We start from the raw sequence: 55254 nt of genomic DNA on the forward strand, positions 1-55254 counted from the left end.
AGGACCACACGGCCGGCCAGGATGACGCGCTGCTGGACATCTACCGCAAGCTGCGGCCGGGTGAGCCGCCGACCAAGGAGTCGGCGCAGACCCTGCTGGAGAACCTCTATTTCAACCCCAAGCGGTACGACCTGGCCAAGGTCGGTCGTTACAAGATCAACAAGAAGCTCGGGGTCGACTCGGAGATCTCGCAGGGCACCCTGACCGAGGACGACATCGTCGCCACGATCGAGTACATCGTCCGCCTGCACGCGGGCGAGGAGTCGATGCCGGGTGCCAACGACCGCGAGATCATCGTCGAGGTCGACGACATCGACCACTTCGGCAACCGTCGTCTGCGCAGTGTCGGCGAGCTCATCCAGAACCAGGTCCGCCTGGGCCTGGCCCGCATGGAGCGCGTCGTTCGCGAGCGTATGACCACGCAGGACGTCGAGGCGATCACGCCGCAGACCCTGATCAACATCCGCCCGGTCGTGGCGTCGATCAAGGAGTTCTTCGGCACCTCGCAGCTGTCGCAGTTCATGGACCAGACCAACCCGCTGGCCGGCCTGACGCACAAGCGGCGTCTGTCCGCGCTGGGTCCCGGTGGTCTGTCCCGTGAGCGGGCCGGCTTCGAGGTCCGTGACGTGCACCCGTCCCACTACGGCCGGATGTGTCCGATCGAGACCCCTGAAGGCCCGAACATCGGCCTCATCGGCTCGCTGGCCTCCTACGGCCGGATCAACGCCTTCGGGTTCGTCGAGACGCCTTACCGCAAGGTCGTCGACGGCAAGGTCACCGAGCAGGTCGACTACCTCACGGCCGACGAGGAAGACCGCTACGTCAAGGCGCAGGCCAACACGGTGCTCAACGCCGACGGCTCGTTCGCCGAGCCTCGCGTCCTGGTCCGCACCAAGGGCGGTGAGACCGAGCTCATGCGGGCCGAGGAGGTCGACTACATCGACGTGTCGCCGCGCCAGATGGTGTCGGTGGCCACCGCGATGATCCCCTTCCTCGAGCATGACGACGCCAACCGCGCGCTCATGGGCTCCAACATGCAGAGGCAGTCCGTGCCGCTGCTGAAGAGCGAGTCGCCGCTGGTCGGCACCGGCATGGAATACCGTGCCGCGACCGACGCCGGCGACGTCATCAACGCCGAGAAGGCCGGTGTGGTCGAGGAGGTCTCCGCCGACTACATCACCGTCATGAACGACGACGGCACGCGCACCACCTACCGTGTCGCCAAGTTCAAGCGCTCCAACCAGGGCACCTCGTTCAACCAGAAGCCCATCGTCGCCGAGGGCGACCGGGTCGAGGTCAACCAGGTCATCGCCGACGGTCCCTGCACCGACCAGGGCGAGATGGCGCTGGGCAAGAACCTCCTGGTGGCGTTCATGCCGTGGGAGGGCCACAACTACGAAGACGCGATCATCCTGTCCCAGCGACTGGTGCAGGACGACGTGCTCTCCTCGATCCACATCGAGGAGCACGAGGTCGACGCCCGCGACACCAAGCTGGGCCCCGAGGAGATCACCCGGGACATCCCGAACGTCTCCGAGGAGGTCCTGGCCGACCTCGACGAGCGCGGCATCATCCGCATCGGCGCCGAGGTCGTCCCCGGTGACATCCTGGTCGGCAAGGTCACGCCCAAGGGTGAGACCGAGCTGACGCCGGAGGAGCGGCTGCTGCGCGCGATCTTCGGTGAGAAGGCCCGCGAAGTTCGTGACACTTCGCTGAAGGTGCCGCACGGCGAGCAGGGCAAGGTCATCGGCGTTCGGGTGTTCTCCCGCGAGGAGGGCGACGAGCTGCCGCCGGGCGTGAACGAGCTGGTCCGCGTCTACGTGGCCCAGAAGCGCAAGATCACCGACGGTGACAAGCTGGCCGGTCGGCACGGCAACAAGGGCGTCATCTCCAAGATCCTGCCCGTGGAGGACATGCCGTTCCTGGAGGACGGCACGCCGGTCGACATCATCCTCAACCCGCTGGGCGTGCCCGGCCGGATGAACGTCGGCCAGGTGCTGGAGACCCACCTGGGGTGGATCGCCGCCCGCGGCTGGGACATCTCCGGCGTCGCCGAGGCCTGGGCCGAGCGGCTGCGTGACAAGGGCTTCGAGAAGGTGGCCCCGCGCACCAACATGGCCACGCCGGTCTTCGACGGCGCCCACGAGGAGGAGATCGTCGGTCTCCTCGACAACACCATCGCCAACCGCGACGGTGACCGGATGGTGCAGCGCAGCGGCAAGGCGCAGCTGTTCGACGGCCGTTCCGGTGAGCCGTTCCCGTATCCCATCTCGGTCGGCTACATCTACATCCTCAAGCTGCTGCACCTGGTCGACGACAAGATCCACGCGCGTTCGACGGGTCCGTACTCGATGATCACCCAGCAGCCGCTGGGTGGTAAGGCGCAGTTCGGTGGTCAGCGATTCGGTGAGATGGAGGTGTGGGCGCTGGAGGCGTACGGCGCCGCCTACGCCCTGCAGGAGCTGCTGACCATCAAGTCCGACGACGTTCTCGGCCGGGTGAAGGTCTACGAGGCCATCGTCAAGGGCGAGAACATTCCCGAGCCGGGCATTCCGGAGTCCTTCAAGGTCCTCATCAAGGAAATGCAGTCGCTGTGCCTCAACGTCGAGGTGCTCTCCAGCGACGGCATGTCCATCGAGATGCGCGACACGGACGAGGACGTCTTCCGCGCGGCGGAAGAGCTCGGCATCGATCTGTCCCGGCGTGAGCCGAGCAGCGTGGAAGAAGTCTGAGGGGGAGATCGCACAAAATGCTGGACGTCAACTTCTTCGACGAGCTCAGGATCGGCCTCGCGACGGCCGACGACATCCGTCAGTGGTCGCACGGCGAGGTCAAGAAGCCCGAGACCATCAACTACCGCACCCTCAAGCCGGAAAAGGACGGGCTCTTCTGCGAGAAGATCTTCGGTCCGACCCGCGACTGGGAGTGCTACTGCGGCAAGTACAAGCGCGTCCGCTTCAAGGGCATCATCTGTGAGCGCTGTGGCGTCGAGGTGACTCGCGCCAAGGTGCGTCGTGAGCGGATGGGCCACATCGAGCTGGCCGCGCCGGTCACGCACATCTGGTACTTCAAGGGCGTCCCGTCGCGCCTCGGCTACCTGCTCGACCTGGCCCCGAAGGACCTGGAGAAGGTCATCTACTTCGCGGCCTACATGATCACGCATGTCGACACCGAGATGCGTGAGCGTGACCTGCCCTCGCTGGAGGCGAAGATCTCCGTCGAGCGGCAGCACATCGAGCAGCGCCGTGACGCCGACGTCGAGACCCGGCAGAAGAAGCTCGAGGCCGACCTGGCCGAGCTCGAGGCCGCCGGGGCCAAGGGCGACCAGCGCCGCAAGGTCCGCGAGGGCGCCGAGCGCGAGATGCGTCAGCTCCGCGACCGGGCCCAGCGCGAGCTGGACCGGCTCGACGAGGTCTGGAGCCGCTTCAAGAGCCTCAAGGTCCAGGACCTCGAGGGCGACGAGCTGCTCTACCGCGAGATGCGCGACCGCTTCGGCCGCTACTTCAAGGGCGGCATGGGCGCGCAGGCGATCCAGGACCGCCTGATCAGCTTCGACCTCGACGTCGAGTCTGAGAACCTGCGCGAGACGATCCGCAGCGGCAAGGGCCAGAAGAAGGCCCGCGCGCTCAAGCGGCTCAAGGTGGTGTCGGCGTTCCTCAACACCACCAACTCGCCGCGCGGCATGGTGCTCGACTGCATCCCGGTCATCCCGCCGGACCTGCGCCCGATGGTGCAGCTCGACGGTGGCCGGTTCGCGACCTCCGACCTCAACGACCTCTACCGCCGGGTCATCAACCGGAACAACCGCCTCAAGCGTCTGCTCGACCTCGGCGCGCCCGAGATCATCGTGAACAACGAGAAGCGGATGCTGCAGGAGGCCGTCGACGCGCTGTTCGACAACGGCCGTCGCGGTCGCCCGGTCACCGGTCCCGGCAACAGGCCGCTGAAGTCCCTGAGCGACATGCTCAAGGGTAAGCAGGGTCGTTTCCGTCAGAACCTGCTGGGCAAGCGAGTCGACTACTCCGGCCGTTCGGTCATCGTCGTCGGCCCGCAGCTCAAGCTGCACCAGTGCGGTCTGCCCAAGCAGATGGCGCTGGAGCTGTTCAAGCCGTTCGTGATGAAGCGGCTCGTGGACCTCAACCACGCGCAGAACATCAAGTCGGCCAAGCGGATGGTCGAGCGCGCCCGCCCCGTGGTGTGGGACGTGCTCGAAGAGGTCATCACCGAGCACCCGGTGCTGCTCAACCGCGCTCCGACGCTCCACCGTCTGGGCATCCAGGCGTTCGAGCCGCAGCTGGTCGAGGGCAAGGCCATCCAGATCCACCCGCTCGTCTGCACCGCGTTCAACGCGGACTTCGACGGCGACCAGATGGCCGTGCACCTGCCGCTGTCGGCTGAGGCCCAGGCCGAGGCACGCATCCTGATGCTCTCGACCAACAACATCCTCAAGCCGGCCGACGGCAAGCCCGTGACGATGCCCACCCAGGACATGGTCATCGGCCTCTACTGGCTGACCACCCAGAAGGAAGGCGCGATCGGCGAGGGCCGCGTGTTCGGCTCGATCGCCGAGGCGCAGATGGCCTTCGACCGCCGCGAGCTGGAGATTCAGGCGAAGATCCAGCTCCGGATGAAGGACATCCTGCCGCCGCGCGACTGGGTTGCGCCCGAGGGCTGGGAGCAGGGTGACCCGATCCGGCTGGAGACCACGTTCGGCCGGTGCCTGTTCAACCTGACGCTGCCCGACAGCTACCCGTTCGTCGACTTCCAGGTCGGCAAGAAGCAGCTGTCCACGATCGTGAACGAGCTGGCGGAGACCTACCCCAAGATCGAGGTCGCCGCTTCGCTCGACGCGCTCAAGGACGCCGGCTTCCGCTGGGCGACGCGCTCCGGTGTCACGATCTCGATCGAGGACGTCGTCGCGCCGCCGAACAAGACCGACATCATGGAAAACTACGAGCGCCGGGCCGACAAGGTCCAGCGGGAGTACGAGCGCGGTCTGATCACCGACGAGGAGCGCCGTCAGGAGCTCATCGAGATCTGGACGCACGCGACGGCCGACGTCGAGACCGACATGGTCAACGCCTTCCCGGCGACCAACCCGGTCTGGATGATGGTCAACTCCGGCGCCCGTGGTAACAAGATGCAGGTCCGGCAGATCGCCGGCATCCGTGGCCTGGTGTCCAACACCAAGGGTGAGACGATCCCGCGGCCGATCAAGGCCTCGTTCCGCGAGGGCCTGTCGGTGCTGGAGTACTTCATCTCCACCCACGGTCAGCGGAAGGGTCTGGCCGACACCGCCCTGCGTACCGCCGACTCGGGCTACCTGACCCGTCGTCTGGTGGACGTGGCGCAGGACGTCATCGTGCGCGAGATCGACTGCGGCACCGACCGCGCCGTCCCGCTGCACGTCGGCGAGCGCGACGCGTCGGGCAACCTGGTCAAGGCCGAGAACGCCGAGTCCAACGTGCACGGCCGCATCCTGGCCGAGGACGTCGAGGTCGACGGCAAGGTCATCGCGGCGGCGGGTGTCGACATCAACGACAACCACGTCACCGCGCTGGTCCAGGCCGGCATCGAGACCGTCCGCACCCGCAGCGCGCTCGTCTGCGAGGCCAAGATCGGTGTCTGCGCGACCTGCTACGGCCGCTCGCTGGCCACCGGCAAGCTCGTGGACGTCGGCGAGGCGGTCGGCATCATCGCCGCCCAGTCGATCGGTGAGCCTGGCACGCAGCTGACCATGCGTACGTTCCACACCGGTGGTGTGGCCGGCGCCGACATCACCCACGGTCTGCCCCGTGTCACGGAGCTGTTCGAGGCGCGCATCCCCAAGGGTGTCGCCCCGATCTCCGAGGCCGAGGGCCGGGCTCGCATCGACGAGACCGACAAGACCCGGAAGATCGTCATCACTCCGGACGACGGCTCGGAAGAGATCGCCTACCCGGTGTCGATGCGTTCGCGCCTGCTCGTGCAGGATGGTCAGCGGATCACGGTCGGGCAGCAGCTCGTCGCCGGTGCGGTCAACCCCAACGAGGTGCTGCGCATCCTCGGCCCGCGGGCCGTGCAGCTGCACCTCGTGGCGGAGGTCCAGCAGGTCTACCGGTCGCAGGGTGTGTCCATCCACGACAAGCACATCGAGATCATCGTGCGGCAGATGCTCAAGCGCGTGAACGTGCTCGAGTCCGGTGACACCGACCTGCTGCCCGGCGAGCTCGTGGAGCGGCCGCGCTTCGAGCTGATGAACCGCGAGACGGTGGCGGAGGGCGGCTCGCCGGCCGCCGGCCGTCCGGTCCTCATGGGCATCACCAAGGCGTCGCTGGCCACCGAGTCGTGGCTGTCGGCGGCCTCCTTCCAGGAGACGACCAGGGTGCTGACGGACGCGGCGATCCACGCCAAGTCCGACTCGCTGCTGGGCCTGAAGGAGAACGTCATCATCGGTAAGCTCATCCCGGCCGGCACGGGCATGCCCCAGTACCGGAACATCCGGGTGGAGCCGACCGAGGAGGCCAAGGCGGCCATGTACACCGTGGGTGGCTACGACGGCTCCGCCGCCGACTACACCTTCGGGACTGGCAGTGGCGAGGCGGTTCCGCTGGAGGAGTACGACTTCGGTCAGTACAACCGGTGATGTTCTTCTAGTCGCCGGGTGACGCGCCCGGGCTCCCGATTACGGGGGCCCGGGCGCGCTGCTTTCCGTGCCCGTTCGGTGTGGCGGGCTCAAGATCATCTGGTACGGCGGTGCACGGTGGGCGCCACTCGCCGTACGGGGCTGCTGGCCCTCCAGGAGACGGCCTCTGACCCTTCACCGGCTGACCGCCGCGACGGCGCCCGCTTGACCGGCTCCGTGGCTCCCAGCCCACCCACCGCACGTCCCGCACCGGTTGCGGTCGTGGGGGGTTATGTGGGTGAGGGAGTCAGGGGGATCACCTCGTTGGCAGTGGTGTCCGGGGTGGTGATCCAGTTGAGGGCGATGAAGATCTGGGCGATGTCGTCGCGGTGGAGGCGGATGCCGTTGCGGTCGACGATGACCCGGCCGTGCTCGTTCATGCGCTCCAGGTACGCCATCACCTCGGGGTCGGAGCAGGCCGTGCGGAGGGGGACGCCGGTGCGTTCCTGGTAGAGGCGGGCGTCCAGGCCCTCGGCGGTCGTCAGCGCCTGCGACAGGAAGTGGAGGGTGAGCTGTGGGGAGTGGGCCGGGGCGTTGACGTCGAAGGCCAGCGGGTTGGCGTTGTAGTGGGCCAGCTTGCCCTTCTCGTAGCTCAGGTAGCGGCGGCCGATCAGGGAGTTGGCGCCCGAGCCGAAGCCGATCCAGTCCGTCCGGAGCTGGTAGTACGCCTCGTCCGACTGGCAGCGTGGGTGGCCGAAGTAGGACATGGCGTATTCGGGGAAGCCTGCCCCTTCCAGCAGCTCCCTGGCGATGCCGTACGCCTGGAGCTGGAGGTTGAGGTCCAGCTGGGCGCCCCGGTGGACCTGCTTGCGCAGCACCGTGCCGGGGCTGGCCCGGTAGGGGTAGATCGAGAAGTGGTTGATGGGCAGGGTCAGGGCCGTACGGACCGAGTCGGCGACCTCCTGGCCGGTCTGCCCGGGGAAGCCGACGATCAGGTCGATGTTGATGTTGGTGAAGCCGGCCTCGTGGGCGTCCTGGACGGCGGTGAGGGCCTGGTCGGCGGCGTGGGCGCGGCCGAGGCGGCGCAGGCGCGCATCGTCGAAGGACTGGACGCCGATGCTGATCCGGTTGAAGCCGAGTCCGCGCAGGAGGCGTAGTTTGTCCCGGTCGAGGGATTCCGGGCTGCCCTCGATCGTGGCCTCCCTGACCGTGCTCAGGCCGAACTCGGCGGACAGCGTGCCGTACAGGGACTCGATTTCGTGAGGGCCGAGGATGCTGGCCGTGCCGCCGCCCCAGTAGACGATGTCGGGGTGGTAGTGCTCGCGCAAGGCGGGAGCCTGGACGCGGATCTGGGTCTTGATGGCCTCCAGGTACGCGACGCGGCCGGGGCTCTGCTCGCCGAGCCGCAGGTCGCGTACGGGGACCTGGACCACCCAGTCGCAGAAGTGGCACTTGGAGTTGCAGAAGGGGACGTTCGCGTAGATCAGCAGGGGCTTGGTCATGAGGAACCTCTCACGTGCATCTCCCTGACGCCGAAGATCTGGCTCTCGTAGAAGGAGCGCTTTTCGGGACGGAGCTCGGTGAAGCGGCTCAGCAGGCGCTCCAGCGCGATGCGGCCCTCCAGGCGCCCGAGCTGGGCGCCCAGGCAGAAGTGCACGCCGTGGCCGAACGCGAGCTGGCCGGTGAGCTGCCGGTCCAGGTCGAAGCGTTCGGGGTCGGCGAAGTGGCGTTCGTCGTGGTTGGCGGACAGGAGCCAGGCCATGACGAACCTGTTGGCCGGGATGGTCTCGCCGGCCACCCGTACGTCCTGCGTGGTCACCCTGCCCGCCTGCATGAACGGCGAGCGCAGGCGCATGCTCTCCTCCAGCGCCTGGGGGATGAGCGACATGTCAGCTCTTATCCGGTGGGTGGCCTCGGGGGTGTCCGCGAGGCAGAGCACGGTGTTGCCGATCAGCACGGTGGTGGTGACGTGTCCGGCCAGGAGGAGCAGGCTCGCGGTGTTGACGACCTGCTCCGCGTCGAGCCGCTCGCCGTCGATCTCGGCGTGGACGAGGCGGGTGAGCAGGTCGTCCCTGGGACGGGTACGGCGGTCCGCGCAGTGCTCGCGCAGGTAGTCGTTCATCTCCGCCATGGCCGCCGCCACCCGCCCGGCCAGCGACGGGTCGGCGAAGTCGGGCACCTGGAGCGACATGAGCCGGTCCGACCAGGTGCGGAACAGGTCGCGGTCGGACGGCGGGACGCCGAGCAGCTCGGCGACCACGGTGACGGGCAGGGGATAGGCCAGGCTCTCGACCAGGTCGAAGTCGGGGCCGGGCAGCGCGTCGAGGAGCTCGTCGGTGATCGCGGCGATGCGTGGTTCGAGGGCCGCGATGGAGCCCGGGGTGAAGGCCGCGGTGATCAGCCGGCGCTGGTGGCGGTGTTCGGGCGGGTCGATCATCGTGATGCCGCCCTGGCCGAACGGCTGCCGTCCCATCAGCCTGGTCCGGTCGGAGGAGAACCGCTCGTGGTCCGCCAGAACGGCGCGTACGTCGTCGTAGCGGAAGACGTGGTACATCCCATAGGAATCCCGCCAGACCGGATGCCTGTCGCGCATCTGGCGCAGCCAGGCGAACAGGGACGTCCCGCCGTCGGTGACCGACGGCGGTCCCACGGGGGCGGTCATCGCGGCGCCCGCTTGACGCGTACCGGCAGGCTCTTGACGCCGAACATGGGGTCCTCGTAGTACGACAGCTCCGCGTCAGGGTCGATCTCGACCTGCTCGAACCGGTCGAACACCAGGTCCAGCGCCACCTTCCCCTCCACCCTCGCCAGCGGCGCGCCCAGACAGAAGTGGATGCCGTGGCCGAAGGCGTACTGGCGGTTGGGCTGGCGACCGGGGTCGAGCCGGTACGGGTCGGGGAACTGGCGCTCGTCGTAGTTCGCGGACAGCAGCCAGTTGATGACCATGGAACCGGCCGGGATCGGCGTGCCGTCGATCTCGACGTCGGCCGTGGGGAGCCTGGCCGCCTGGGTGAGCGGCGGGCGCAGCCTGAGCACCTCCTCGAAGGCCGGTGCGATCAGCTCCCGGTCGGCCCGTACGGCGCTCTCCACGCCGGGCTCGTCACGGAAGCACAGGAACGCGTTCCCCAGCGCCATGGTGCTGGTGATCTGTCCGGCGAGCAGCAGCAGGCAGGAGGAGTTGACGATCTCGGCGTCGGTGAGCCGGTCGCCGTCCACCTCGGCCGCGACCAGCCGGCTGACCAGGTCGTCCTGCGGACGGGTACGGCGCTCGCGTACGTGGGTGAGGACGTATTCCCCCATTTCGCGCATGGCCTGGCCGACCATCCGCCCGATCTCGATGTCCCGCGGGTCTTCGACGTGCAGCGCGACCAGCCGATCGGCCCAGGTGCGGAACAGCTCGCGGTCGTGGATCGGGATGCCGAGCAGCTCGGCGATCACCATCACGGGCAGCGGGTGCGCGATCTTCTCGACCAGGTCGAACTCGTCCTCGTCGATCTCGTCCAGCAGCGCCGTGGTGAGCTCGGCGATCCGCGGCACCATGTCCGAGGACATTTTCGGGGTGAACGCCTGGCTGACGAGTTTGCGGAGCTTTCGGTGCTCCGGCGGGTCGGTGAGCATCAGGCTGCCCGCGCTGAACGGATCGCCGCCGGGCCGGAGCCGGTTGATGTCAGAGGAGAACGTCGCATAGTCCGACATCACCCGCTGTACGGCCGCATGCCGGAAAACGTGGAAGATGCCGAATGCGTCGCGCCAGACCGGTTGTTCGTCCCGCATCGTGCCGAGCCACTTGAGGAGGGTCTGGCCGCCGTCCTTGATACGCGGCCGGGAGTCGACCGGCATCGTCATCGTCGGGTCCGGCGGGACGTGTGTCTCGTTCACAATTGACTCCTCAGACGGAGGCGGCCAGGGGTTGGGGGATGAGTTTCGCCCGGTATTTCGCCGCGGCGCCGTCGAAGATCTCGACGGTACGGCGGGCGGGATCGGTCAGCTCTGCGGCCGGGACCTGGTCGGCAGGTTCGAAAGAGCTCCTGATGAGACCGGCCAGGCTGTCGGCGTGGGCCGCAAGATCGGGTCGCGCGCCGGCGATCTCGGCATGCAGATGAAGTTTGATGAAACCGGAAAGCAGGGCGTCGAGCGCGAAACTGTGGGACGGATCCCACATTCCGCTCTCGTGCAGCATCCGGAGATAATCGCGAAATGGCGTGAACGTGGTGAAGCGATAACACTGGAAGCCGAGCTGCGGATCGTCGCAGGCTCTTCCGATCGTTTCTTTGTCGTAGGTGTAGAGTGCTCGGAAGAGTGGATACTTGAACACGAGCGTGAACAGCTCGCGAGAGAACTCCGAGAGCTGCGCGACGGCAGGACGAAGCATCGCTATTCGCGAAATGTCCTGGCAGACTCCGACAATTTCCTGAATGACGAGCGTTCTTATGAGATCGTCTTTCGTGTCCCAGCTGAGATAGATGGTGCCCTTGCCGATGTCCGCCCGGCGGGCGATCTCGTCCATCGTCGTCCGCTTGTAGCCGGATCGCAGGAGCAGGCTCCTGGTGACATCCATCGTCCGGCGTACGCGATCGTCGCTGGTCCTGGCACCCGTGCTGCGCGTTGAGACAACGCTCATGGCTCGATGGCCCCTTCCCCGTAAGAGCTGGTGCGCATTAAGCCGGTATTCCCTACCGACTAGGGGGCTTTTCGTTTGAGATGTGCTCTGGGCCCGTCAGAGCTGGAGGTTTCGAAGATATTCGAAATGCCCCGATTTCAACAGTCAGGTTCCCCCTCCCTGACTGGCTGACCGATTTTCGATTTTAGTCAGACAGTTCGGATTCTTGACCGTGTTCCATATGTACACCTAGCGTCGGCGATGTCGCAAGGGTGTTCCTATACCAGGCGATGACCTCCGTGCGATGCACATCCGTGCGTTTGCCTGGAATGTCGATGGGGCGTTTACCCCCGGAAGGAGAGTCCGCATGGACCTCAGCGATCTGCCCATGGACGTCTTCGAACTCGCCGATGACGGTGTTGCGGTCGAGTCCCTTACTGCTGGTCACGGCATGACCGAAGTGGGAGCTTCGTGTAACTGCTTCTGCTACATCTGCTGCTCCTGCTCGAGCGCCTGACGCGGTACGCGGGCGCCGCTGTTGCGGCGCCCGCGCCTGTTGCCTTTTGGCGCCAATAAAGCGAATGGGGCTCATGTAATGACGGTTATTGAGCGGGAAAACGACGGCCCGCCGGTCGCTGTCCGCACGTGCGGGGTCGCGGCTGCGGAGCTGGAATCCCTGCGATGGGACGAGTCCTATGCGCTGGTGACCCGGCTGCTCGCCGAGACCGCCCGGGTGGAAGCGGACGGGCGGCGGCTGGCCGTGGCGCTCGGTGACGTCATCGGAGAGCTCGGCGCGTCCGGGCCCCGGCCCGCGCTCGTGGGGCTGCGGCGGGCGCTGCACACCGGGCGTCTTCCCGCCGGGCGGGAGTGGGGGTCCGAGGCCGGGGCGGCGCTGCCGTACGGGCTGAGGGGTGAGGTGGAGGAGTGGGTACGGCGTGCACGCGAGTGCGCCGCGCTGCGCGCCCGCCTGCCCGAGGTCGTCGCCCGGGAGTCCCTGGAGAAGGAGGAACGGCTGCGCGCCGCCGCGGCCGAGCCCGCCTTCCGCAGGGGGCTGGCGCTGGCCGGTGGCGAGTTGGCGGCCGACCTGGAGAGATGGCTCGCGGACCCTGCCCGGCGCCCCAAGCCGCAGAAGCTGCTCAGGCTGGCCAAGTACCTGGTCAGGGCCGCCGTGAAGACCAGCCCGTACAGCACCTTCACCAGCACCGGACGGGCGGTGTGGGGCGGTGCCGAGCGGCACCTGGAGGGCGTGGTGCCGGTGCTGGAGGTCGACGGTGTCCGGACGTTCTCGGACGATTGGGTCAGGGTGAATCCGTCGATCACCGTCGCGGGCGGGATGGCGGAGTTCATCGGGCCGCCTCCCGGGGAGGCGCTGGTGTCCATCGGGGTGACGGAGGCGGTGGCCGCGTGCCTGCGTGTCGCGGAGGGCGGGGAGTGGGTGCGGCGGGGCCGGTTCGCCGAGGCTCTGGGGGCTGAGCCTGCCGCAGTCACGAAATTTCTGGACAAGCTGCTTACGGTCGGGCTCCTGGAGGCCCGCCCGGACGACGGCCCGCCCCCGGACCTGCTGGACGGGCTCCGGCGCACGGAACGCGCCACCGACCCGTCCACCTTCCGTCACGAACTCGCGCAACTGATCGCCGCCGCCGACGCCAATACGACCAAGAGCGCCGCCCCTGCCGAGCGCGCCACTTGGGGCGGTGCTGGTGGCGGTGGCATCGCTGGGGGAGCCGGCGGTGTGGGGCGGCCGGTGGTGCATGAGGTCGCGGTGTGCGTTGAGCCCGTGACGAGGCTTGATCCGGCGCGATGGCGTGGCGGGCTTGCCGATCTCGACGTCGTACGCCACTGGCTGGCCGTTTTCGACGCCAAGCACCCCATGCGCCTGGCGGTCGCCGACTACCTCACCACCCGGTACGGCCCCGACCCGGCCGTCCCCTTCCTCAAGCTCCACCGCCACATCCAGCGCGAGCTGGCCGGCACCGGCGAGGCAGGCCGGGAGTTGCGCGCGTTCCTCGGCTCATCGGCCGCCTGGACCCAGCCGCCGGCCACCTCCGCCCTCCCCAGGATCCGGGAGCTGGAGCACCTCAGGGCCGAGGCGAGAATCCTGGCGCTGGACGCGGAGGACCCCGACGGCACCTGCCGCGTCACCCCCGAACGGCTGGCCGCGCAGCTGGAGTCGTGGCCGTCCTGGATCGCGATCCCCGCCTCCTCGGCCTGCTACGTGCAGTCGGTGGCCGACACCCTGGTGCTCAACGTCGTCCACGGCGGGCACGGCCGAGCCCTGCGCAGGCTCGACCACCTCGTCGAACGCGCCGGCGGTCACCCCGAGCCGCTCCGGCTCCAGGACCCGGAGGGTGCGGTCTACGCCGAGTTCTCCGGCGACCTGGGCTCCACGCTCAACGCGCGCCCGCCGAGCACCCGATACGAGATCGACTACCCCCACTCGCCCGGCACGCGCCCGCCCGACCTGCGGCTGCCGCTCACGGACCTGCACGTGACGCTCTGCCCGGACAGCGGCCTGCCCGAGCTGCGTTCCAAGCGGCTCGGCCGCCGGGTCGTGCCGTTGCATCTCGGGATGGCCGCCGAGTTCCGGCTGCCGCCGGCCGCGCGGTTCATCGAACGGGTCTTCGGCCCCGGCTACCTGCTCCATCCCAGCTCGCCACCGCTGGTGCGGATGGGCCGGGTCCCGTCGGAGGTGACCCGATATCCGCGCGTCGAGGCCGGGCGAGTGGTGGTGCAGCGGCGTCGCTGGCTGGCGCCGGGGGGCACGCTGCCGGTGCGCGCGAAGGGCGAGGGCGACGCGGCGTACCTCACGCGGCTGATCGCCTGGGCGGACGGGTACGGCGTACCGCACCGATCGTTCGTCCGCGCCTGGCCGGAGCAGACGGGCGACAAAGGGCAGGACAAGGCGCGCAAACCGCTCTTCCTGGACCTGGCGAACCTGTTCCTGGTCAAGAACTTCGAGCGGCAGATACGCGGCTGCGCGTTCGCGCTCTTCGAGGAGGCGCTGCCCGACCCGGGGCCGGAGCGGGTGACCGAATACCTGATCGAGGTGGGAGGCCGATGAGCTGGGTCAGTGTGCACGTCTTCTCGCAGGGGCCGCTCGACGACATGATCAGCGGCCTGGCCGGGCCGCTCCTCGGCGACGACGGCTTCTTCCTGCGCTACTGGGAGGGCGGCCCGCATCTGCGGATCAGGGTCAGGTCCCACCCGGCGGAGCACGTCGTCGAGCGGGCCGAGGCGTATCTGCGCGAGCATCCGTCGCAGGCGGTGATCGACCCGGAGGAGTACGCCAGGCTCGCCGCGTCCCTCGCCGCCCGCGAAGGCGTCCCGGGCTACGCACGGCGTCTCTATCCGAACGACTCCGCCCACCTCATCCCGTACCGGCCGGAACACGACCGCTACGGCACCGGCCGCTCGCTCGACGCCGTGGAGCGGCACTTCCACGACTCCAGCGTGATCGCACTCCAGCTGATCGAGGCAGGGCTCGGACACGAGAGGCGGAGCGTGGCATGGCTGACCATGCTGCTGGTCGCCTGGCAGGTCGCGGGGGAGGGCAGGATGTTCGGTCCACCCGCTGATGCCGGGTTGCCTGTGGCCCGCGAGCGGATGGTGGCGCTGGTCGAGCATGCCAGGACGGTGACACAGGGGCCTCCGCCGAGTGAGCCCCGTGGCGTGGTCGCCACCTGGTACGCCTCGATCGCGGGGCTGGCGGAGGAGCTGGCGGCGGCGGGGTTCGACGCGGCGCGGACGGGGGCGACCGTCGACCTGGCCGCGCATCTGCTGGCCAACAGGCTGGGGATCCGGGTGCAGGAGGAGGCCCGGCTGCGTCACCTGGCGTCCCGGGCCTCGCGGGAGTCGGAGGTGGGGGTCGGATGACCTGGACGCGGCTGCGGGTGGACTATCACGACGGCCCGATGGACGACCTCATCCTGGACGCGATCCGGCCGGCCTGGCATGAAATACGGGGATATTTCCTGCGCCACTGGGTGCGCGGCCCGCACCTGCGGATCTTCGTGGACGGCGACGCCACGAAGATCGCCCGGGCGGTCGAGCGCCATCTGGCCGCCGAGCCGTCCGCCGGGACCACCGACCCGCAGGCGCTGCTCCCCCTGCACGAGCGCCTGGCCGAGCTGGAAGGCGAACAAGGGCCGCTGCTGCCATGGGCGCCCGACAACACCGTCGCCGCCGAACCCCCAGGGCTCGACACCGAGCTCGACCGGTTCCTCGCGGACTTCTACGCCGACACCACCGAGGCCGCGTTCGACGCCCTCGACCGGGTCAGAGCCGGCACACCGCTGCCGGGCATCGCCTTCGACCTGGTGGTCGCCACGGCGCACGACCTGTCGGAGGGCGGCCTGCCCGCCGCCAGGACCTCGCTGCGCTCGCACGCCGAGGCGTACCTGTCGCGCCTGCCGGAAGCCGTCCGCGCCCAATGGCAGGCCCACTACGAACGCAACAGGGAGCCGCTCACCACCAGGATCAAGGCCCTGACCGGCGCCGCAGAGCCCGGCGCGTGGCTGCGTACGATCCGGGCCACCCACGACCGGGGCCGAACCCTCATCGACGAGGGGCGCTTGAGCCTCCGCTACGCCACCGGCGGCCCCGCCACCCAGCCCCCGCTCGCCGAGGTCTCCCCCTTCCACCGGCACCTGGAGACCGACGAACGCTGGCTCGCCCTGAAGGACACGCCCGCCTTCGCCGCCTACCGTCTGGCCCTGAACTGCGCGTACCTCCACCTCACCAGGCTCGGCCTCACGCCCGACCAGCGCTTCCTGATCTGCCACCTCGCCGCGAGCGCCGCCGACGACGTCTACCGGGCCGCGGCCTCATGACCGGGGAACGGTACGAGCTGCGCGCCGGAGTGCACCTGGCCCGGCTGGACGCGGGGGTCCGCCTGTTCGCCTGGCCGCACGCCGAGACCCTCGGCGAACTCACGCGGGATGAGCTCGACCTGCTCCGCGACCTGGCCGCCGGACCCCGCACGGCCGGGGGACCGCTCGTCGAACGGTTGCGCGCCGGAGGCTGGCTCAAGATCACGAAAACCCAGGACGGCACGCCCCTCTACACGCTCGACCCGCTGCGCCCGCCGCCGCCACGTCCGGCGGTGCCGGAGCGGCCGGTTCTGTCCAGGTTCGCCACGCTGCGGCGCGAGGGGGAGGCGCTGGTCGCCAGCTCCCCGCTCGCCTGGTGCGACCTGTACGTCCACGACCCCGCCCTGGTCGGCGACGTGGTCCGGCCCGGCGGCGAGGTCCTGGCCGACCTGGTGTGGGCCGGGCTGGCCGTGCCCGAGGGGGCCGAGGAGCGGGAGCTGCGGTTCCGGCAGTGGGCCCCGCACGAGCTGGAGTTCCATGATCGGAGCCGGGTGGGTCACCGTGGCTACCTGGGCGACGGGTTCGGCGGGACGTTCTGGGCCCGCGGCCGGTTCGATCCGCTGCCCGCACGGCCCCGGCCCTACCCCGGCCGGGCGATCGAGCTGCCCACGCCCGACCTGGACGAGCTGCGGCTCAAGGACCCCTCGCTCACGGACGTGCTGGAGGGCCGCAGGTCCGTACGCGAGCACGACGACGCGCGCCCGATCACCCTCGACCTGCTCGGCGAGCTGCTGTACCGCACGGCCAGGGTGCGGGAGTGCTGGACAGCCGACGGCGTCGAGTACACCCGCAAGCCGTACCCCTCCGGAGGGTCCGTCCACGAGCTGGAGATCTACCCCGTCGTCAGGAACGTGGCCGGGCTCGAACCCGGCATGTACCACTACGACGGGCACGACCACGTGCTCAGACCGGTACGCGAGGCCGGCCATCCCGCCGTGCGCCGGCTGCTGACCGTCGCCGGGCACGGCGCCGCCACCGGCCGCCGCCCCCAGGTCCTGCTCGCGGTCTCCAGCCGCGCCGGCCGGCTGCTGTGGAAGTACGAAGGCATGGGGTACGCGCTGACGCTCAAACACGTGGGCGTGCTCTACCAGACGCTCTACTGCGTGGCCACGGCGATGGGCCTGGCGGCCTGCGGGCTCGGCAGCGGCGACTCGGCCGCGTTCGCCGAGGCGACCGGGCGGGACCAGCTCGAGGAGTGCGCGGTCGGCGAATTCATGATCGGAACCGCGGAGGCACCACGTTGAACGACTTCAAGCCCAGACTTCCCGCCGACGTACGCTTCGCGCCCACCTCCGGCGGTGTCGCCTTCCTCACCCGCGAAGGCGTGGTGCGGATGAACGGGGCCTCCGTCCACCTGTGGGTGGAGCGGCTGGCCGTGCACCTCGACGGGAGCAGGACCGTGGCCGAGCTGACCGCGGAGCTGCCCGACGAGCGGCGGGCGTTCGTGACGAGCCTGCTGACCACGCTGCGCGAGCGCGGGCTGGTGGAGGACGCGGGGGAGCGGGGGGTGCTGCCCGTGGCGGCCGGCGCCACGTGCTCGCTGCTGGCCGACGCGGACCGGTTCGGCGAGCTGGCGCCCGCCCTGGCCGACGCCATGCGCAGGCTGGGGCTGGAGGTGCTGGGGGAGCCGTCGGGCGGGGCGCTCGTGCATGTCGCGGCGGCCGACGCGGACGGGCTGGCCGCCGCCGGGCGCCTCGACCGGCTGAGCGCCGAGCGCGGGCTGCCCGTCGCGCACGTGCTGCTGCGCGAGGGTGAGGCGTGGTGGAGCGAGAGCGGCGTCGTCGGGCGCGACGTCCCGCCGTGGGCGGCCGGGTGGCGGCGGCTGGCGGCCATGGAGGCCTTCCCGCGTACCGCCGGGCACGTCTCCGTGTCACCCGTCGCCGCTGCCGTGGTCGCCGGGCAGGTGGTGGCGGACCTGGGGCGCTGCCTGTCCGGAACGCCCCGCGTGTCCGGCGGTCCGCGTCTGCACGTGGTGGATCTGGACGGGTTCGGCACGCGTACGCACTCCTTCCTGCCGCACCTGGCGGCGCTGCCGCCCGGGACGGGGGCGAGCGCGGGGCCGCTCGGCGAGGAGGAGTTCTCGCGGCGGGCGGCCAGGTTGATGGACTCGCGGACGGGGGTGTTCGCCGAGATCGAGGAGGGGGAGTACGGGCAGCTCCCGCTGCACGTTTCGGTGACCACGGTGGCCGATCCGATGGGGATTCTCGGACGGTCGCGAGTGCGGGTGATCGGCGTGGGGGCGGACTTCGCCGCCGCGCGATACCGGGCGGCGCTGAAGGCGATCACCGTGCACGGGCTGCTCGCCCTCGACCCCCGCCGCCTGGTCACGGCCGACGGGACACCACTGACCGGCGCGGATGACCGCTTCGTGGCAGACCCGCTGGTGGACGACGTCGCGGCGGGACGGGTCGAGGCGTTCGTGCGCGGCCGTGAGCTCGTCGAGGGCGGTGAGGTGCTGTTGCCCGCCCGCGCGGTGTTCCTGGACCCGCACGCCACCGGGGCCGCCGCGGGTTACTCGGCCGAGGAGGCGCTGGTCGCGGGATTGCTGGACCACTGCGCGGCGCTGGCCGGGGTCGGCGGGCCGCTGCCGGCCGTGGACGTGGGCGGCGCGCAGGCGGCCGACGACGAGACCGCGCGTTCGGCGGCGCTGCTGGACGCGATCGGGCTGCCGTACCAGGTGCTGGACGCCACCGGCCCGTCGGGCGTGCCCGTGTACGCCGGGACGCTCGGCGGGCGGCTGGTGGCGCGGGCGGCGGGCGTCACGCCCTTGGCCGCGCTGCGGGCCACGCTCGAAGGGATCCTGGCCGCGTACCAGGGCATTCCCGGCTCCGCGCCCCTGCCCGAGCTGTGCCCGGCCGTCGCGCAGGAGCCGCCGGTTGCCGTCGACACCGAGGCGGCCGGGCTCGGCGCAGATGAGCTCGCCGCCGCCCTGGCCGGAGCCGGGCTGCGGGTCAGCGCCGTTCCGCTGGATCACGACCGGGAGGTACACGCGCTCATGCCGCACGTCGTCCGCGTCGTCACGGAGCCGCTCCATGGCTGAGGTCATGGGGACGGGCCTGCTGGCCGAGGAGATCACGATCGCGCTGAAGGACCGCGACGGGCGGGAGGAGGTGACGATCACCGCCTGCGACGGCTGGGCGCGCGGCCCTCGGCGCGACGGGGCCGCGTGGCTGCCCGTGTGGGTCGAGTACGGGGTCGCCGTCATCGGGCCGCTGCGACGGCCCGGCGAACCCGGCTGCCTGACCTGCTTCGAGACCCGCCGAAACCGGGTCAGGACCGACAGCGCCGATCGGGCCGCCGTCCTGGCCGTCCACGGCCCCGAACTCGCCGAGCGGGCCTCCCCGTACCTCGGCCGCCTGGCCGCCCGCACGATCGCGGCCCTGGCCGCGCACGCCGCCGAGGGTCCCGGGTGCGCCGTCTGGTACGTCGACCTGCACACGCTCACCGCCGAGCGCCACACGTTCCTGCCGGAACCCCACTGCCCCGACTGCGGCGGCCTGCCGGACGACGACCGCGCGTCCGCCGTGTTCGAGCCCGGCGCCGCCCCGCGACCCCCCGGCTACCGGGTCAGGGACGTGCCGGCCGAGCACGGCGCGCTGCTCGACACGTACGTGGACGGCGAATGCGGGCTGATCAGACCCCTCGTCCGGGACACGCTCGGCGGCCTGGTGATCGCCGGGGCGATGCTGCCGCTGCGGTTCGAGGGCGGTTCGGAGCCCGGCGTGGGCCGCACCCGCGGCTACCGGGCCAGCGAGGTCACCGCCGTGCTCGAAGCGCTCGAACGGTGGGGCGGCGTCGAGCCCGGCGGCAAGCGCACGCGCGTGCGGGCCTCCTACGCGGAGGTGGCCGCGGACGCGCTCGACCCGCGAACGCTGGGCGAGCACGACACCTCGTCCTACGGGAGGGAGGGGTTCGCGTTCCGGCCGTTCACCGAGGACGCCGTCTGCGACTGGGTGTGGGGGTACTCCTTCGGCCGGCGGGCGCCGATCCTCGTGCCGGAGAGCCTGGCTTATTACTATGTACGGGGGCGGGAGCGGCCGTTCCTGTTCGAGATCTCGAACGGGTGCGCGCTCGGCGGCAGCATGGCCGAGGCCCTGCTCTACGGGCTGCTGGAGACGGTCGAGCGGGACGCCTTCCTCATGACCTGGTACGGCCGGCTCCCGGTGCCGCGGATCGACCCCGTCACGGCACGGGACCGCACCATCCCGCTCCAGGCCGCCGCGATCACCGCGGAGACCGGCTACCGGGTCGAGCTGTACGACACGACGATGGAGCACGGCGTCCCCAGCGTGTGGGCGATGGGCGTGCGGCAGGACGGCGACCCGGGCAGGCCGCGCATGGTGTGCGCCGCCGGGGCCCATCTGGTGCCGGAGAAGGCCGTGCTCGGCGCGCTGAGCGAGCTCGGGCCACTGCTGGCCGACCTGATTCGGCGATATCCAGACGAGGTCCACCGAGCTCAGGAGATGGTGGCAAATCCTGATCTGGTGGCCACGATGCACGACCACTCCACCCTGTACGGCGCCGACGCCGCTTTCGACCGGCTCTCGTTCCTGACCGAGGGCACGGCCGTGCGACGCCTGCCCGACATGGAGGCGTTCACCGTGCCCGGCGATCTCGACGTCACGCGGGTGGTGGACCGCTTCCTCGCCGAGGGCATGGACGTCGTCGTCATCGACCAGACCACGCCGGAGCACCGGGCCTGCGGCTTCTCCTGCGTCAAGGTGCTGGTCCCCGGCACGCTCCCGATGACCTTCGGCCACCGCAACCGCAGGGTGCGCGGTCTGACGCGTCCGCTGGAGCTGCCGTACCGGCTCGGCCACCGCACCGCGCCCCTGACCCCCGCCGACCTGAACCCCGACCCGCACCCCTTCCCATGACCGCCGAACCATCCCCCGCCCCGCCCGAACCGTCTCCCGCGCCGCCGGGGTCGTCTCCTGTGACCGCCGAGCTGCGTGACCTGGCGATCTTCCGGGCCGACCTGCACGCCCACCCCGAGCTGTCCTGGCAGGAGGACAGGACGGCCGCTCGCCTGGCGGGACGGCTGGTCGCGGCCGGGTACGAGGTGACGACCGGGGTGGGCGGCCATGGGGTGGTCGGGAGGCTGCGCCGCGGCGACGGGATCACGGTCATGCTCAGGGCCGAACTGGACGCGCTCCCCGTCAAGGAGGAGACCGGCCTGTCGTACGCGAGCACCGCCACCGCGACGACCCCCGACGGCAGGACGGTCCCGGTCTCCCACGCCTGCGGTCACGACCTCCACCTCGCCTGCCTGGCCGGCGCCGCCCGGCGGCTGGCCGCCTCCGACGACTGGCGGGGCACGGTGCTCGTGATCGGCCAGCCCGCGGAGGAGACCCTGGAGGGCGCCGCGGCGATGCTGGCCGACGGCCTGTACGAGCGGTTCGGCGTCCCGGACGTGGCGCTGGCCCAGCACGTCTCGCCGTTCCCCGCGGGCCTGATCGCCTACCCGGAGCCGCCCACCGTGGCCGGCGCCGAACTCCACGTCGTCGTCACGGGAGACGGCGGGCACGTTGGAGACGTGGGCCAAGCCGTCGGGTGCAATCCGGTCGCGGCCGTCGCCGCGCTCGTCCACCGGCTCGATCAGGCGGCGTTCGACCAGGCGATCGTCACCGTGGGGACGCTGCACGCGGGCGAGCGCGCGAACGTCGTCCCCACCCTCGCCGAGGCGGGGATCACGGTCAGGGCCGCGACGGAGGACGCGGTGACCCGGGCGGTCGCCCGCGTCGCGCGGCTGGCGGAGGAGACGGCGGGAGCCGGCGTCATCGTGGTCTCCAGGGTGCCGCCCGGCGTGAACGACCGCGCCGCCACCGCCCTGGTACGCCGGGCCCACGAGGCCGCGCTCGGCACGGTCGTCACCGCCCCCGGCGGCTCGGCCTGCGAGGACTTCCCCCTCTACAGCGTCCCTTCCGTCTACTGGTACGTAGGCGCGGCCCCACCCTCTGGCCTGGTCGGACGCCCGCATACCGGGACTTTCCGCCCCGATCCCGTGCCCGCGTTGAGGGCAGGGGTCACCGCCATGCAAACGGCTGCCCTGGCAGTCCTTGCGAACCCGTCACAGTTCGCCCCTCCATCCCGATATCATGGACCCGGAGCAGTAGCCGAGCACTGATGAAAACGGTCTCGGCGTCCTGGAGTGGCAAGGCTTGTCCGCTTTGCCGCGCCGCTTTGACGTGTCGCAGAGGCCTGGGTAGTCTTGAGCTTCGTGCCCGTCTCTAGCGGGCTCTCGACCGTGCGCTCATTACGAGCGCGGGACGGCTTCCTGGCTCGTAAACCTCGCGGGACGTCTGCGTGAATAGCGCGACACGCCCGAGCGCGGGGGCACCGAGACAAGAAAAATCAGCAGGTCATGACACCGGCAGTACCTGCGAAATGCATCACAACTGACGAAACACCGGCCAAGGCACGAAACGGAGTGGCAGTGCCCACTATTCAGCAGTTGGTCCGCAAGGGCCGGCAGGACAAGGTCTCGAAGACCAAGACTCCTGCCCTCAAGGGGAGTCCGCAGCGGCGCGGCGTGTGCCAGCGCGTGTACACCACGACCCCGAAGAAGCCCAACTCGGCACTGCGCAAGGTGGCCCGCGTTCGACTCACGAACGGCATCGAGGTCACGGCCTACATCCCGGGTGTGGGCCACAACCTGCAGGAGCACTCCATCGTGCTCGTGCGTGGCGGTCGTGTGAAGGACCTGCCCGGTGTTCGCTACAAGATCATCCGTGGCTCGCTGGACACCCAGGGTGTCCGCAACCGCAAGCAGGCCCGCAGCCGCTACGGCGCCAAGAAGGAGAAGAGCTAACTATGCCTCGCAAGGGTTCTCCTGGCCGTCGTCAGCTCATGTCTGACCCGGTTTACAGCTCGCCCCTGGTGACCGCCCTGATCAACAAGGTGCTTCTCGACGGCAAGCGCTCCATCGCGCAGTCCATCGTGTACGGCGCCCTCGAGGGCTGCAGGGAGAAGACCGGCAACGACCCGGTCGTCACCCTGAAGCGCGCGCTCGACAACGTCAAGCCGACCCTCGAGGTCCGCAGCCGCCGCGTCGGTGGTGCCACGTACCAGGTGCCGGTCGAGGTGCGCGCCGCGCGCAGCACCACCCTGGCCCTGCGCTGGCTGGTGCAGTACTCCCGCGCCCGCCGCGAGAAGACCATGACCGAGCGCCTCATGAACGAGCTCCTCGACGCCAGCAACGGCCTTGGGGCGAGTGTCAAGAAGCGCGAGGACACCCACAAGATGGCCGAGTCCAACAAGGCCTTCGCCCACTACCGCTGGTAACCCCGGCGGGTTCGACGAGACGACGAGGACGCGAGAGAAGTGGCCACCACGACCGCTCTTGACCTGGCCAAGGTCCGAAACATCGGGATCATGGCCCATATCGACGCGGGCAAGACCACCACGACCGAGCGCATCCTGTTCTACACCGGTATCAACTACAAGATCGGTGAGGTCCACGAGGGCGCTGCCACGATGGACTGGATGGAGCAGGAGCAGGAGCGCGGCATCACGATCACGTCTGCCGCGACCACCTGTGAGTGGATCGGTCACACCATCAACATCATCGACACCCCGGGTCACGTCGACTTCACCATCGAGGTGGAGCGTTCGCTCCGTGTCCTCGACGGTGCCGTCGCCGTGTTCGACGGCGTCGCGGGTGTCGAGCCGCAGTCGGAGACGGTGTGGCGCCAGGCTGACCGCTACGACGTCCCCCGGATCTGCTTCGTCAACAAGATGGACCGTGTCGGCGCGGAGTTCCACCGCTGCGTCGACATGATGATCAGCCGTCTGGGCGCGACCCCGGCTGTCATCCAGCTTCCCTGGGGCGTTGAGGCCGACTTCAAGGGCGTCATCGACCTCGTCAAGATGAAGGGTTACATCTGGAGCGCCGAGGCGGCCAAGGGCGAGATGTACGACACCGTCGACATCCCGGCCGACCACGCCGAGGCCGCTCGCGAGTGGCGTGACCGGCTCATCGAGACGGTCGCCGAGAACGACGACGAGCTGATGGAGCTCTTCCTCGAGGGCGTCGAGCCCACCGAGGAGCAGCTGGTCGCGGCCATCCGCCGCGCTACGCTGGCCAGCGCCATCAACCCGGTGCTCTGCGGCACCGCGTTCAAGAACAAGGGCGTGCAGCCCCTGCTCGACGCGATCGTCGCCTTCCTCCCGGCCCCGACCGACATCCCGGCCTTCAAGGGCCACGCGGTCGGCCACGAGGACAAGGTCATCGAGCGTCACGCCGACCCGACCGAGCCGTTCTCCGCTCTGGCCTTCAAGATCGCGAGCGACCCGCACCTGGGCAAGCTCACCTACATCCGCATCTACTCGGGCACGCTCGAGACCGGTTCACAGGTTGTCAACTCTGTGAAGGGTAAGAAGGAGCGGATCGGCAAGATCTACCAGATGCACGCCAACAAGCGCGAGGAGCGCCCGACGGCGATTGCCGGTCAGATCGTCGCGGTCATGGGTCTGAAGGACACCACGACCGGCGACACCCTGTCCGACCCGACCAACCAGGTCGTGCTCGAGTCGATGACGTTCCCGGCTCCGGTCATCAACGTCGCCATCGAGCCCAAGACCAAGGGCGACCAGGAGAAGCTGTCGACCGCCATCCAGCGGCTGGCCGAGGAGGACCCGTCCTTCCAGGTTCGCCGCGACGAGGAGACCGGTCAGACGGTCATCTGGGGCATGGGCGAGCTTCACCTGGAGATCCTCGTCGACCGCATGCGTCGCGAGTTCAAGGTCGAGGCCAACGTCGGCCGCCCGCAGGTGGCCTACCGCGAGACCATCCGCCGCAAGGTGGAGAAGCTCGACTACACCCACAAGAAGCAGACCGGTGGTTCCGGTCAGTTCGCGCGGGTGATCATCAACCTCGAGCCGCTGGGTGAAGGCAACGACGGCTACGAGTTCGAGAACAAGGTCACGGGTGGTCGTGTCCCGAGGGAGTACATCCCGTCGGTCGACGCGGGCGCCCAGGAGGCCGCCGAGTTCGGCGTGCTGGCCGGCTACCCGATGGTGGGCGTGAAGGTGACGCTCGTCGACGGTGCCGCGCACGACGTCGACTCCTCGGAAATGGCGTTCAAGATCGCCGGCTCGATGGCCTTCAAGGAGGCCGCGCGCAAGGCGGACGCAGTGCTTCTCGAGCCGATGATGGCCGTCGAGGTCACCACGCCCGAGGACTACATGGGTGATGTCATCGGTGACCTCAACGGTCGCCGCGGACAGATCCAGTCTATGGACGAGCGGGCCGGCGCCCGTGTCGTCACGGCGCTCGTGCCGCTGTCTGAGATGTTCGGCTACGTGGGTGACCTGCGTAGCAAGACGCAGGGGCGCGCGAGCTACAGCATGCAGTTCGACTCCTACTCGGAGGTGCCCCCGGGCATCGCCAAGGAGATCGTCGCGAAGGCCCGGGGCGAATAAAGTCCTGGTCCCTGGTGGGGTGGTGAGAGCCACCCCGCCGCCAAGGGGTTCGGGAGTTCCCGGGCCCGAGTGTGTAGACGAAAGTCAGTCAGATTCTCAAGGAGAGAACCAGTGGGCAAGGCCAAGTTCGAGCGGACTAAGCCGCACATGAACATCGGCACCATTGGACACATCGACCACGGCAAGACCACGCTGACCGCGGCGATCACCAAGGTGCTTCACGACCGTTTCCCCGAGCTGAACAAGGCGACCCCGTTCGACAAGATCGACAAGGCGCCCGAGGAGAAGGCTCGCGGCATTACGATCTCCATCGCGCACGTCGAGTACCAGACCGAGAAGCGTCACTACGCTCACGTTGACTGCCCCGGTCACGCCGACTACGTGAAGAACATGATCACCGGTGCTGCCCAGATGGACGGCGCCATCCTCGTGGTCGCCGCCACCGACGGCCCGATGCCGCAGACGAAGGAGCACGTCCTCCTGGCCCGCCAGGTCGGCGTCCCCTACATCGTCGTGGCCCTCAACAAGGCCGACATGGTCGACGACGAGGAGATCCTCGAGCTCGTCGAGCTGGAGGTCCGTGAGCTCCTGTCCGCTCAGGAGTTCCCCGGCGACGACCTGCCCGTCGTCCGCGTCTCCGCTCTCAAGGCTCTCGAGGGCGACCAGAAGTGGGCCGACAGCATCATCGAGCTGATGAACGCCGTCGACGAGAACGTGCCCGAGCCCCCGCGTGAGACGGACAAGCCGTTCCTCATGCCGGTCGAGGACGTCTTCTCGATCACCGGTCGTGGCACCGTCGTCACCGGTCGTATCGAGCGCGGCATCGTCAAGGTCAACGAGCAGGTCGACATCATCGGCATCAAGCCGGAGAAGACGACCACCACCGTCACCAGCATCGAGATGTTCAACAAGATGCTCGACGAGGGTCACGCCGGTGACAACGCCGCCCTGCTGCTCCGCGGCATCAAGCGCGACGACGTCGAGCGCGGCCAGTGCATCATCAAGCCGGGCACGACCACCCCGCACACCGAGTTCAACGGCCAGGTCTACATCCTGTCCAAGGACGAGGGCGGCCGCCACACGCCGTTCTTCAACAACTACCGCCCGCAGTTCTACTTCCGTACGACTGACGTGACCGGTGTCGTGAACCTCCCCGAGGGCACGGAGATGGTCATGCCGGGCGACAACACCGAAATGCGCGTTGAGCTGATCCAGCCCATCGCCATGGAGGAAGGCCTCAAGTTCGCGATCCGTGAGGGTGGCCGCACCGTCGGCGCCGGCCGGGTCGTGAAGATCATCAAGTAGCTAGACCGTCGGGGCGGCGGTCGGCCCCGGACTCGGAGCCGACCGCCGAACCACGTTAGGGACCTCATGTGAAGGCCGTGATCCAGCAGTTGCTTCGGCCGAAGAGATATGACCGAAGTCACTGCCGGATCACGGAAGAAAAGGCAGATCCACTGCGTCTGCCTCGTGGGGTCTAGCAGGCTTCGACCTGCACCAATACAGCGGCATCAGGCCGCACGATACTTTTTCAGACGACAGCGAAGGACACCGAGGCCACTATGGCGGGACAGAAGATCCGCATCCGGCTTAAGGCCTATGACCACGAGGTCATCGACAGCTCGGCCAAGAAGATCGTCGAGACGGTGACGCGGACTGGCGCGAAGGTCGCGGGCCCGGTGCCGCTGCCGACCGAGAAGAACGTGTACTGCGTCATCCGCTCGCCGCACAAGTACAAGGACAGCCGCGAGCACTTCGAGATGCGCACGCACAAGCGGCTGATTGACATCATCGACCCGACCCCCAAGACGGTTGACTCGCTCATGCGGCTCGACCTCCCCGCGGGTGTCGACATTTCGATCAAGCTCTGAGGGAACACACTGACATGGCTAAGACGATCAAGGGCGTCCTGGGCAAGAAGCTCGGCATGACCCAGGTCTTCGACGCGGACAACCGGCTGGTGCCGGTGACCGTGGTCGAGGCCGGTCCGTGTGTGGTGACCCGCGTCCGCACTGCAGAGAAGGACGGCTACTCCGCCGTCCAGCTCGGCTTCGGGCAGGTCGACCCCCGGAAGGTCAACAAGCCGCTCGGCGACTACCTGCGTAAGCACGACATCACCCCGCGCCGTTACTTCGCGGAGATCCGCACCGACGACGCGAGCGACTACACCCTGGGCCAGGAGCTGCTGGCCGACACCTTCGAGGCCGGCCAGTTCGTCGACGTGACGGGCAAGAGCAAGGGCAAGGGCTTCGCCGGTGTCATGAAGCGGCACGGCTTCGCCGGTCTGGGCGCGTCGCACGGTACGCAGCGCAAGCACCGTTCGCCGGGTTCCATCGGTGGCTGCGCCACCCCGGGCCGCGTTTTCAAGGGTCTGCGCATGGCTGGTCGGATGGGTAACGTCCGCACCACCGTGCAGAGCCTCAAGGTTCACTCCGTGGACGCCGAGAAGGGCCTCATCCTGATCAAGGGTGCGATCCCCGGCGCCAACGGAAGCCTGGTCCTCGTTCGCACCTCTGCCAAGAAGGGGGCTGCCAAGTGAGCACCACTATTGACGTCCTCGACGCCAGCGGCGCGAAGGCCGGCACCGTCGACCTGCCCGAGAACATCTTCGGCGCCAAGGTCAACGTGCCGCTGATCCACCAGGTGGTCGTGGCCCAGCTCGCCGCTCGCCGGCAGGGCACCCACAAGGCCAAGACCCGCGGTGAGGTCTCCGGCGGCGGCAAGAAGCCGTACCGCCAGAAGGGCACCGGCCGCGCCCGTCAGGGCTCGACCCGTGCGCCGCAGTTCACCGGCGGTGGCACCGTCCACGGCCCCGTGCCGCGCGACTACTCGCAGCGCACGCCCAAGAAGATGAAGGCCGCCGCGCTGCGTGGCGCCCTCTCCGACCGGGCCGGCGGCGGTCGCGTCCACGTGGTCAGCTCGCTGGTCTCCAGCGAGACGCCCAAGACCAAGGCCGCCCTCGAGGCGCTGCGCAAGGTCACCCAGGCTCCGCGCGTCCTCGTCGTCGTCGACGAGGCCGACGAGCTGACGTGGCTGAGCCTGCGTAACGCTCCCGAGGTCCACCTGCTGGACGCGGGGCAGCTCAACACGTACGACGTGCTCGTGGCGGACGACGTGGTCTTCACGCAGGAGGCGTATGACCAGGTCGTCGCTCGCCTGAGCGACAGCGGGAAGGAAGAGGCCTGATGGAGAAGATCGCCGACCCGCGCGACATCATCATCAAGCCGGTCGTCTCTGAGAAGAGCTACGGCCTGATCGATGAGAACAACAAGTACACGTTCCTGGTGAAGAACACCGCGAACAAGACTCAGGTCAAGATCGCTGTTGAGCAGATCTTCGGGGTCAAGGTCACCAGCGTGAACACGATCAACCGGCAGGGCAAGCGCAAGCGCACCCGTACCGGTTTCGGCAAGCGTCCCGACACCAAGCGCGCGATCGTGAGCCTGGTCGAGGGCGATCGGATCGACATCTTCGGTCAGATCGGCTAGCAGCGCCATAGAAGTGAGTGCGGGCCGCACGGCCTGTGCGGGGTCGAGACCGTCGCGCTTTCGCGCGGCGGGCTCACCCATGTAACCGACGAAGGATGAACGAAAAAGATGGGCATCCGTAAGTACAAGCCGACGACCCCGGGTCGCCGCGGGTCGAGTGTCTCGGACTTCTCCGAGATCACCCGCAGCACGCCCGAGAAGTCGCTGCTTGCGCCCCTTCACAGCAAGGGCGGCCGTAACGTACACGGCCGGGTCACCGCCCGCCACCAGGGCGGCGGTCACAAGCGCGCCTACCGGATCATCGACTTCCGTAGGCATGACAAGGACGGCATTCCGGCCAAGGTCGCTCACATCGAGTACGACCCCAACCGCACCGCCAACATCGCTCTGCTCCACTACGCCGACGGCGAGAAGCGCTACATCATCGCGCCGACCGGCATCAAGCAGGGCGACCGTATCGAGAACGGCCCCGCTGCCGACATCAAGCCGGGCAACTGCCTGCCGCTGCGCAACATCCCGACCGGTACCTTCATCCACGCGGTGGAGCTCCGTCCGGGCGGCGGCGCCAAGCTCGGCCGCTCCGCGGGCGCACAGATCCAGCTGCTCGCCAAGGAAGGCCAGTACGCCACGCTGCGTATGCCGTCCGGCGAAATGCGCATGGTCGACGTGCGCTGCCGGGCGACGGTGGGCCAGGTCGGCAACGCCGAGCAGGCCAACATCAACTGGGGCAAGGCCGGCCGTATGCGGTGGAAGGGCAAGCGCCCCACCGTCCGCGGTGTCGCGATGAACCCCGTCGACCACCCGCACGGTGGTGGTGAGGGCAAGACCTCCGGTGGTCGCCACCCGGTGAACCCGAAGGGCAAGCCCGAGGGGCGCACCCGCCAGGCCAACAAGGCCAGCGACCGACTGATCATCCGTCGTCGGAGCAAGAGGAAGAAGCGGTAGGAGCAGCCGAAATGCCACGTAGCCTTAAGAAGGGTCCCTTCGTGGACGGTCACCTTCAGAAGAAGGTCGACGTCCAGAACGAGAAGGGCACCAAGAACGTCATCAAGACGTGGTCGCGGCGCTCCATGATCGTTCCCGACATGCTCGGGCACACGATCGCCGTGCACGACGGCCGCAAGCACGTCCCGGTTTTCGTCACCGAGTCGATGATCGGCCACAAGCTGGGAGAGTTCGCCCCCACGCGGACCTTCCGCAGCCACGTCAAGGAAGACCGCCGCAGCCGGCGGTAAGCGTCCCGGAAGTAGGAGAAAGCGATGGAAGCCAGGGCTCAGGCGCGGTTCGTCCGTGTCACGCCCCAGAAGGCCCGCCGTGTGGTGGACCTCATTCGCGGGCTGCCCGCTTCGGAGGCGCAGGCCGTGCTGCAGTTCGCTCCCCAGTCGGCGAGCGAGCCGATCTACAAGGTGCTCAGCAGCGCCATGGCGAACGCTGAGCACAACTTCGACCTCGACCCGCAGACGCTCGTCGTCAGCCGGGCGTGGGTCGACGAGGGCCCGACGCTGAAGCGGTTCCGCCCGCGTGCCCAGGGTCGTGCCTATCGGATCAACAAGCGGACGAGCCACATCACTGTGATCGTGGAGTCCCGCGAGCCGAAGGGAAGGACCCGATAGTGGGCCAGAAGGTTAACCCGCACGGGTTCCGCCTCGGCATCACGACCGACTTCAAGAGCCGGTGGTACGCCGACAAGCTGTACAAGTCGTACGTCGCCGAGGACGTGGCGATCCGCCGCATGCTGCAGAAGGGCATGGAGCGGGCCGGCATCTCCAAGGTCGAGATCGAGCGCACGACGGACCGCGTGCAGGTGGACATCCACACCGCGCGTCCCGGCATCGTGATCGGCCGCCGCGGCGCCGAGGCGGACCGTATCCGTGGCGACCTGGAGAAGCTGACCAAGAAGCAGGTCCAGCTCAACATCCTCGAGGTCAAGAACCCGGAGATCGACGCGCAGCTCGTCGCGCAGGGCGTTGCCGAGCAGCTGTCCAGCCGTGTCTCGTTCCGCCGCGCCATGCGCAAGGCGATGCAGTCGGCCATGAAGTCCGGCGCCAAGGGCATCCGTGTCCAGTGCTCCGGTCGTCTGGGCGGCGCCGAGATGTCGCGGTCGGAGTTCTACCGTGAGGGCCGCGTGCCGCTGCACACCCTCCGCGCGGACATCGACTACGGCTTCTACGAGGCCCGTACGACCTTCGGCCGCATCGGCGTGAAGGTCTGGATCTACAAGGGCGAGGCTCCGACCAGCCGCGCCGAGCGTGAGGCGGCCGCCGCCGGCGCTCGTGCCGGCCAGCGTCGCGAGCGTGACGACCGTCGTGGTGGCGGCGGCGACCGTCCGCGTCGTGGTGGCGGCGACCGCCCCCGTCGCGGTGGCGGTGGCCGTGGCGACCGCGCCCCCCGCACTGAGGCGGCCTCGCAGGCCGCCCCCGAGACCGGCCCGGCTGCGCAGCCGGGTGCTGAAGGGAGCTGACCATGCTGATCCCGCGCAGGGTCAAGCACCGCAAGCAGCACCGGCCTGACCGCAGCGGAGCCGCCAAGGGCGGCACCAGGGTCACGTTCGGCGAGTTCGGCATCCAGGCGGTTGAGCACTCCTACGTGACCAACCGTCAGATCGAGTCCGCTCGTATCGCCATGACCCGTCACATCCGCCGTGGCGGCAAGGTGTGGATCAACATCTACCCCGACCGTCCGCTCACCAAGAAGCCTGCCGAGACCCGCATGGGTTCCGGTAAGGGTTCGCCGGAGTGGTGGATCGCCAACGTCAAGCCCGGACGCGTGATGTTCGAGCTGTCCGGCGTGGCGGAGCCGATCGCCCGCGAAGCGCTTCAGCGTGCGATCCACAAGCTCCCGATGAAGTGCAAGATCGTTAAGCGTGAAGTGGGTGAGGCGTGATGGCTAAGGGCCTGACCGCCGGCGAGCTGCGGCTCGAGGACGAGGACACCCTCGTCCAGAAGCTGAAGGAGGCCAAGGAGGAGTTGTTCAACCTCCGCTTCCAGGCGGCGACCGGTCAGTTGGAGAGCCACGGGCGGCTGCGCGCCGTCCGCCGCGAGATCGCCCGTATCTACACCGTGATGCGCGAGCGCGAGCTGGGCATCGTCACGGTCGAGAAGGAGACGAGCGATGGCTGAGACCGAGACCACTGAGACGAACGAGCAGCGGAACTTCCGCAAGGTCCGCGAGGGCCTCGTGGTGAGCGACAAGATGGACAAGACCGTCGTCGTCGCCGTTGAGGACCGCGTCAAGCACCGTCTGTACGGCAAGGTCATCCGCCGTACGACCAAGTACAAGGCGCACGACGAGGCCAACGCCTGCGGCGTCGGCGACCGCGTGCTGCTCATGGAGACCCGCCCCCTCTCCGCCACCAAGCGGTGGAGGGTCGTGGAGATCCTCGAGAAGGCGAAGTAACTCTCCTTCTCGACATATACCGCGCCTCGTGGGGGCTCTGAGAGCCCCCATGACGGCGTCCAAGGACGCGGGGCCACATGCGGGCCTCGCGTCGCCTGCGGTGCGGCGCCTACGGGCGTTGTGGCCGTGGGAACAAGACAACGACGGTTCCGCCAGGCTCAGAAATGAGAACCGGCGCGACTAACAGGAGTTCAACGTGATCCAGCAGGAGTCGCGGCTCAAGGTCGCCGACAACACGGGCGCGAAGGAGATCCTTTGCATCCGTGTTCTCGGTGGCTCGGGCCGACGCTACGCCGGTATCGGCGACATCATCGTCGCCACTGTCAAGGACGCGCTGCCGGGCAGCACGGGCGTCAAGAAGGGCGACGTGGTCAAGGCCGTCATCGTCCGCACGGTCAAGGAGCGCCGCCGGCCCGACGGCTCCTACATCCGCTTCGACGAGAACGCCGCCGTCATCATCAAGGACAGCGGTGACCCTCGTGGCACTCGTATCTTCGGCCCGGTCGGCCGCGAGCTGCGCGACAAGAAGTTCATGCGCATCATCTCGCTCGCCCCGGAGGTGCTGTAATGCCGAAGCTGCATGTGAAGAAGGGTGACCTGGTCAAGGTCATCGCCGGCAAGGACAAGGGTGCCAAGGGTCACGTCATCGCCACGCTCCCGCACGAGGACCGTGTGGTGGTCGAGGGCGTCAACATGATCAAGAAGCACTCGAAGGAGACCCACCAGGGTCCGCGCGGCGCCAAGACCGGCGGCGTGCAGACCATGGAGGGCCCCATCCACGTCTCGAACGTGAAGAAGCTCAAGGACGAGAAGCCCGCCGAGAAGAAGGCCGACGAGAAGAAGGCCGACGAGACGGGTGAGGACAGCTGATGACTGCCACGACCACTGAGACCGAGCGCCCGACGCCGCGACTCAAGACGAAGTACCGCGAGGAGATCGCGGCCCAGCTTCGCGAGCAGTTCGGCATCGAGAACGTCATGCAGATCCCCGCGCTGACCAAGATCAAGGTCAACATGGGCGTCGGCGAGGCGGCTCGCGACTCGAAGCTCATCGAGGGCGCCGTCCGCGACCTCACCGTGATCACCGGCCAGAAGCCGGCCGTCGTCCGGGCGCGCAAGTCCATCGCCCAGTTCAAGCTGCGCGAGGGCATGCCGATCGGCGCGCACGTCACGCTGCGCGGCGACCGCATGTGGGAGTTCCTCGACCGCCTGCTGGCGCTGGCCCTGCCCCGTATCCGGGACTTCCGCGGCCTGTCGCCCAAGCAGTTCGACGGCAACGGCAACTACACCTTCGGTCTGACCGAGCAGGTCATGTTCCACGAGGTCGACCAGGACAAGGTCGACCGGCCGCGGGGCATGGACATCACGATCGTGACCACGGCGAAGAACGACGACCAGGGCCGGGCGCTGCTGAAGCTCCTCGGCTTCCCGTTCAAGGAGGCCTGATCCAATGGCGAAGAAGTCGCTGATCGCCAAGGCGGGGCGCAAGCAGAAGTTCGAGGTCCGGGCGTACACCCGTTGCTCGCGTTGTGGCCGGCCGCGCGCCGTCTACCGCAAGTTCGGGCTCTGCCGCGTGTGCTTCCGCGAGATGGCGCACCGGGGCGAGCTGCCCGGCATCACCAAGTCGAGCTGGTAGATAACCTTAGGGGCGGCCTCCGTGCCGCCCCTGGGTGATCATATTTCAGAAGAAGACCCGGGCGCTCTCGAAGAGCGTCCATGACCGCGCCGAAGGTCCACCGGCAGAGCGCTGCTTGGCCGACTGGAAACCGCGGCGAGGAAGGCCACTGGCCATGACGATGACCGACCCGATCGCAGACATGCTCACACGTCTGCGTAACGCGAATTCGGCGTACCACGACAGCGTGACGATGCCGTACTCGAAGATCAAGGCGCACATCGCCGAGATCCTCCAGCAGGAGGGTTACATCCAGGCTTGGACCGTCGAAGACGCCAAGGTTGGCAAGAACCTCGTGGTGGAGCTCAAGTTCGGGCCCACCCGTGAGCGGTCGCTCGCGGGCCTGCGCCGGGTTTCCAAGCCCGGTCTGCGGGTTTATGCAAAGAAGGACAACCTGCCTCGAGTCCTGGGCGGACTGGGCGTCGCGATCATCTCGACGTCCGCCGGTCTCATGACCGACAAGCAGGCCGGCAAGCGTGGCGTGGGCGGGGAAGTCCTCGCCTACGTCTGGTAGAGGGGAGGAACACAGCATGTCGAGAATCGGACGGCTGCCCATCCCTGTGCCCAGCGGCGTAGACATCACGATCGCCGGCCAGGATGTCCAGGTCAAGGGCCCGAAGGGCACGCTCAGTCACAAGGTCGCCGAGCCCATCACGGTCGCTCGCGACGAGGACGGCGCCATCGCCGTCGCCCGGCCCAACGACGAGAACAAGGTCCGTGCGCTGCACGGCCTGTCCCGGACGCTGATCGCCAACATGGTGCAGGGCGTCACCCAGGGTTACTCCAAGTCCCTGGAGATCGTCGGCGTCGGTTACCGCGTCCAGGCCAAGGGCCCGACGCAGCTGGAGTTCTCACTGGGCTTCAGCCACCCGGTCATCGTGGACGCCCCCGAGGGCGTCACCTTCCGCGTCGAGAAGCCGACCCTGTTCCACGTGGACGGCATCGACAAGCAGAAGGTCGGCGAGGTCGCGGCCAACATCCGCAAGCTGCGCAAGCCTGACCCGTACAAGGGCAAGGGCGTGCGCTACCAGGGCGAACAGATCCGCCGCAAGGTCGGAAAGGCTGGTAAGTAGGCATGGCTCCGAAGACTGCGTTCAGCAAGCACACGGCTGCCCGCACCGTCTCGCGGGCCCGCCGTCACCGCCGCGTCCGCAAGAACGTCGTCGGCACGACTGCGCGTCCGCGCCTGGTCGTCAACCGTTCGACCCGTCACATGTTCGTCCAGATCGTGGACGACACCGTCGGCCACACGCTGGTGAGCGCGTCCACCATGGACCCCTCGCTGCGCGTGCTCGAGGCGGACAAGACCGAGAAGGCGAAGAAGGTCGGCGAGCTCCTCGCTCAGCGGGCCAAGGAAGCCGGGATCACCGCTGTCGTGTTCGACCGCGGTGGCAACCGCTACGCCGGCCGCATCGCGGCTCTGGCGGACAGCGCCCGCGAAGGCGGGCTCGAATTCTGATGGCAACTGAGAAGAGGAACCACTGATGGCTGCAGCTCCGCGTCGCGGTGGCGGCACCGGTGGCGAGCGGCGGGACCGTCGTGACGATCGCCGCGGTGGCGCCGCCGACAAGGGCGTCTCGTACATCGAGCGCGTAGTGAAGATCAACCGTGTGGCCAAGGTCGTGAAGGGTGGTCGTCGCTTCAGCTTCACCGCCCTCGTCATCGTCGGTGACGGCAACGGCCTGGTCGGCGTCGGCTACGGCAAGGCCAAGGAAGTGCCCGCGGCCATCGCCAAGGGCGTCGAAGAGGCGAAGAAGCACTTCTTCAAGGTGCCTCGGATCCAGGGCACCATCCCGCACACCGTGCAGGGCGAGGAGGCGGCCGGTGTCGTCTTCCTGCGTCCGGCCTCGGCCGGTACCGGCGTCATCGCCGGCGGTCCGGTGCGCGCGGTGCTGGAGTGCGCCGGCATCCACGACGTGCTGTCGAAGTCGCTCGGCTCCGACAACCCGATCAACATCGTGCACGCCACCGTGGCGGCGCTGAAGGGCCTCTCGCGCCCCGAGGAGATCGCCGCCCGCCGTGGCCTGCCGATCGAGGACGTCGCTCCGGCCCGCATGCTGAAGGCTCAGCGTGAGGGTCTCGCCGAGGCGGCGGCCGCGAAGGCGGTGAGCTAGTCATGGCACGCCTGAAGATCACTCAGGTTCGCTCGAAGATCGGTGGCAAGCAGAACCAGCGTGACTCGCTGCGTTCGCTTGGCCTGAAGCGAATCGGCGACGTCGTCGTCAAGGAGGACCGGCCCGAGATTCGCGGGATGGTCTCCGTGGTGACGCACCTCGTCGAGGTGGAAGAGGTCGACTAGTCATGACTGACAAGGCTCCGCTCAAGATTCACGACCTGCGTCCCGCCCCCGGCGCCAACAAGGCCAAGATCCGCAAGGGTCGCGGCGAGGCGTCGAAGGGCAAGACGTCCGGTCGCGGCACCAAGGGCAGCCACGCCCGTACGACGGTCCCCCTCGGTTTCGAGGGTGGCCAGGTGCCGCTGCAGAGGCGTCTGCCGAAGCTCAAGGGCTTCTCCAACGCGCTGTTCAAGACGACCTACCAGGTCGTCAACCTGGACAAGCTCGGCGAGCTGTTCCCCGACGGTGGCGAGGTCACCGTCGAGTCGCTGGTCGCCAAGGGCGCTGTCCGCAAGAACCAGCTCGTGAAGGTGCTCGGCACCGGCGAGATCTCCGTCGCTGTGAACGTTCAGGCTCACGCCTTCTCGTCCGCGGCGAAGGAGAAGATCGCCGCTGCGGGTGGCTCCGTTACCGAGCTGTAAGAGCTATTACGAGGCGTGGGGGCTTTGACAAATGCCCCCACGCCCGTAGTGCGTTAGAGTTCGCGAGACGGCAGGCTTCTGACCGTCTCGTCTGACCTAAGACAGACATGGCAGATCCTCGCACCATCGCATACTCACACCGCCGTAAAGGCGCGCAGGAGGGACCGTGCTGACCGCGTTTACCCGGGCGTTCCGGACACCGGACCTGCGCAAAAAGTTGCTCTTCACCCTGGGCATCATCGCGCTTTTCCGTCTCGGCTCGGTTCTTCCGACTCCGGGAGTTCACGTCCAGAACCTCGCCGCCTGTTTCGAGCAGGCCCGTAACGGAGCCGCCGGCAACATCTACGGGATGGTGCAGCTTTTCAGCGGTGGTGCGCTCCTGAAGCTGTCGGTGTTCGCGCTGGGCATCATGCCGTACATCACCGCGAGCATCATTCTCCAGCTACTCGTCGTCGTGATCCCGCGTCTCGAGGCCCTGAAGAAGGAGGGACAGGCCGGTCAGACCAAGATTACGCAGTATACGCGTTATCTCACCATCGGTCTTGCCGTCCTGCAGTCCACCGCCTTCATCGCTCTGGCCCGCACCGGGCAGCTGTTCCCGAACTGCCAGCAGGACGTGCTGCTCGACCCCGACAACATCTTCCAGATCGTGACGATGGTGGTCATCATGACCGCCGGTACGTCCGTGATCATGTGGCTCGGTGAGCTCATCACCGACCGCGGTGTCGGCAACGGCATGTCCATCCTGATCTTCACGCAGGTCGTCGCGGTCTTCCCGTCCGAGCTGGCCAACATCTTCCAGGCGAACAAGTTCACCTTCACGGTCGTCATGGTCGTCGGTGTCTTCATGATCGCCGCGGTGGTCTTCGTCGAGCAGGCGCAGCGTCGCATCCCGGTCCAGTACGCCAAGCGGATGGTCGGGCGCAGGATGTACGGCGGCACGTCCACGTACATTCCGCTGAAGGTCAACCAGGCCGGCATCATCCCGGTCATCTTCGCGTCCTCGCTGCTCTACCTGCCGCAGCTGCTGACGTCGCTCTTCCAGAGCACGGACAACGCGTTCATCCGCTGGATCTCGCAGAACCTGGCCACCGGTGACACGCCGATCTACATGGGCACGTTCTTCGTGTTGATCATCTTCTTCACGTACTTCTACGTGTCGATTACGTTCAACCCCACTGAAGTCGCCGACAACATGAAGAAGTACGGTGGGTTCATTCCGGGCATCCGTCCTGGCAGGCCGACGGCTGAATACCTGAACTTCGTGCTCACTCGTCTGACCGCGCCGGGCTCGCTCTATCTGGGTCTGATCGCCATGGTCCCGATCGTCGCGCTGGCGGTGTCCGGTGCGAGCCAGAACTTCCCGTTCGGAGGGACGAGTATTCTGATCATGGTAGGCGTCGGCCTTGACACCGTTAAGCAGATCGAGAGCCAGCTCCAGCAGCGTAACTACGAAGGTTTCCTGCGGTAGTGCGTCTCGTTCTGGTCGGGCCCCCCGGAGCGGGTAAGGGGACACAGGCCCAGTACATCGCATCGAACCTGTCCATCCCGAAGATCTCGACAGGTGACATCTTCCGTGCCAACGTCTCGGGGGGCACGGATCTTGGCAAGCTGGCCAAGACGTACATGGACCGTGGTGATCTGGTGCCCGACGAGGTCACCATCGCCATGGTCCGTGACCGTCTGTCCGAGGACGACGCGCAGGACGGGTTCCTGCTCGACGGCTTCCCGAGGAACGTCGCACAGGCGGAGATCCTGCGCGACATGCTCAAGGACTGGGGCCAGGCGCTCGACCTCGTACTCGAGCTCGTCGTCGACGACGACGAAGTGGTCAGGCGGCTGGCCGGCCGGCGCACCTGCAGCCAGTGCGGCCGTATCTGGCACGTCGAGTTCGATGACAAGAAGGACGACAAGTGCGACGCGTGCGGGGGCGCGCTCTTCCAGCGTGACGACGACAAGGAGGAGACCGTCAGGCATCGCCTGGAGGTCTACCAGGAGCAGACGGCGCCGCTGGTCTCCTACTACGCCGACGAGGGCATTCTCGTGGGGGTCGACGCCACGGGCCCGGTCGAGGAGGTCACCCAGCGGGCCATGGAGGCGATCCGCCCGTTCATGGGATAGCTCCAGTTACGAGCGATTTGCGGAGGTGGCACGGGTTTCCGTGCCACCTCGCGGCTATTGTGGGGGGAATTGGGCCCCCATTGTGGCCCGTTGAAGACCCAGGGGGGCAGAAGATGTTCAAAAGGAACAGACACGGTATCCAGATCAAGTCGCCGGAGCAGCTGGAGAAGATGCGGGCGGCGGGCCTGGTGGTCGGGCGCACGCTCGACCTGCTGAAGCGCTCGGTCGAGCCCGGCATGACGCCGCTCGACCTCGACGTCATCGCCGAGAAGGCGATCAGGGACGAGGGCGCGATCCCGTCGTTCAAGGGCTACCAGGGCTTCCCGGCGACGATCTGCGCGTCGGTGAACGACGAGGTGGTGCACGGCATCCCGACCGACGCCAGGAAGCTGCGCGAGGGCGACGTCATCTCCATCGACTGCGGCGCGATCCTGGACGGCTGGCACGGCGACTCGGCCGTGACGGTCCCGGTCGGCGAGGTGGACCCGAAGCTCACCGAGCTGATGCGGATCACCGAGGAGGCCATGTGGCGCGGCATCGCGGCGCTGCGGGTCGGCCGCCACCTGTCCGACATCGGCTACGAGGTGGAGCGGTACGTCAAGTCGCAGGGCCGCTTCGGCATCCCCCCGGAGTACGGCGGCCACGGCATCGGCACCGAGATGCACATGGACCCGTGGATCGCCAACCACGGCCGGCCCGGCCGGGGCCCGGTGCTGGAAGAGGGCATGTGCCTGGCCATCGAGCCCATGGTGAACCTGGGCACCGAGCGCACCCGCGTGCTGGCCGACGAGTGGACCGTCGTGACGGTCGACGGCAAGCAGTCCGCACACTTCGAGCACAGTGTCGCCGTGACACATAATGGTCCTTGGGTGCTGACCGCTCTGGACGGCGGGCAAGAGCGCCTTACCCAACCGCAGAACTGACCCCCGGGAGTGGGTGGGATGGCGAACAGCCCCGAGATGCGAGCCTCCGACGCCGACCGCGACCGCGTCGCCGCCATCCTCCGCGAGCACACCGCGCAGGGCCGCATCACGATGGACGAGTTCAACGAACGGCTCGAGCAGCTCTACGCGAGCAGGACGTACGGAGAGCTGGCCAAGCTCACGGTCGACCTGCCGGACGTGGACCTGCGCAACCGGCCCGCCACGGTGCCGCAGAGCCCCGCACGGCGCACCGGCATGCATCCCGGCATGCGGGCGGCCTGGGGCGCCTGGGCGTCGGCCAGCGGCATCAACTGGGTGATCTGGCTGATCGTGAGCCTCACGTCCGAGCACCTGATCTACCCCTGGCCGCTGTGGGTCATGGGCCCGTGGGGCGTCATCCTGCTGATCAGCACCGTCTTCGGCAACCCGCCGCCCGACAAGCCCAAGAAGTCGAAGAAGAACAAGTAGGGCTGTGTGCACTAGTGCACTGTGTGCATTCGTGCGCAGTACGGATATGTCTGGATTCCTAACGTGAGCTGTGTCGGGAAGCACGACTCACGGAGGAACCGAAATGCGCAAGATTCTTGCGGCCACCGCTCTCGCCGGCTCGATCGCCCTCACCGGGCTCGCCGTCGCCCCCGCCGCCCAGGCGGCCACCGCCACCCAGTCGTCGGTCACGTCGATCAGCAGCTGGGGCAAGTACTACTCCAGCAACCACAAGGCCTTCACCTACGGCAAGACCTGGAAGCAGAACGGCAAGGTCTACACCCACTGGTACGGCAAGGAGTTCACCCCGAAGAAGGGGTACGTGTGGTTCAAGTACTACTCCGGCGGCAGCTGGCACAAGTTCGTCCAGGGCTGGGACGGCTCGTACCAGGCGACCTGGTCGAAGTTCGGCATCAAGAAGCTGTACACCTACACCTGCTGGGGCGGCCCGTCCAAGTACTGCGGTCCGACGCACCGCATCTACTAGGACCCCACCCTCGGGAACAGGGCCCGCCGGGATCTCTCCCCCGGCGGGCCTTCCGCTTTCCCCGGAAGGTCTGAAGGCCGGTGAACGTGGGGTAGACTCGTCCGTGGTTGTGTCAGGACACCTGGCACGCGTTTCGCGTTTTAGTCTCAGGTGTCGTACACTCCTTAGTCGGCTCACTATGACTATCACGCGTCGGCGGCCCTTGCCGGTCGCCGCTCTCTTCGAAGCGTGAAGTCGCGGCTGCTTAGTGAACCGGAGCCTCAGACGATCGATCAGTGAAACGCGAGGAATCTTGGCCAAGAAAGACGGCGCCATCGAGATCGAGGGCACTGTGGTCGAGTCGCTCCCGAACGCCATGTTCCGGGTGCAGCTCGACAACGGCCATAAGGTCCTGGCCCATATCAGCGGGCGGATGCGGATGCACTACATCCGGATTCTGCCGGACGACCGGGTAGTCGTTGAACTGAGCCCCTACGACCTGAGTCGTGGGCGGATCGTCTACCGATACAAGTAAGACGTCTGAGGAATCACGAAGGACAATGAAGGTAAAGCCGAGCGTCAAGAAGATCTGCGACAAGTGCAAGGTGATCCGCCGGCACGGTCGCGTCATGGTGATCTGCGACAACCTGCGCCACAAGCAGCGCCAGGGTTAGTCGCCGCAAGGCTCCTCCGAGTCCGCCCCGATTGAGGGAGCGGGCTCGACGCATGAGGAGCCTGAGTCAGTAATCGCGTCTCACACCTGAGCAGGCGGGCCCTTTTCGAAAGGCTCGAACCGCTCTGGAGACCCCCGGTCGGAGGCCGGGGCCCTCACCCCGGGCATGGGGAGGGGTAGTGCGGCGCAAGACCTCCGCCACAAAGAAGGAGAATGCCCGACCATGGCTCGCCTGGTTGGCGTCGACCTCCCCCGCGAGAAGCGGCTGGAGATCGCTCTCACCTACATCTACGGAATCGGCCGCACCCGCGCCCAGGAGATCCTCCAGGCCACCGGTGTCAGCGGCGACCTCCGCGTGCACCAGCTCTCGGACACCGAGCTCGTCCCGATGCGTGACTACATCGAGGCGAACTTCAAGATCGAGGGTGACCTGCGCCGCGAGGTCCAGGCCGACATTCGTCGCAAGATCGAAATCGGTTGCTACCAGGGCATCCGGCACCGCAAGGGCCTGCCCGTCCACGGCCAGCGCACGCAGACCAACGCGCGCACCCGCAAGGGCAAGAAGAAGACCGTGGCCGGTAAGAAGAAGCCCGGTAAGAAGTAGTCCACAGCCGCGGACCGAAGACCTCAGGAGTAATGGCAAACAATGCCTCCTAAGAGCCGTCAGGGCGCCCCGAAGAAGGTGCGCCGCAAGGAAAAGAAGAACGTCGCTCACGGGCACGCCCACATCAAGAGCACGTTCAACAACACCATCGTCTCGATCACGGACCCCAACGGGAACGTGATCTCCTGGGCCAGCGCCGGCCACGTGGGTTTCAAGGGCTCCCGTAAGTCCACCCCGTTCGCCGCCCAGATGGCCGCGGAAAACGCCGCTCGCCGCGCCATGGAGCACGGCATGCGCAAGGTGGACGTCTTCGTCAAGGGTCCCGGCTCCGGCCGTGAGACCGCGATCCGCTCCCTCCAGGCCACCGGCCTCGAGGTGGGTTCGATCCAGGACGTCACCCCGGTCCCGCACAACGGTTGCCGGCCGCCGAAGCGCCGCCGCGTCTGAACAAGCCCAGGAGATATTGAGAAATGGCTCGTTACACGGGCGCCGACTGCAAGCTCTGCCGTCGCGAGAAGACCAAGCTCTTCCTCAAGGGCAGCAAGTGCGAGTCTGCCAAGTGCCCCATCGAGATCCGTCCTTACCCGCCGGGTGAGCACGGCCGCGGACGTCCCAAGGAGTCCGAGTACCAGCTTCAGCTTCGTGAGAAGCAGAAGACCCGCCGCATCTACGGCGTCCTCGAGAAGCAGTTCCACAACTACTACGAGGAAGCCACCCGCAAGACCGGCAAGACCGGTGAGGCGCTGCTCCAGATCCTGGAGAGCCGTCTCGACAACGTCGTCTACCGCGCCGGGTTCGCCCAGTCGCGTGACGCCGCCCGCCAGCAGGTGCGCCACGGCCACATCCTGGTGAACGGCAAGAAGGTCGACATCCCGTCCTACCGCATTCGCGAGCACGACATCATCGAGGTCCGCGAGAACAAGCGCAACCTTCTGCCCTACGAGGTCGCCAGGGCGACCGCGGGCGAGCGCACCGTTCCCGCGTGGCTCGGCGTCGTGCCCGAGAAGCTCCGCGTCCTGGTTCACCAGCTGCCGGTTCGCCAGCAGATCGACACCCAGGTCCAGGAGCAGCTCATCGTCGAGTACTACTCGAAGTGAGCCTGAGTTGAGGTGCGGATTTCCGCACCTCAACTACGCTGTTTATCGGAGTGGCGTCATATAGCGGGCGCCACACGAAAAAGGGGAGACCCCGCATGCTGATCGCTCAGCGCCCGACTCTTCTCGAAGAGTCGCTCGACGACACCCGGTCCCGGTTCGTCATCGAACCGCTGGAGCCGGGCTTCGGTTACACCATCGGCAACTCGCTCCGCCGCACGCTGCTGTCGTCCATTCCGGGCGCGGCCGTGACGAGCATCCGGATCGAGGGCGTCCTGCACGAGTTCTCGACCGTTCCCGGGGTCAAGGAAGACGTCACTGACATCATCCTCAACCTCAAGGAGCTGGTCGTCTCCTCCGAGCACGACGAGCCGGTCGTGATGTACCTGCGCAAGCAGGGCCCGGGTGAGGTCACCGCCGCCGACATCGCGCCGCCGGCCGGTGTCGAGGTGCACAACCCCGAGCTGCGCATCGCCACGCTCAACGGCAAGGCGAAGCTGGAGATGGAGCTGACCGTCGAGCGCGGTCGCGGCTACGTCTCCGCCGCCCAGAACAAGCAGCCGGGCCAGGAGATCGGTCGCATTCCGATCGACTCGATCTACTCCCCGGTGCTCAAGGTCACCTACAAGGTCGAGGCGACCCGAGTCGAGCAGCGCACCGACTTCGACCGTCTCATCCTCGACGTCGAGACCAAGCCGGCCATGAAGCCCCGCGACGCGGTGGCCTCCGCCGGTAAGACCCTCGTCGAGCTCTTCGGCCTGGCCCGCGAGCTCAACGTCGAGGCCGAGGGCATCGACATCGGCCCGTCGCCGACCGACGCCGCCCTGGCCGCCGATCTGGCGCTGCCGATCGAGGAGCTCAACCTCACCGTTCGCTCCTACAACTGCCTCAAGCGCGAGGGCATCCACACCGTGGGTGAGCTCGTCGCGCGCAGTGAGCAGGACCTGCTGGACATCCGCAACTTCGGCGCCAAGTCGATCGAAGAGGTCAAGCAGAAGCTGCACGAGATGTCGCTGGCGCTCAAGGACTCCCCGCCCGGGTTCGACCCGAGCGCGGTGGCCGGCGGCGGCTACGACGACGACGACAGCGCGTACGTCGAGACCGAGCAGTACTGATCCGCTTTTCGAAGGCCCCGCGCGGTGTCATGGCGCGGGGCCACAGCAACGGATCGCATGAGCGACTGCGATCCGGCCCGACTCCGGTACCTGGTACGGCCGGGGCGGGTTAATCCAGGAGGAGAAAGACCATGCCCAAGCCCACCAAGGGTGCACGTCTTGGCGGCAGCCCGGCGCACGAGCGGCTGATCCTGGCCAACCTGGCCACCGATCTGTTCCGCCACGGCAAGATCCGCACGACGGTCGCCAAGGCCAAGCGCCTGCGCCCGCTGGCGGAGCGCCTGATCACCAAGGCGAAGAAGGGCGACATCCACAACCGTCGCCAGGTCCTGACCGTCGTCAAGGACAAGGGCGTCGTACACCACCTCTTCACCGAGATCGCGACGACGTTCGCCGAGCGTCCCGGTGGCTACACCCGGATCACCAAGGTCGGTCCGCGCAAGGGCGACAACGCCCCGATGGCGGTCATCGAGCTGGTGGCCGAGCCGCTGAACGGCGTCACGACCCGCCGCACCGAGGCCCCGGCCGCCGCCGCGGCTCCGGCGCCCGCCGCGGAGGAGACCGAGGCTCCGGAGGCCCCCGAGGCCGCCGCCGAGGAGACCCCCGCTGCGGAGGAGGCCCCGGCCGCCGAGGCTGAGGCGAAGAAGGACGAGGCCTGATCTTTCAGGTCGGACGAGACGGGCCCGGACCCCCTGCGGGGTGCGGGCCCGTTTTCAGTTGAAGGAGGATCATCGTGGTACGGCTCCGCCTCGGCCTCGCGTACGACGGGACCGACTTCTCCGGATGGGCCAGGCAGCCGGGACGCCGGACCGTCCAGGGCGAGATCGAGCAGGCGCTCGGCAGGATCCTGCGCCTCGGCGAGCCCGCGATGCTGACCGTGGCCGGCCGCACCGACGCCGGCGTGCACGCGCGCGGCCAGGTGGCCCACGTGGACGTGCCCGACGGGTCTCTGGCCGAGCTCGACGGCAACAGAGGGCCCCTGGACGTCCATGAGCGGCTCGCTGCGCTTGTCAGGCGCCTCGGCGGGGTCCTGCCTCCAGATGTACGCGTTCATCGGGTCTCCGTGGCTCCTGAGGGCTTCGACGCGCGTTTCTCGGCGATGTTCCGGCGGTACGCGTACCGGGTGAGCGACGCGGTGGGCGGCGTCGACCCGCTGCGGCGGCGCGAGGTGGTCTGGCACAACCGGTCGCTGGACGCCGGCGCGCTCAACGCGGCGGCGGCGCGGCTGCTCGGGGAGCACGACTTCGCGGCGTTCTGCAAGAAGCGCGAGGGCGCGACCACGATCAGGGAGCTGCAGCGGCTGGACTGGGCGCGCGAGCCCGACGGGGTGCTGGTGGCGACCGTCGTGGCGGACGCGTTCTGCCACTCGATGGTTCGGGCGCTGGTCGGGTCGCTGCTGGCGGCCGGTGACGGCAGCCGGCCGGTGGAGTGGCCCGGCCAGGTGCTGGCGCGGGCCGTACGGGACTCGGGGGTGCACGTCGCGCCCGCGCACGGGCTGTGCCTGGAGGAGGTGGGCTACCCGGCGGAGCCGGAGCTCGCCGCGCGGGCTCGGGCCACGCGGCGAGTGCGGACCACCGCCCTCCAGCGGACGCCGTCAGCCCTTGGTGACGCGGCGCTCGAGGACGAGTGAGGTCTGGTCCCGGAACGCCCCGCTGACCTTGGGCAGCGTCTTCTCCTTGGACTCGGGGGTGTGGCCGTCGGCGTAGGTGGCGTAGCTGAAGATGATGTAGCGGCCCCACACCAGCCCGGCCGCGTAGCCGCCGGCGATGTTCACGCGCTCGCCGCCCGAGCCGTCGGCGCCGGGGAGCGGGCGGAACCAGACGTTGCGTGAGAGGTTCTTGGACTGGTCGGCGATGATGGCCGCGTCCTTGTCGGGCAGGACCGCTATGCCCGTGGTGACCGCGTAGCGGTGCTTGCTGTCGACGTAGGTGGCCCTGAGCACGCGGCTGCACTTCTGCTCTTTCAGCGCGTCCGCGAAGTCCCCTGTGGCGGCCTTGTCGCAGCTCGTCTCGACGGCCGCCTTGACCCTGGTGAACGTCGTGCCCGCCGCGCTGACCTTCTTCTTCGGGAACGCCTCCGAGAGCGACAGCTTCTGCGGGTCGGTCTGCTCGGAGTTGAGGATGGACGTGCCGTCGGGGGCGTCGGAGGGCGCCGCGGCGGCGGGCGTCTCGGTGCTGGGCTCGCTTGACGCGGTGGGCCGGGTGGCGGCCGTGGTGGGCGTGGGGGAGGTGACCGCCTGGTAGGCGAAGAATCCGCCGGTCGCCACCCCGGCCAGGGCCAGCGCGCCCAGCGTGACGAGCAGGGCCCGCTTGCTCTTGCCGGGTGGGGTGGGAGGCGGGGGCGGGGTCTGGAACGGTGGCTGTTTGAACGCTCCAGGCGGGAACGCCGGGCTGCCGCCCTGGGGCCGGCTGAGCGGGGCGGCGGGCTTCTGTCCCCAGGTGTCCCTGGGGAACGGGAGATCGGGCAGCTTGGCCTCGGATGGTGGGTTGGGGGGCCAGACGGGCACGTCGCCGGGCTCGGGCGGGTGGGCCGGCAGGTTGGCCGGATCGGACAGGGAGAGCGGCGGGGTGCCGTGTTCGGTGGGGTTCGGGGTGAAGGAGGACGGCACCGGTTCGGCGAGGTCCTCCTCCGGCGAGGCGATCGGGGCCGGCAGGAAGCCGTCGGGAGGGGTGTCCTGGTCGGCGATGGACGAGGGCTGGGCCCTGCCCTCCGCCTGCTGGGCGGCCTCCCGGCGGGCCGCATCCGGGTCGAAGTAGTGGGCCGGGCGGGTGAGTCCCTCCGGTTGGGTTGCGTTGGGGTCGTAGCCCGGCTCGTCGTTGTCGGGCTCGGCCACCAGCTCGCCCGTGGCGGCGGGCCAGGGCGGCTTGGCGTTCGGGTCGCTGGGCGGCGCGGGCCACACCGGCATGCCCGCCGCGGCGGCGGTGAACGCCGGTGGCGGCTCCCACGACGGGCCGCCGGGCGCGGCCTGCTCTGCGGGCCAGGCGCCGGGCTCCGGGTCGTCCCAGGGGCGGATGGCCCGCACCTGTTCGGCTCGTATCTGCTCGCCCAGCGTGGGGCGCGACCGGCCGATGAGCGTCTGGTCGGGGTCCTCCGCCTCGGCGGCGGGGTGCGGCGGGCGCAGGCCGCCCGGGCGGGTGGGCTCGGACTCGTCGTCGTACCAGTCGTACGGCGCTGCGTCGTCGCCCGCCACCTCCCACGGCTGGACGCCGGGCGGCTCGTCGGAGTCGGGAACGGCGGGCCGCGTCTCGGGGTCGGGCGGCGGCCCCCCGAAGACGGGGACGGCGGGTCGCGTCCCGGAGTCGGGCGACTCGTACGGCGCTCCCCTGAAGACGGGAACGTCTGCCGCCTCGCCCGACGGGGCGGGCGGCGCGTCGTCGTCAGGGCTGTGCGCCGCGTCGTCGGAGGAGCCGCGCAGTTCCTCGTCGGCGGGGGCGAACGCCGGTGGTACGTCTCGCCCGCTGGTCTGGCCGAAGCTCGGCGGTGGCGTCGCTGGTGCGGCCGATCCGTCGGCTTCCCTGCGATCGTGCTCAGACCCGGGTTCCTGGCCACGCATAGGGCGAGCCTAGCGAGAGTAGCGAGATCGTTATGTCGGTATGAGCGTTCCCAGTGGGATCCGGCATCCCGTTTGGGGGCTTATCGAATAAGAAGCCGTTTTCGCTACAGGGGGCTTCCAGTGACCGAGCGGTTGTCCAGAGCCTTGAAGACCGTCGCCTGGGTGATGTCGTTGATGGCGCCGAAGATCTGCTTGGAGCCCTTCTTGTCCGGCTTCGTGCCGTCCTTGTTCTGGAACCAGACCATGATCGCGTAGTGGCCGTGCGTCCAGATCCTGGCGCCGCCCGCGCCCGAGCCGAGCTGCTTGGTGACACTGTCCTTGCCCGCCAGCGGCTTCACGTAGTTGGCCGTGCTGCCGACCTTGGCCACCTTGGACGCTAGCTTGCTGGTCTTGAGGTTGGCCACGCCGACCGTGCCGATGATCTTGCCGGCCTTGTCGCGGAAGCTGGCGCGTACGAGCTGGTTGCACTTGCCGTCCTTGAGCGCCTTCTTCAAGGCGTCGCCCAGGGCGCCGTCAGCGCACTTCTTGTCCTTGCTGGTGACCGTCATCTCGTACGACCGGCCCGCGACCGTGATCTTCTTCGTCTTGCCGAAGATCTCCTTGACCGTGATCGGCTCGGGGTCCGTGGACCGTTCGGCCGCGAAGCCGTACTTGCCGGGCGGGGCCGACGGGAGCGGTGGCGCGGTCATGCGAGGGGTCGTGGTCTGGGCCGTGACGGGCTTGTCGGCGTTCCACATCATCGCGAGGCCGCCGCCGAGCAGGCCGAGCACCGTTATGCCGCCGATGGCGAACCACAGCGGGGCGCGCGAGCGCGGGCCCTCGTCGTACGGGCTCCAGCCGACCCTGCTCTGCGGTGCCCTGTCGTCGCCCTGCGGCGCGCTGTCGGCCTTGCTCTCCTGCTCGGCGTCGTCGGCGGCGCGTTGCTTGCGGGAACGGCGGGAGCGGCGCGGGGCGTCGTCGCCGTCGCCGGAGGAGTCCGGGCCGTCAGGACCTCCGGGTCCACCAGGGCCTTCCGGTCCGCCCGGGCCGCCGAAAAAGCCGGGGCCGCCGGGTCCACCAGGGCCAGGGCCGCCAGGACCGCCGGGGCCGCCAGGGCCAGGACCGCCGGGACCGCGACCGCCGGGTCCGCCGGGGCCAGGTCCGCCGGGGCCAGGGCCGCCAGGAGCGCCGGGGCCGTTGGGGGCGCCGAAAAAGCCCGGTCCGCCAGGACCGCCAGGGCCGCCGGGTCCGCCAGGGCCACTGGGTCCGCCAGGGCCGGGGCCGCCGGGACCATCGGGGCCGGCCGGACCGCCGGGACCGTTCGGAGCGCGGCGTCTGCCCGCAGGCTGGAAGACACTCCCCATGCCATAGGGGGCGCTGTTTTCACGTCCTTCGGGAAAAGCCATGCGGCGACATTACCGTGATGCGCGTCATCGGGTTCCGAAGTCCTGGGTCCACCATGGCCCGTCCGGGCCGGACGCGACGCCCACCCCGATGGCCTTCAGGCCGCAGTCGAGGATGTTCTTGCGGTGGTCGGGGCTGTCGAGCCAGCCGCGTACCGCCTCGTCGGGGGTGCTGTACCCGGCGCCGATGTTCTCGGCGGCGCCCCAGCGGTATCCCGCGCGCTCCATCCGGTCCCACGGCGACGACCCGTCGGGGGAGGTGTGCGCGAGCTGCCCGGTCTGGGCCATCTCCAGCGAGTGCGTACGCGCGGAGCTGGAGAGGCCGGAGTCCACCCTGAGCGCCCCGCAGCCGTGGCGGGACCGGGCGGAGTTGGTCAGCGAGACGACCTTGGCCGCCAGCCCGGGCATGATCTGCACGCCGCCGCTGCCGTCGCTGAGCATCGCGGGGTTGTCCTGGGAGTTGAACCCGGCGATCTGGCCGTCGGGCGATCTGGTGGCCTTGGGGGTGGCCCGGCCGCGGGGCATGGCCTTGGTCGTGATCTCCCTGGGGATCATCTCGACCTGCTGCTGCGCCTTCCTGGCCGTCGTCGGAGCGGGGTTTGCGGTGGCAGCGGCCGGCGGGGCGGTCTCGTTGAGATAGACATGGGGGGTCGGCTCGGCGTCGTCGGTGAGCCGGCCGAGCAGCACCCCCGTGAAGAGCACGGTCATGAGGCAGGCCAGCACCCCCAGGTGATTCCGGCGCCGAGCGCCCCGCTGGGTTGGCCGGGAGTGAGAGTTCTGCCACATACCGCCGCTAACGATAGGGATGTCTGGTCCTGGGAAAGAAGAGGTCCCAGGGAAACGAAACCTAACCGTTCTGCGTTCGGGTAGACTCGCTGCGGGCTACTGGTCGTTTTGACCTGCGCGCCTTTGGGCGAGTAGCTTAGGTTCGTTGTGTGCATAGGTCCCGCGTGACCAATGCGCGGCGCGTCCGGCGTCATCTCCCGCAATGAGGAGACGGAAGGTCCGGGCCGTCGTGTGCCCGCACCGACCGACCAAATGTAGCTGTCGCATCCGACAGCGCCGAAGACGCGAGCATAAAGAAGGCTACGACCGTGCGCACGTACTCACCGAAGCCCGCCGACGTCCAGCGTCAGTGGTACGTCATCGACGCGACCGATGTCGTGCTGGGCCGGCTGGCCAGCCACGTCGCGACCCTGCTCCGCGGCAAGCACAAGCCGATCTTCGCTCCCCACGTCGACACCGGTGACTTCGTCATCGTGATCAACGCGGACAAGATCGCGCTCAGTGGTAACAAGCTTGAGCAGAAGAAGGCGTACCGCCACTCGGGCTACCCGGGCGGTCTGCGTTCCGTCAGCTATGGCGAGCTCATGGAGAAGCGGCCCGACAAGGCCGTCGAGAAGGCCGTCAAGGGCATGCTTCCGAAGAACTCCCTCGGCCGGAAGATGGCGAAGAAGCTGAAGGTCTACGCGGGTTCCGAGCACCCGCACCAGGCTCAGCAGCCGGTGCCGTTCCAGATCACCCAGATCGCCCAGTAGTAGTTCGAAAGAGTTAGAGGAGAACCGTGGCTGAGCCCACCGGTGTCGAGACGGCCGTCGAGCCCGAGCTGGAGGAAATCTCCAGCGAGGAATTCCCGTCCGAGTACACCACCGAGTCCGCCGCCAGCGCCGACGCGCCCGTGCGCAAGCCCGTCACCACGGGCAACTCGTACGGCACCGGCCGCCGCAAGGAGGCGATCGCCCGCGTGCGCATCGTCCCCGGCACCGGCAAGTGGACGATCAACGGTCGTTCGCTGGACGTCTACTTCCCGAACAAGGTCCACCAGCAGATCGTCAACGAGCCCTTCGTGGTGCTCGGCGCCGAGGAGGCGTTCGACGTCATCGCGCGCATCGACGGCGGCGGCGTGACCGGCCAGGCCGGCGCGCTGCGCATGGGCCTGTCCCGCGCCCTGGCGATCCTGGACGTCGAGATCAACCGGCCGCCGCTGAAGAAGGCCGGCTTCCTCACCCGTGACGCCCGCGCCACGGAGCGGAAGAAGTACGGCCTCAAGAAGGCCCGCAAGGCTCCGCAGTACAGCAAGCGCTAAATTGGCGCGCCTTTTCGGCACCGACGGGGTACGTGGGGTCGCGGGTCGCGACCTCACGGCGCAGCTCGCCATGGACCTTTCGGTCGCGGCGGCTCACGTCCTCGGCGATGCGGGCGCGTTCGCCGCTGCCGGCCGCAAGAGCAGGCCGGTGGCGGTCGTGGGCCGGGACCCTCGCGCCTCGGGAGAGTTTCTCGAGGCCGCGGTGGTCGCCGGCCTCGCGGCGTCCGGTGTGGACGTGCTGCGCCTCGGCGTACTTCCCACCCCGGCCGTCGCCCACCTCACCGCCGCGCTCGGCGCCGATCTCGGCGTCATGCTGTCGGCCTCGCACAATCCGGCGCCGGACAACGGCATCAAGTTCCTGGCCCGCGGCGGCTTCAAGCTGTCGGACGCGGTCGAGGACGAGATCGAACGGCGGCTGGGCGAGGACTGGAGCTTTCCCGTCGGCTCGGCCGTGGGCCGGGTGCGGGAAGCGTACGGTGAGGCCAACCGGTACGTCTCCCACCTGCTGACCACGATGAACGCCGCGCTCGACGGGCTGAACATCGTGGTCGACTGCGCTCACGGCGCCGCCCACATGGTGGCCCCGGAGGCGCTGGTGCGGGCGGGCGCCAGGGTCGAGGCCATCGGCGCCAGGCCCGACGGCCTCAACATCAACGCCGGCCACGGCTCCACCCACCTGGACAAGCTCGCGCAGATCGTCGTGTCGCGCGGGGCGGACCTGGGCGTGGCCTACGACGGCGACGCCGACCGCTGCCTGGCGATCGACCACACGGGCGCGATCGTCGACGGCGACCGCATCATGGCCATCCTCGCCGCCGCCATGCACGGCGAGGGCCTGCTGGCCAAGGACACCGTGGTGGCGACCGTGATGTCCAACCTGGGCTTCAAGCTGGCCATGCGCGACGCGGGCATCACCGTGGTGGAGACCGCGGTCGGCGACCGCTACGTGCTGGAGCGGATGAAGTCCGACGGCTACAACCTGGGCGGGGAGCAGTCGGGCCACGTCATCATGCTCGACCATGCCACCACCGGCGACGGCCTGCTCACCTCGCTCCACCTGCTGGGCGTGGTGGCCAAGTCGGGCCTGTCGCTGAAGGAGCTGGCCGCGGTGATGACGCCGCTGCCGCAGATCCTGATCAACGTCAAGGACGTGGACAAGGGCAAGGCCGCCGCCCCCGAGCTGCTGGCCGCCGTCGCCGAGGCGGAGGGCGAGCTGGGGGAGACGGGCCGGGTCCTGATCAGGCCGAGCGGCACCGAGCCGATGATCCGGGTCATGGTCGAGGCCGCGTCGGAGGAGCACGCCACCCAGGTGGCCGGCCGCCTCGCCGATGTGGTGCGCACGGCCTGCGTCTGAGCGACTGTCCGAACGGCCCGCGGGGGTGACCCCCGCGGGCCGTTCGTTCATTCGTCCCCGGTGAGCGAGAAGACCCGCAGCCGCTGCCCCGCCCAGAAGACGCCGACCACCGTGACGACGATCAGCGCGGGTAGGGCGAAGCTCAGCGCGACGTCCGCCTCGACGAAGGCCGAGTCGGAGATCTGCTTGGCAATCGTCTGGCCCCACTGCTGGATCGAGAACTTGCGGGCGCCCTGGATGAAGTTGCCCACCACGCTCTCCCAGACGAGGGCGTAGATGATGCCGATCGTGACCGCGTGCCGGGTGACGACGCCCAGCAGGAGGAAGACGGCGGCGTACGCGATGCCGGCCACCAGGGCTCCGAGCGCGAATCCAGGGGCGATGCCGTCCTCGTTGCCGGCCAGGATCCAGGCCGCCACGTAGGTGGGCACGGCGCCGAACAGGGCCATCAGCGAGGCCGCCACCAGGAACTTCGTCCGGACGATGACCGGGCGGGAGATCGGCTTGGACATCAGGTGGATGATCGTGCCGTCGTCGATCTCCGGGGCGATGACGCCCGTGCCGGCGATCAGGCCCAGCAGGGGGAGCATGGTGCTGATGGCGAACTTCTGCATCAGCTGCACGGCCGCGCTCTGGTCGTCCCCGCCGAGCACGCGGAAGAGCACGGCCAGCCCGATCAGGGCGAGCGGCAGCAGCAGGAGCAGGATGATGCGCCGCCGCCCGAGCAGAGCCCGGTAGGTGATGCCCGCCACGACTGTGTTCATCAGGTGCTCCTGTTGATGAGGTAGGAGAAGACGCTCTCCAGGTCCTCGTCCGCAGGGGAGACCTGGTGCAGGTGTACGCCTTCCGTCTGGGCCACCCGGGGGAGGAGCCAGGCGAAGCGGCGGAACTCGGCGGCCTGGACCTCCAGGCCGTCGGGGCGGAGGGTGATGCCGCCCGTCGAGTGGTCGCGGATGAGGGCGGCGGCTAGCTTCCTGTCGTCGCTCGAACGGATCACGAACAGGTGGGGCCGGTCGGTCATCAGGCGCCGGATCTCGCGGAAGTTGCCCGACGCCGCGTGCCGGCCCGCCACCAGCACCTCGATGTGCTGGGCGACCCGTTCGACCTCCTCCAGGATGTGGGAGCTGAACAGGATCGTCTTGCCCGCCGTGCCCATGGCGCGGATCAGGTCCATGAGGTGGAGGCGCTGGCGGGGGTCCATGCCGTTGAACGGCTCGTCGAGCAGGAGCACGGGCGGGTCGTGGACGAGCGCCGCGGCCACCTTGACGCGCTGGCGCATGCCCTTGGAGTACGTCTCCACACGCCGGTCCTTGGGCTCCTCCATCTCGACCGTGGCCAGGGCCTTGCGGGCCGCCTCGACCGGGTCGCCCAGCCCGTGGAGGCGGGCGGCCGAGAGGACGAACTGCCAGCCGGTGAGGAAGCCATACACGCCCTCCCGTTCCGGGACTAGGCCGATATTTCGGTAAATGTGGTGGTTCTTCCAGACCTGCTGGCCGTCCAGCGTGACCGACCCGTTGGACGGCGACAGGAAGCCCGCCATCATGTGCAGGAGTGTGGACTTGCCCGCCCCGTTGGGGCCGAGCAGGCCCGTGACGCCGGGGCCGATCGTCATGGTGACGTCGTTGACCGCCACCACGTTGCCGTACCAGCGGGAAACCTGAGACAGCTCGATCTTCACCGTGCGGCCGCCTTCCTGTAGCGCAGCGCGAGGGCGCCCACGGCGAGCGCCACCAGCACCACGAGGGCCGCGGCCGAGGTGGGCCCGCTCGGGTAGTCCCCTTCGGGGATGTGCGGCGGGGTGCCGAACAGCCAGGTCTGTACGGAGTCCACCAGCCAGAACGGGTTGGCCAGCCAGGCCCAGGAGGCCGCGGCCTCGTTGCCCGAGGCGTACAGGGACCCGTAGATCAACGGGACCGACGCCGACGACAGCAGGTAGACGGCGATCACGGAGGCCACCCCGAGCCCGCGCCGCGGCGTGAACGAGGCCAGCGCCAGCCCGAACGACGACATCAGCACGGCCAGCAGCAGCGCCATGAGGACGGAGCCGAGGTATTCGCCGGTGGCCGGCGGCCCGGGCATGTCCACCACCAGCTCGCCGGCGTAGATCAACGTCAGGGGCACCGCCACCAGCAGGAAGAGCGCCGCGGTCATCGCCGTGACCTTGGCGCCCACGTACTCGGCGATCGAGACGGGACGCGACAGGTAGAGCGGCAGCACGCGGTAGCGCAGGTCGGGCGCGACCACGGTGGGCGCCTGCGCGGCCAGGAAGACCGCGACGACGGCCTGCATGATGACGGCGAAGCCGCTGTAGGGGAGGATGCGCTGCTGGGCCAGGGCCATCGTCGCGACGGCCACGACGGCCGGCAGGAGCATGATGACGAAGAGGGAGAACGGCATGATCTTGCTGCGGGCCGTGCGCCCGAGGCCGAAGATGCCGCGCAGGCTGTGGACGGTCAGCGCCCGGGTCGCGTAGGCGCGGCCGAGCCGGGGCCCGTCGTAGTGGCGGTAGCCGATGTCGTAGATCTCAGACACCCGCCACCTCCTCCCTGAAGACGTCCTCGATGCGGTGACGTCCCTGTTCGAGGCG

Annotated in this window: 62 protein-coding genes (1 of these 62 only partly in view); 51 read left to right on the forward strand and 11 right to left on the reverse strand. The window is 68.6% G+C overall.

The features are described 5' to 3' along the window. On the forward strand, positions 1–2732 hold a 2732-nt coding region (gene rpoB / locus ACIHFD_RS38905), incomplete at its 5' end, for a DNA-directed RNA polymerase subunit beta (RefSeq protein WP_397371239.1). 17 nt (positions 2733–2749) lie between these two features. Further along, positions 2750–6625, forward strand: a complete 3876-nt coding sequence (locus ACIHFD_RS38910; protein ID WP_397371240.1) for a DNA-directed RNA polymerase subunit beta' — start codon at positions 2750–2752, stop codon at positions 6623–6625. Between the two features lie 269 nt (positions 6626–6894). On the opposite strand, the gene ACIHFD_RS38915 is transcribed toward ACIHFD_RS38910, so the two are convergent. Genes ACIHFD_RS38915 through ACIHFD_RS38930 form a run of 4 tightly spaced genes read right to left on the reverse strand, consistent with a single transcriptional unit; the run spans position 6895 to position 11225 of the window. Beyond that, positions 6895–8106: a coproporphyrinogen-III oxidase family protein gene (locus ACIHFD_RS38915; RefSeq protein ID WP_397371241.1), complete on the reverse strand. Its 1212-nt coding sequence runs from the start codon at positions 8104–8106 to the stop codon at positions 6895–6897. Further along, positions 8103–9266 (reverse strand): cytochrome P450, encoded by a 1164-nt coding sequence (locus ACIHFD_RS38920; RefSeq protein WP_397371242.1) that lies wholly within the window; start codon positions 9264–9266, stop codon positions 8103–8105. Before ACIHFD_RS38920 ends, ACIHFD_RS38915 begins: the two co-directional genes overlap by 4 nt. After that, complete coding sequence (locus ACIHFD_RS38925) at positions 9263–10483, reverse strand: cytochrome P450 (RefSeq protein WP_397371243.1); 1221 nt, start codon at positions 10481–10483, stop codon at positions 9263–9265. Before ACIHFD_RS38925 ends, ACIHFD_RS38920 begins: the two co-directional genes overlap by 4 nt. A gap of 10 nt (positions 10484–10493) precedes the next feature. Continuing rightward, a complete protein-coding gene (locus ACIHFD_RS38930; protein WP_397371244.1) occupies positions 10494–11225 on the reverse strand; it encodes a TetR/AcrR family transcriptional regulator in 732 nt (243 codons plus the stop codon). Between the two features lie 346 nt (positions 11226–11571). Between ACIHFD_RS38930 and ACIHFD_RS38935 the strand changes: the two genes are divergently transcribed. From ACIHFD_RS38935 to truA, 46 genes are all read left to right on the forward strand, one after another. Beyond that, positions 11572–11721: a thiomuracin/GE37468 family thiazolyl RiPP peptide gene (locus ACIHFD_RS38935; RefSeq protein WP_185070599.1), complete on the forward strand. Its 150-nt coding sequence runs from the start codon at positions 11572–11574 to the stop codon at positions 11719–11721. Positions 11722–11799: 78 nt separating this feature from the next. Beyond that, positions 11800–14265 carry a lantibiotic dehydratase gene (locus ACIHFD_RS38940; protein ID WP_397371245.1) on the forward strand — a complete coding sequence of 822 codons (2466 nt, stop codon included), beginning with the start codon at positions 11800–11802 and terminating at the stop codon, positions 14263–14265. Then, the gene (locus ACIHFD_RS38945) at positions 14262–15077 is read left to right on the forward strand and encodes a lantibiotic dehydratase C-terminal domain-containing protein (RefSeq protein WP_397371246.1); all 816 of its coding nucleotides are present in this window, start codon (positions 14262–14264) and stop codon (positions 15075–15077) included. Before ACIHFD_RS38940 ends, ACIHFD_RS38945 begins: the two co-directional genes overlap by 4 nt. After that, the gene (locus ACIHFD_RS38950; protein ID WP_397371247.1) at positions 15074–16033 is read left to right on the forward strand and encodes a lantibiotic dehydratase C-terminal domain-containing protein; all 960 of its coding nucleotides are present in this window, start codon (positions 15074–15076) and stop codon (positions 16031–16033) included. The genes ACIHFD_RS38945 and ACIHFD_RS38950 overlap by 4 nt, the downstream gene beginning before the upstream one ends. Beyond that, positions 16030–17316: a SagB family peptide dehydrogenase gene (locus ACIHFD_RS38955; protein ID WP_397371248.1), complete on the forward strand. Its 1287-nt coding sequence runs from the start codon at positions 16030–16032 to the stop codon at positions 17314–17316. Before ACIHFD_RS38950 ends, ACIHFD_RS38955 begins: the two co-directional genes overlap by 4 nt. Further along, entirely contained in the window at positions 17313–19112 is a 1800-nt protein-coding gene (locus ACIHFD_RS38960; RefSeq protein WP_397371249.1) for a YcaO-like family protein, read from the forward strand. The genes ACIHFD_RS38955 and ACIHFD_RS38960 overlap by 4 nt, the downstream gene beginning before the upstream one ends. Beyond that, positions 19105–20949 carry a TOMM precursor leader peptide-binding protein gene (locus tag ACIHFD_RS38965; RefSeq protein ID WP_397371250.1) on the forward strand — a complete coding sequence of 615 codons (1845 nt, stop codon included), beginning with the start codon at positions 19105–19107 and terminating at the stop codon, positions 20947–20949. The genes ACIHFD_RS38960 and ACIHFD_RS38965 overlap by 8 nt, the downstream gene beginning before the upstream one ends. Before the next feature lie 59 nt (positions 20950–21008). Then, positions 21009–22199 (forward strand): amidohydrolase, encoded by a 1191-nt coding sequence (locus ACIHFD_RS38970; RefSeq protein ID WP_397371251.1) that lies wholly within the window; start codon positions 21009–21011, stop codon positions 22197–22199. Between the two features lie 309 nt (positions 22200–22508). After that, positions 22509–22883: a 30S ribosomal protein S12 gene (gene rpsL, locus ACIHFD_RS38975; RefSeq protein WP_020542315.1), complete on the forward strand. Its 375-nt coding sequence runs from the start codon at positions 22509–22511 to the stop codon at positions 22881–22883. Positions 22884–22885: 2 nt separating this feature from the next. After that, positions 22886–23356, forward strand: coding sequence for a 30S ribosomal protein S7 (rpsG, locus tag ACIHFD_RS38980; protein WP_043623423.1), 471 nt, complete (start codon positions 22886–22888; stop codon positions 23354–23356). 90 nt (positions 23357–23446) lie between these two features. Next, positions 23447–25495, forward strand: coding sequence for an elongation factor G (fusA, locus tag ACIHFD_RS38985; RefSeq protein WP_397371328.1), 2049 nt, complete (start codon positions 23447–23449; stop codon positions 25493–25495). 111 nt (positions 25496–25606) lie between these two features. Further along, positions 25607–26800, forward strand: a complete 1194-nt coding sequence (tuf, locus tag ACIHFD_RS38990) for an elongation factor Tu (protein WP_350730980.1) — start codon at positions 25607–25609, stop codon at positions 26798–26800. 257 nt (positions 26801–27057) lie between these two features. Continuing rightward, complete coding sequence (gene rpsJ / locus ACIHFD_RS38995; protein ID WP_012887830.1) at positions 27058–27366, forward strand: 30S ribosomal protein S10; 309 nt, start codon at positions 27058–27060, stop codon at positions 27364–27366. A gap of 14 nt (positions 27367–27380) precedes the next feature. Beyond that, complete coding sequence (rplC, locus tag ACIHFD_RS39000) at positions 27381–28034, forward strand: 50S ribosomal protein L3 (protein ID WP_397371252.1); 654 nt, start codon at positions 27381–27383, stop codon at positions 28032–28034. Next, positions 28031–28681 carry a 50S ribosomal protein L4 gene (gene rplD, locus ACIHFD_RS39005; RefSeq protein ID WP_397371253.1) on the forward strand — a complete coding sequence of 217 codons (651 nt, stop codon included), beginning with the start codon at positions 28031–28033 and terminating at the stop codon, positions 28679–28681. Before rplC ends, rplD begins: the two co-directional genes overlap by 4 nt. Then, positions 28681–28983, forward strand: coding sequence for a 50S ribosomal protein L23 (gene rplW, locus ACIHFD_RS39010; protein WP_350730984.1), 303 nt, complete (start codon positions 28681–28683; stop codon positions 28981–28983). Before rplD ends, rplW begins: the two co-directional genes overlap by 1 nt. 108 nt (positions 28984–29091) lie before the next feature. After that, positions 29092–29928, forward strand: a complete 837-nt coding sequence (gene rplB, locus ACIHFD_RS39015; protein ID WP_192789895.1) for a 50S ribosomal protein L2 — start codon at positions 29092–29094, stop codon at positions 29926–29928. Positions 29929–29939: 11 nt separating this feature from the next. Continuing rightward, the gene (gene rpsS / locus ACIHFD_RS39020) at positions 29940–30218 is read left to right on the forward strand and encodes a 30S ribosomal protein S19 (RefSeq protein ID WP_192789896.1); all 279 of its coding nucleotides are present in this window, start codon (positions 29940–29942) and stop codon (positions 30216–30218) included. A gap of 24 nt (positions 30219–30242) precedes the next feature. After that, complete coding sequence (gene rplV, locus ACIHFD_RS39025; protein ID WP_020542306.1) at positions 30243–30596, forward strand: 50S ribosomal protein L22; 354 nt, start codon at positions 30243–30245, stop codon at positions 30594–30596. Continuing rightward, the gene (gene rpsC / locus ACIHFD_RS39030; protein WP_364243780.1) at positions 30596–31444 is read left to right on the forward strand and encodes a 30S ribosomal protein S3; all 849 of its coding nucleotides are present in this window, start codon (positions 30596–30598) and stop codon (positions 31442–31444) included. The genes rplV and rpsC overlap by 1 nt, the downstream gene beginning before the upstream one ends. Before the next feature lie 2 nt (positions 31445–31446). Beyond that, the gene (gene rplP, locus ACIHFD_RS39035; protein ID WP_185070624.1) at positions 31447–31866 is read left to right on the forward strand and encodes a 50S ribosomal protein L16; all 420 of its coding nucleotides are present in this window, start codon (positions 31447–31449) and stop codon (positions 31864–31866) included. Beyond that, a complete protein-coding gene (gene rpmC / locus ACIHFD_RS39040) occupies positions 31866–32102 on the forward strand; it encodes a 50S ribosomal protein L29 (protein ID WP_106253417.1) in 237 nt (78 codons plus the stop codon). Before rplP ends, rpmC begins: the two co-directional genes overlap by 1 nt. Then, on the forward strand, positions 32095–32379 hold the full coding sequence (rpsQ, locus tag ACIHFD_RS39045; RefSeq protein WP_185070626.1) for a 30S ribosomal protein S17: 285 nt from the start codon (positions 32095–32097) through the stop codon (positions 32377–32379). The genes rpmC and rpsQ overlap by 8 nt, the downstream gene beginning before the upstream one ends. 196 nt (positions 32380–32575) lie before the next feature. Beyond that, positions 32576–32947, forward strand: a complete 372-nt coding sequence (rplN, locus tag ACIHFD_RS39050) for a 50S ribosomal protein L14 (RefSeq protein WP_106253399.1) — start codon at positions 32576–32578, stop codon at positions 32945–32947. 8 nt (positions 32948–32955) lie between these two features. Then, positions 32956–33249: a 50S ribosomal protein L24 gene (gene rplX / locus ACIHFD_RS39055; RefSeq protein WP_350731450.1), complete on the forward strand. Its 294-nt coding sequence runs from the start codon at positions 32956–32958 to the stop codon at positions 33247–33249. After that, positions 33249–33824 (forward strand): 50S ribosomal protein L5, encoded by a 576-nt coding sequence (gene rplE / locus ACIHFD_RS39060; protein ID WP_106253395.1) that lies wholly within the window; start codon positions 33249–33251, stop codon positions 33822–33824. The genes rplX and rplE overlap by 1 nt, the downstream gene beginning before the upstream one ends. Positions 33825–33828: 4 nt before the next feature. After that, positions 33829–34014 carry a type Z 30S ribosomal protein S14 gene (locus tag ACIHFD_RS39065; protein ID WP_020542298.1) on the forward strand — a complete coding sequence of 62 codons (186 nt, stop codon included), beginning with the start codon at positions 33829–33831 and terminating at the stop codon, positions 34012–34014. Positions 34015–34168: 154 nt separating this feature from the next. Further along, positions 34169–34567 carry a 30S ribosomal protein S8 gene (rpsH, locus tag ACIHFD_RS39070; protein WP_192789898.1) on the forward strand — a complete coding sequence of 133 codons (399 nt, stop codon included), beginning with the start codon at positions 34169–34171 and terminating at the stop codon, positions 34565–34567. Positions 34568–34583: 16 nt separating this feature from the next. Continuing rightward, the gene (rplF, locus tag ACIHFD_RS39075; RefSeq protein WP_350730990.1) at positions 34584–35126 is read left to right on the forward strand and encodes a 50S ribosomal protein L6; all 543 of its coding nucleotides are present in this window, start codon (positions 34584–34586) and stop codon (positions 35124–35126) included. Between the two features lie 2 nt (positions 35127–35128). Further along, on the forward strand, positions 35129–35512 hold the full coding sequence (gene rplR, locus ACIHFD_RS39080) for a 50S ribosomal protein L18 (protein WP_350730991.1): 384 nt from the start codon (positions 35129–35131) through the stop codon (positions 35510–35512). 25 nt (positions 35513–35537) lie between these two features. After that, a complete protein-coding gene (rpsE, locus tag ACIHFD_RS39085) occupies positions 35538–36167 on the forward strand; it encodes a 30S ribosomal protein S5 (RefSeq protein ID WP_349446692.1) in 630 nt (209 codons plus the stop codon). Between the two features lie 2 nt (positions 36168–36169). Next, the gene (gene rpmD, locus ACIHFD_RS39090) at positions 36170–36352 is read left to right on the forward strand and encodes a 50S ribosomal protein L30 (protein WP_080043226.1); all 183 of its coding nucleotides are present in this window, start codon (positions 36170–36172) and stop codon (positions 36350–36352) included. Between the two features lie 2 nt (positions 36353–36354). After that, positions 36355–36810, forward strand: coding sequence for a 50S ribosomal protein L15 (rplO, locus tag ACIHFD_RS39095; RefSeq protein ID WP_350730993.1), 456 nt, complete (start codon positions 36355–36357; stop codon positions 36808–36810). A gap of 166 nt (positions 36811–36976) precedes the next feature. After that, positions 36977–38281 (forward strand): preprotein translocase subunit SecY, encoded by a 1305-nt coding sequence (gene secY / locus ACIHFD_RS39100; RefSeq protein WP_397371254.1) that lies wholly within the window; start codon positions 36977–36979, stop codon positions 38279–38281. Next, complete coding sequence (locus tag ACIHFD_RS39105) at positions 38281–38931, forward strand: adenylate kinase (RefSeq protein WP_185070637.1); 651 nt, start codon at positions 38281–38283, stop codon at positions 38929–38931. Before secY ends, ACIHFD_RS39105 begins: the two co-directional genes overlap by 1 nt. Positions 38932–39044: 113 nt before the next feature. Next, the gene (gene map / locus ACIHFD_RS39110; protein WP_350730997.1) at positions 39045–39854 is read left to right on the forward strand and encodes a type I methionyl aminopeptidase; all 810 of its coding nucleotides are present in this window, start codon (positions 39045–39047) and stop codon (positions 39852–39854) included. A gap of 18 nt (positions 39855–39872) precedes the next feature. Beyond that, entirely contained in the window at positions 39873–40322 is a 450-nt protein-coding gene (locus ACIHFD_RS39115) for a DUF1707 domain-containing protein (RefSeq protein WP_397371255.1), read from the forward strand. 103 nt (positions 40323–40425) lie between these two features. After that, positions 40426–40827, forward strand: coding sequence for a hypothetical protein (locus tag ACIHFD_RS39120; protein ID WP_397371256.1), 402 nt, complete (start codon positions 40426–40428; stop codon positions 40825–40827). Between the two features lie 292 nt (positions 40828–41119). Further along, on the forward strand, positions 41120–41341 hold the full coding sequence (gene infA / locus ACIHFD_RS39125) for a translation initiation factor IF-1 (protein ID WP_012887858.1): 222 nt from the start codon (positions 41120–41122) through the stop codon (positions 41339–41341). A gap of 25 nt (positions 41342–41366) precedes the next feature. Beyond that, positions 41367–41480 (forward strand): 50S ribosomal protein L36, encoded by a 114-nt coding sequence (gene rpmJ / locus ACIHFD_RS39130; RefSeq protein ID WP_003956441.1) that lies wholly within the window; start codon positions 41367–41369, stop codon positions 41478–41480. 222 nt (positions 41481–41702) lie between these two features. After that, a complete protein-coding gene (rpsM, locus tag ACIHFD_RS39135) occupies positions 41703–42083 on the forward strand; it encodes a 30S ribosomal protein S13 (protein WP_125644650.1) in 381 nt (126 codons plus the stop codon). A 42-nt stretch (positions 42084–42125) separates the two neighbouring features. Continuing rightward, positions 42126–42530: a 30S ribosomal protein S11 gene (rpsK, locus tag ACIHFD_RS39140; RefSeq protein WP_020542285.1), complete on the forward strand. Its 405-nt coding sequence runs from the start codon at positions 42126–42128 to the stop codon at positions 42528–42530. A gap of 23 nt (positions 42531–42553) precedes the next feature. Continuing rightward, complete coding sequence (rpsD, locus tag ACIHFD_RS39145) at positions 42554–43180, forward strand: 30S ribosomal protein S4 (RefSeq protein ID WP_185070645.1); 627 nt, start codon at positions 42554–42556, stop codon at positions 43178–43180. 95 nt (positions 43181–43275) lie between these two features. Next, positions 43276–44292 carry a DNA-directed RNA polymerase subunit alpha gene (locus ACIHFD_RS39150; RefSeq protein WP_350731004.1) on the forward strand — a complete coding sequence of 339 codons (1017 nt, stop codon included), beginning with the start codon at positions 43276–43278 and terminating at the stop codon, positions 44290–44292. Positions 44293–44423: 131 nt separating this feature from the next. Continuing rightward, complete coding sequence (gene rplQ, locus ACIHFD_RS39155; protein WP_397371257.1) at positions 44424–44951, forward strand: 50S ribosomal protein L17; 528 nt, start codon at positions 44424–44426, stop codon at positions 44949–44951. Positions 44952–45025: 74 nt separating this feature from the next. Beyond that, positions 45026–45922: a tRNA pseudouridine(38-40) synthase TruA gene (truA, locus tag ACIHFD_RS39160; protein ID WP_397371258.1), complete on the forward strand. Its 897-nt coding sequence runs from the start codon at positions 45026–45028 to the stop codon at positions 45920–45922. Here truA and ACIHFD_RS39165 read toward each other — a convergent pair. The 3 genes from ACIHFD_RS39165 to ACIHFD_RS39175 form a co-directional block, all read right to left on the reverse strand. Next, entirely contained in the window at positions 45887–47845 is a 1959-nt protein-coding gene (locus ACIHFD_RS39165) for a hypothetical protein (RefSeq protein WP_397371259.1), read from the reverse strand. The genes truA and ACIHFD_RS39165 overlap by 36 nt on opposite strands. Before the next feature lie 104 nt (positions 47846–47949). Then, positions 47950–48615: a hypothetical protein gene (locus ACIHFD_RS39170; RefSeq protein WP_397371260.1), complete on the reverse strand. Its 666-nt coding sequence runs from the start codon at positions 48613–48615 to the stop codon at positions 47950–47952. A 639-nt stretch (positions 48616–49254) separates the two neighbouring features. After that, complete coding sequence (locus ACIHFD_RS39175) at positions 49255–49935, reverse strand: CAP domain-containing protein (RefSeq protein WP_363962206.1); 681 nt, start codon at positions 49933–49935, stop codon at positions 49255–49257. Between the two features lie 386 nt (positions 49936–50321). On the opposite strand from ACIHFD_RS39175, the gene rplM reads away from it, so the two are divergent. From rplM to glmM, 3 genes are read left to right on the forward strand one after another with little or no spacing between them, the layout of a single operon-like run. Next, the gene (rplM, locus tag ACIHFD_RS39180) at positions 50322–50765 is read left to right on the forward strand and encodes a 50S ribosomal protein L13 (protein WP_185070656.1); all 444 of its coding nucleotides are present in this window, start codon (positions 50322–50324) and stop codon (positions 50763–50765) included. A 26-nt stretch (positions 50766–50791) separates the two neighbouring features. Further along, the gene (gene rpsI / locus ACIHFD_RS39185) at positions 50792–51313 is read left to right on the forward strand and encodes a 30S ribosomal protein S9 (protein ID WP_350731016.1); all 522 of its coding nucleotides are present in this window, start codon (positions 50792–50794) and stop codon (positions 51311–51313) included. A 1-nt stretch (position 51314) separates the two neighbouring features. Beyond that, complete coding sequence (gene glmM / locus ACIHFD_RS39190) at positions 51315–52667, forward strand: phosphoglucosamine mutase (RefSeq protein WP_350731018.1); 1353 nt, start codon at positions 51315–51317, stop codon at positions 52665–52667. A gap of 47 nt (positions 52668–52714) precedes the next feature. Here glmM and ACIHFD_RS39195 read toward each other — a convergent pair whose 3' ends face one another. The 4 genes in view from ACIHFD_RS39195 to ACIHFD_RS39210 are tightly spaced (each overlapping or abutting the next) and all read right to left on the reverse strand, a layout consistent with a single transcriptional unit that may run on beyond the window. Next, positions 52715–53431 carry an ABC transporter permease gene (locus ACIHFD_RS39195; RefSeq protein WP_397371261.1) on the reverse strand — a complete coding sequence of 239 codons (717 nt, stop codon included), beginning with the start codon at positions 53429–53431 and terminating at the stop codon, positions 52715–52717. Next, positions 53431–54345: an ABC transporter ATP-binding protein gene (locus tag ACIHFD_RS39200; RefSeq protein WP_397371262.1), complete on the reverse strand. Its 915-nt coding sequence runs from the start codon at positions 54343–54345 to the stop codon at positions 53431–53433. The genes ACIHFD_RS39195 and ACIHFD_RS39200 overlap by 1 nt, the downstream gene beginning before the upstream one ends. Beyond that, the gene (locus ACIHFD_RS39205; protein ID WP_397371263.1) at positions 54342–55199 is read right to left on the reverse strand and encodes an ABC transporter permease; all 858 of its coding nucleotides are present in this window, start codon (positions 55197–55199) and stop codon (positions 54342–54344) included. The genes ACIHFD_RS39200 and ACIHFD_RS39205 overlap by 4 nt, the downstream gene beginning before the upstream one ends. Further along, positions 55192–55254, reverse strand: the 3' end of a protein-coding gene (locus tag ACIHFD_RS39210; protein WP_350731025.1) for an ABC transporter ATP-binding protein. It continues 846 nt past the right edge of the window; only the last 63 of its 909 coding nucleotides appear in the window; its start codon lies off the right edge, out of view; it ends in the stop codon at positions 55192–55194. Before ACIHFD_RS39210 ends, ACIHFD_RS39205 begins: the two co-directional genes overlap by 8 nt.

The sequence above is a fragment of the Nonomuraea sp. NPDC051941 genome (genome assembly GCF_044593615.1).

Excerpts from the sequence above, each read along its gene's own strand:
- ACIHFD_RS38910 (WP_397371240.1), top strand. The coding sequence starts at position 2,750 with ATGCTGGACGTCAACTTCTTCGACGAGCTCAGGATCGGCCTCGCGACG.
- ACIHFD_RS38915 (WP_397371241.1), bottom strand. The coding sequence starts at position 8,106 with ATGACCAAGCCCCTGCTGATCTACGCGAACGTCCCCTTCTGCAACTCC.
- ACIHFD_RS38920 (WP_397371242.1), bottom strand. The coding sequence starts at position 9,266 with ATGACCGCCCCCGTGGGACCGCCGTCGGTCACCGACGGCGGGACGTCC.
- ACIHFD_RS38930 (WP_397371244.1), bottom strand. The coding sequence starts at position 11,225 with ATGAGCGTTGTCTCAACGCGCAGCACGGGTGCCAGGACCAGCGACGAT.
- ACIHFD_RS38935 (WP_185070599.1), top strand. The coding sequence starts at position 11,572 with ATGGACCTCAGCGATCTGCCCATGGACGTCTTCGAACTCGCCGATGAC.
- ACIHFD_RS38940 (WP_397371245.1), top strand. The coding sequence starts at position 11,800 with ATGACGGTTATTGAGCGGGAAAACGACGGCCCGCCGGTCGCTGTCCGC.
- ACIHFD_RS38945 (WP_397371246.1), top strand. The coding sequence starts at position 14,262 with ATGAGCTGGGTCAGTGTGCACGTCTTCTCGCAGGGGCCGCTCGACGAC.
- ACIHFD_RS38950 (WP_397371247.1), top strand. The coding sequence starts at position 15,074 with ATGACCTGGACGCGGCTGCGGGTGGACTATCACGACGGCCCGATGGAC.
- ACIHFD_RS38955 (WP_397371248.1), top strand. The coding sequence starts at position 16,030 with ATGACCGGGGAACGGTACGAGCTGCGCGCCGGAGTGCACCTGGCCCGG.
- ACIHFD_RS38965 (WP_397371250.1), top strand. The coding sequence starts at position 19,105 with ATGGCTGAGGTCATGGGGACGGGCCTGCTGGCCGAGGAGATCACGATC.
- rpsG (WP_043623423.1), top strand. The coding sequence starts at position 22,886 with ATGCCTCGCAAGGGTTCTCCTGGCCGTCGTCAGCTCATGTCTGACCCG.
- fusA (WP_397371328.1), top strand. The coding sequence starts at position 23,447 with ATGGCCCATATCGACGCGGGCAAGACCACCACGACCGAGCGCATCCTG.
- rpsJ (WP_012887830.1), top strand. The coding sequence starts at position 27,058 with ATGGCGGGACAGAAGATCCGCATCCGGCTTAAGGCCTATGACCACGAG.
- rplC (WP_397371252.1), top strand. The coding sequence starts at position 27,381 with ATGGCTAAGACGATCAAGGGCGTCCTGGGCAAGAAGCTCGGCATGACC.
- rplW (WP_350730984.1), top strand. The coding sequence starts at position 28,681 with ATGGAGAAGATCGCCGACCCGCGCGACATCATCATCAAGCCGGTCGTC.
- rplB (WP_192789895.1), top strand. The coding sequence starts at position 29,092 with ATGGGCATCCGTAAGTACAAGCCGACGACCCCGGGTCGCCGCGGGTCG.
- rpsS (WP_192789896.1), top strand. The coding sequence starts at position 29,940 with ATGCCACGTAGCCTTAAGAAGGGTCCCTTCGTGGACGGTCACCTTCAG.
- rplV (WP_020542306.1), top strand. The coding sequence starts at position 30,243 with ATGGAAGCCAGGGCTCAGGCGCGGTTCGTCCGTGTCACGCCCCAGAAG.
- rplP (WP_185070624.1), top strand. The coding sequence starts at position 31,447 with ATGCTGATCCCGCGCAGGGTCAAGCACCGCAAGCAGCACCGGCCTGAC.
- rpmC (WP_106253417.1), top strand. The coding sequence starts at position 31,866 with ATGGCTAAGGGCCTGACCGCCGGCGAGCTGCGGCTCGAGGACGAGGAC.
- rpsQ (WP_185070626.1), top strand. The coding sequence starts at position 32,095 with ATGGCTGAGACCGAGACCACTGAGACGAACGAGCAGCGGAACTTCCGC.
- rplE (WP_106253395.1), top strand. The coding sequence starts at position 33,249 with ATGACTGCCACGACCACTGAGACCGAGCGCCCGACGCCGCGACTCAAG.
- ACIHFD_RS39065 (WP_020542298.1), top strand. The coding sequence starts at position 33,829 with ATGGCGAAGAAGTCGCTGATCGCCAAGGCGGGGCGCAAGCAGAAGTTC.
- rpsH (WP_192789898.1), top strand. The coding sequence starts at position 34,169 with ATGACGATGACCGACCCGATCGCAGACATGCTCACACGTCTGCGTAAC.
- rplF (WP_350730990.1), top strand. The coding sequence starts at position 34,584 with ATGTCGAGAATCGGACGGCTGCCCATCCCTGTGCCCAGCGGCGTAGAC.
- rplR (WP_350730991.1), top strand. The coding sequence starts at position 35,129 with ATGGCTCCGAAGACTGCGTTCAGCAAGCACACGGCTGCCCGCACCGTC.
- rpsE (WP_349446692.1), top strand. The coding sequence starts at position 35,538 with ATGGCTGCAGCTCCGCGTCGCGGTGGCGGCACCGGTGGCGAGCGGCGG.
- rpmD (WP_080043226.1), top strand. The coding sequence starts at position 36,170 with ATGGCACGCCTGAAGATCACTCAGGTTCGCTCGAAGATCGGTGGCAAG.
- rplO (WP_350730993.1), top strand. The coding sequence starts at position 36,355 with ATGACTGACAAGGCTCCGCTCAAGATTCACGACCTGCGTCCCGCCCCC.
- map (WP_350730997.1), top strand. The coding sequence starts at position 39,045 with ATGTTCAAAAGGAACAGACACGGTATCCAGATCAAGTCGCCGGAGCAG.
- ACIHFD_RS39115 (WP_397371255.1), top strand. The coding sequence starts at position 39,873 with ATGGCGAACAGCCCCGAGATGCGAGCCTCCGACGCCGACCGCGACCGC.
- ACIHFD_RS39120 (WP_397371256.1), top strand. The coding sequence starts at position 40,426 with ATGCGCAAGATTCTTGCGGCCACCGCTCTCGCCGGCTCGATCGCCCTC.
- rpmJ (WP_003956441.1), top strand. The coding sequence starts at position 41,367 with ATGAAGGTAAAGCCGAGCGTCAAGAAGATCTGCGACAAGTGCAAGGTG.
- rpsM (WP_125644650.1), top strand. The coding sequence starts at position 41,703 with ATGGCTCGCCTGGTTGGCGTCGACCTCCCCCGCGAGAAGCGGCTGGAG.
- rpsK (WP_020542285.1), top strand. The coding sequence starts at position 42,126 with ATGCCTCCTAAGAGCCGTCAGGGCGCCCCGAAGAAGGTGCGCCGCAAG.
- rpsD (WP_185070645.1), top strand. The coding sequence starts at position 42,554 with ATGGCTCGTTACACGGGCGCCGACTGCAAGCTCTGCCGTCGCGAGAAG.
- ACIHFD_RS39150 (WP_350731004.1), top strand. The coding sequence starts at position 43,276 with ATGCTGATCGCTCAGCGCCCGACTCTTCTCGAAGAGTCGCTCGACGAC.
- rplQ (WP_397371257.1), top strand. The coding sequence starts at position 44,424 with ATGCCCAAGCCCACCAAGGGTGCACGTCTTGGCGGCAGCCCGGCGCAC.
- ACIHFD_RS39165 (WP_397371259.1), bottom strand. The coding sequence starts at position 47,845 with ATGCGTGGCCAGGAACCCGGGTCTGAGCACGATCGCAGGGAAGCCGAC.
- ACIHFD_RS39175 (WP_363962206.1), bottom strand. The coding sequence starts at position 49,935 with ATGACCGTGCTCTTCACGGGGGTGCTGCTCGGCCGGCTCACCGACGAC.
- ACIHFD_RS39195 (WP_397371261.1), bottom strand. The coding sequence starts at position 53,431 with ATGAACACAGTCGTGGCGGGCATCACCTACCGGGCTCTGCTCGGGCGG.